Source organism: Vicinamibacterales bacterium, from assembly GCA_035699745.1.
Taxonomy (GTDB): Bacteria; Acidobacteriota; Vicinamibacteria; order Vicinamibacterales; family 2-12-FULL-66-21; genus JAICSD01.
The window spans coordinates 113,697-171,367 of sequence record DASSPH010000067.1 but is presented as its reverse complement, the minus strand read 5'-3'; the positions used below and the strand labels follow the sequence as shown (position 1 = coordinate 171,367).

Genomic DNA, 57,671 nt, shown 5'->3' with positions numbered 1-57,671 from the left:
AGAGGCCGAGGCACGCCAGCAGCAGCGCGACCGCACCGAACGCCAGGGTCAGACGCGCGGTGAGCCGATCCAGACTGAACGCCCGCGCGACCTGCTCCTCCATCGAGACCAGCGAGCGGACCGTGATGCGGCGATCGACGTCCGCGAGCACACGGCGCACGTCGGCCTCGAGGCCCGACCGCGGACCGGCGGTCTGCAGCACGATCGCCTGCGGATAGTGCGAGCGATCGATGCGCAGGCCGCCAGCCGCGGCTCGCGTGCGGCTGGTGGAGGTTTCCTGGAGGTACGGCAGAAAGAACATCTCGCGCGGCGCGCGGCGGCCGTCCTGATACTTCGCGTCCGCGACCACGCCGACGATCTCGATCTCCGGCGTGATCTGCCCGATCCGGCGGCCGATCGGATCGGCTGTGCCGAAGAACCGGGCGGCAAAGGCTTGCGTGACCACCGCGACCAGCGGCGATCCGGGACGGTCCTGCTCGGTCAAGGCCCGGCCTCGCAGCAGGGGCGTGCCGACCGTCTCGAAGTAGCGCGGGCTGACGCGATTCCACGACGCGGCTTCGGGCGTGCTGCGCCCCTCGACCACGATCCGCGTCGACCAGTTGTCTCCGGACATCGGCGCGTACAGCGAGAACGCGGCGTTGACGACGCCGGGGATCCGCGCGAGCTGCTCCTGCATGCGCGCGTACATCGACGGCAGCTCCTCGGGCGTCACCATGCTCAGCGACGGCGCCAGGGTGACGACGTAGCGGCTGGGGATGGCGACGCCGAAATCCTGCAGCTCGAGCTGCTGCAGGCTGCGCCCCAGCAGCCCCGCGCAGGTGATGAGCACGAGCGAGAGCGCGACCTGCAGCGCGATCAGCGAGCCGCGCAGGCGGCCGCCGCGGTCGCTCGCAATGCGCGATGCGCCGCGCAGCGCGTCGATCGGGCTGGTCCGCGACCCGACGATCGCCGGCGCCGCGCCGAACAGCGCGCCGGTCACCAGCGAGGCGCCGAAGGCGAAGAGGACGACGAGCGTCGACGGCGTCGGATCGACGGGCACGTCGGTCGCGCCGCGGAACGCGAGATTGATGATGACGCGCGCGCCGACGTACGACACGGCGAGGCCGGCCGCGCCGCCGGCGCACGCGAGCAGGATGCTCTCGAGCAGGAACTGGCCGATCAGTCTGAACCGCGACGCGCCGAGAGCGACGCGGACCGCCGTCTCGGTCCGCCGTGCCGTGCCTCTGGCGAGCAGCAGGCTCGCCAGATTGGCGCAGGCGATGAGGAGCACCGCGCCGGCAAGCCATTGCAGCGCCCGAAGCGTCGGCGCGACGGCGTTGCGCAGGTTGTCGACGCCGGCCGCGGCGGGAATCACCGTGATGGTCTGCCGCGAGATCTCGCCGCGTTCCCGGGACAGGTCGATGGTGCCGAGCCACTGGCGCAGCGTCGCGGTCAACTGCGACTCGAGCGCCGGGATCGCCGTGTCCGGCTTCAAGCGGCCGATCGCGTACAGCCAGTGCTGCCCCCTGCCGTCGCGCAGCTTTGCCGCCGGCTGCAGCAGCGGCTCGCTCGCGATCGCCATCCAGATCTGCGGCGGATCCGGCCGCAGCGACTCGCCGTAGAAGCCGCGCGGCGCAACGCCGACGATCGTCGCCGGTACGCCGTTGAGCGAGATCCGGCGGCCGACCGCGTCGGCGCGCGACTGGAAGCGCTGCGTCCAGGCGTTGTGGCTGAGGACGGCGACGACCGGCGCGCCGCGCTCGTCGTCTGCGCCATGAATGAGGCGGCCGGCCGCGGGGACCAGCTCGAACATCTGAAAGTAGTTGCCCGAGACGAAGGCGCCGTTCAGCGTTTCGGGAGGGGTGGCGCCATCCGCATGCCCGATCGTCACCGTGCGGGTGTTGGCCTGGAACGCGGCCAGCCCGGTGAACTGCGGCGCCGCGTCGCGCAGATGAGTGTAGAGATCGTAGGAGAACAACGAGAACGAGCCCTGCAGCCCGGAGTTGACGCAGCAGGCGTCGGTGTCGCCGACGCGATACAGTTCCGCCGGCCGCGGCACCGGCAGCGGCTTGAGCAGCACGCGGTCGATCAGCGTGAAGACCGCGGTGTTGCCGCCGATCCCGAGGGCGAGCGTCAGCACGCAGACCAGCGTGAAGCCTGGCGTGTCGCGCAGCCGGCGCGACGCCGCCGAGAGGTCCGACCCGAACCCGCGCCATCCGTTCATCGATGCGTTCCTCACGAGGGCGCCGGCGGTCTCGGCGCGTCGAAGCAGCAGCGGCCGCAGCGAGGCGAGCGCCTGGCGGCGGATCCAGCGGCGCGCCGCGGCGGGTCCCGACGCCCGCGCCAGGTCGGCGGCTTCCTCGGCGAGATCCTCCAGGAGCGCGTCACGGTGCTCGGCGCCGGCCGCCAGCCGCAGGATCCAGCGCGCGAGGCGCGGCACCCGGTCAGGCATGGCGCCAGCCCTGCATCATGCGGGCGAGCATCGACGTGGCGTGCGCGAGGGCGCGGGCGCCGGACGGCGTCAGGGTGAAATGCTTGCGCGTACGCCCGCCCTGCACCGGCAGCGGGTCCGAAAGGGTATGCCGCACCAGCCGCTTCGCCTCGAGCCGCGACAGCGTGGCGTAGACGGCGCCGATGGCGACCTCCCGCCCCGTCCGGCGCGTGATCTCCTGCCGGATCGTCACGCCGTAGGCGTCCGGCCCGAGGTGGGCCAGCGCCAGCATCACGTAGATCTCGAATTCGCCGAGGAAGTCCCCTTTGGCCATAGGATTAGTTCTACAAACGCGTACTTAGACGGCGGCGCGCGCGAAAGAGTTGCGGGGCATCTCATCGGCGGCGGGAACGCCGCACCAGCCGCGCGCATCGAATGGATTGCGCGGCCCGGTACTCCGGCTGCGCTTTCGACGGGCGCGTATCTTGCTGACGATGCCGCTGCGCATCTCGCCGGGGGATGGTCGCGCTGAGGAGATGTCATGCGACTCATCGGTGCCGCGGCGGGTGCATTCCTGCTGACCTTAGTCCTGGTCGTCTCGCTGGCCGGACCGTCCGCCGGCGCGCAGCCGCTCGACGGCCGGAGCATTTTCAGGTTCGACACGTTCGGCGACGAGCAGTTGTGGACCGACACGCTGCGGCTGCACGAGACGGTTCAGACACTGTCACCCGCGGCGGCGCTCGGCCTCGGCCTCAAGGTCGACGTCGAGGCGCTGCCCCGGCACGTGGTCGACGCGCTGGTCGCGGGAACACTCGACGTCGACGATCCGCGCGTCACTCGCCGTTTGCTCGAATTGAACGCCGTCGTCGGCGTCGTGGCCAGGGTGAGCGCCGACCGTGTGAAGAGCGTCGGCGTCACGTGCGCGTTGTGCCACTCGACCGTCGACGATTCGCTCGCGCCGGGCATCGGACGGCGGCTGGACGGCTGGCCCAACCTCGACCTGGATCCCGGAAAGATCGCGGCCGCCGCACCCGGTTTCCCGGACGGCTTGCGTGAGGAGTTCAGGGCGTGGGGACCGGGCAGGTACGATCCACGCCACCACATCTTCGACGGCACGAACATCGTTCCCTTGAACACGCCGTCGCTGCCGGTGGTGATTCCTCCCGCGTACGGACTCCAGGGCGTCGGCTTCGAGACGTTCACCGGCGATGGTCCGATCTCGTACTGGAACGGGTACGTCGGGGTGACGCAGATGGGCGGACACGGCAGCTTCGCCGATCCGCGCATCGGCGTCACCGTCACGCAGAAGCCCGATCGCGTGACGCCGAAGCTCCCGGCGCTGCTCGCCTACCAATTGAGCCTGGGCGCTCCGCCTCCTCCCGCGGGCAGTTTCGATCAGACCGCGGCGGAGCGTGGACGGCAGATCTTCAATGGCGCGGCACGCTGCAGTACCTGCCACGCTGCGCCGACCTACACCGACGTGCTGGCCGGTCCCGACCCGCGCGTGCCGCTGCTGCACGCCCCGTCTGAGGTCGGCGCCGATCCGCGATACGCGGCGCGGAGCGCCACGGGGATGTATCGCACCACGCCGCTGCGCGCCCTGTGGCAGCACGCGCCGTACTTCCACGACGGCAGCGCGCCTGATCTGCTCGCGGTGGTCAACCACTACGATGCGCTGTTCGCGCTCGGACTCACCGCGGAACAGAAGGCGGACCTCGTCGAGTTCCTGAAGTCGCTCTAGCCGGGAGCGCTACACCGCCGGCGCGGTGGCAGCCGGGTGCGTGCTGACGCGAGGGAAGTCGCGCGATGAATCCGGCTCGCCGTCGGCGAGCAGCGCCTTCGGCCCGAGCGGCCGGCAGGCGCTGATCAGCGCTTCCACCCTCTCGGTCGGCAGCGGGTGCGAGAAGAGGAAGCCCTGCGCGTGCGTACAGCCGAGCCGCTCCAGCTCGCGTGCCTGTACCTCGCTCTCGATGCCTTCCGCGACGACGCTGGTGTTGAGCGTGCGGGCCAGGGCGAGGATGCTCTCGACGATCGCCGGACGTCCGGGCAGCAGCAGGCTGTTGACGAACGAACGGTCGATCTTCAGCGCGTCGACGGGCAGGTTGTGGAGGTGGCTCAGCGACGAATACCCGGTGCCGAAGTCGTCCAGATACACCTTGACGCCGAAATCGCGCAGCTCGCGCAGCACGATGGCGGCCTCGCCGGGACTGTCGAGCAGCGCGGTCTCGGTAATCTCCACGCGCAGGTCGGCCGGCCGCAGCCCCGTCTGGTGGACCGTCTGCTGGACGACGCGCGGGAAGTTCCGCTTCACCAGCTGGCGGCTCGAGACGTTGACGGTGATGCAGTCGAGGCCGGCGTGGGGATACTGCCGCTGCCACTCCGCGAACGTCCGGCACGCTTCCTGGAGCACCCAGGTGCCGAGCGGCTCGACCAGCCCGAGCTCCTCGGCGATCGGCACGAACGTGACCGGCGAGACCTTCTCGCCGTTGCGCGTCCAGCGCACCAGCGATTCGAAGCCGACGCACATGCCGGTCTTGAGCGAGACGATCGGCTGGTAGTGCACTTCGAAATCGTTGTTCGCGATGGCGCGGCGGAGATCGTTCTCCAGGCTGAGGCGGTCGCGCACGCGGGCGTGCATCGCCGCGTCGAACACTTCGTGGCGCGACTTGCCGCGTGACTTGGCGTGGTACATCGCGGTGTCGGCGTCGCGCATGATCTCGTCGGGATTGGTGTAGTGCGCCGGGCCGAACGCGATGCCGAGGCTCGCGGAGGTGAACACCTCGCGCCCGGCGATCGAGAACGGCGCGCTGAGCGCGTCCTGGATCCGTCCCGCGATCGCATTCGCCTGCCCGTCGTCCGTCAGCCCGTTCAGGAAGATGGCGAACTCGTCGCCGCCGAGCCGGGCCAGCGAGTCCCCCTGGCGCAGACACGACTCGAGGCGGCGCGAGGCGGCGACGAGCAGCTCGTCGCCGACGAGATGGCCGAGGCTGTCGTTGACGATCTTGAATCGATCGAGATCGAGGTAGAGCACCGCGAAGCCGCTGCGCTGGCCACGGCGGCGGCATTCGTCGAGCTGCCGTCCGAGCGCCTCGACGAACACGGCGCGGTTCGACAGGCCGGTGAGCGCGTCGACGAAACCGACGCTGCGCAGCCGCTCCTGGGCGAGCGCCTGCTCGGTCGTGTCGGTCAGCGATCCGGCGATGCGGTTCGGCTTCCGCCCGACGCCGGCGCTCACCGCGACGCCGCGGCACAGGAACCGCCGGTAGCCGCCGTCTTCGTGGCGGATGCGATGTTCGTGCTGGAAGACGGGACTGGCGCCGGAGAGGTGCGCCTGCAGCGCGCCCGTCAGCGGTTCGATGTCGTCGGGGTGCACGCGATCGAGCCACTCGCCGGGACTGCCGCTCGCCGCGTGCGCCGGCAGCCCGATCATCGCGCGCCACCGGCTCGACACGTAGAACTCCTGCGTCTGCAGGTTCCACTGCCACAGGCCGTCGTTCGCCCCTTCGGCGGCCAGCGCGAGCCGCTCGCCGCTGCGCCGCAGCTCGTGCTCGGCGCGGATCCGCTCGGTGACGTCGTGCCACAGCAGCGTGACGCCGCCCGACACCGGCACCACCTTGATCTGTGCGATCCGCGTCTCGGCGCCGGACGGCAGCACCAGGTTGTTGACGACGCGGACCTTCCCGTCCGCGAGCGTCTCCTTCATCGTCCGAGGAAGCTCCGTGCGCGCCAGCGCCGGAACCACCGAGACGAGAGGAACACCGACCGCCCGCTCGGCATCGCACTTCACCAGCCGCTCCAGCGCGTCGTTCCACTGGGTGACGACGCCGGCGCCGTCGATCACCGACATGCCCTGATCGAGGTGCTCGATCACTTCGCGCCGGCGCTGCTGCTCCTCGAGGCGCCGGATGTAGTCGCTGTAGACGCGATACGCGCAATACAAGCCGCCGGCGGCGGCGGGGGCGACATTCCACAGGCCCTGCTGCACGATCTCGGCAAGGACGGCGGCGACGATCGCGCCGAGCAGATAGACCGGATAGCCGTTCGTCGCGCGCGACGGCCACGAGTCGTCCATCGCCTGCCGGAGGACGCAGGGAATGGCGATGCTCGTCAACGCGCCCAGCGCGACGTGATACGCCACGGCCGCGGCGGCCAGAGGGATGAGCAGCCACGGCCAGCCCTGAAACACCTGCAGGCCGGCGGGCAGCCCATGGACGAAGCCTGCCACCGCGGTCGCGGCCACCGCGACGGCGGCATCAATCGCCGTCTGGCGCGGACTCGTGTGCGCCGCGACGTATCCGCCGGTGATCGCGGCGGCGACGGCCACTATCGACGCAACCTGCGGCCCCATCAGCAGCAGCGCGACGAAGACGGCAATGAACGACGGGGCCATGAACGAACGATCCGTCAGGGCACGCGCCTGCGCCGGCACGCACGCCGTCAGCATGCCCGCGAGCAGAACGCCGGCAAGCTCCGGAAGGCGATCGGTCGCGATCCAGCCCGCGAGCCAGGGTGCCGCCAGGGCGGCGGCATACACGCCGGCCAGCGTGGCGATCGCGTTCTGCGAGGGAACGGCGGGGCGCATTGGGCCGGCGCGATCCAAGCAAACGGAACACCATCGGTATAGCGGCGATAAACTCCTTCAAATCAATGGGTTGCTACAGCAGAGAGCGGACGGCGAGGGGGTGGATCTGTGCCGGAACGGCACAGGCGGTTTCACAATTCCGTGTGTCCGCTGCGAGTTCTGTAAGCTCGGCCGCAGCTAGTTCCTGAGCGCCGCGGCCGGATCCGTGGACGCCGCCGTGCGCGCCGGCCAGCCGACCGCGAGCAGGCCGCATGCGGCGAACGCGATCGATACGACCGCAATCGCCGCGGGATCCGCCGCCGCGCGGAGGTCGGATGCGAGCCCGTCCCGCATACCGCCCCTCTCGCCGCGCCCGACCGGCAGCGTCGCGGCGTCGCGCCGGATCCGCGGCACGTGCCGCAGCAGATCCAGCAGCTCGCGGGCCGCTCGCAGGACACGACGGGCGCCGGCTTCTTCGCGGACGCGGCTCACGGCCATCTCGAGCGCATCGGCGCCGTGGCGCTCGCGGAACCCGCGCGGCATGAGCGCCAGCGCGGCGCGATAGAGCTGTTCGAAGACCGTCACGGCCGCCGATCCGCGACCAGTGCCGCCCGGGTCGCTTTCAACTGGCCGGCGAGGCGCTCGGCTTCGGCCGCGAGCACGCGCCGGCCGAGGGGCGCCAGCTCGTAGACGCGCCGGCGCGAATCCGCCGGCGCGGCGCGCTCGCGGATGAGTCCCTGGCGCTCCGCTTGCGATAAAACTGAGTAGAACGATCCGGTGCCCGGATCGATGCGGCCGTCCGACCGCTCGCGAATGCGCTTGACCAGCTCGTACGGGTGGGTCGCCTCTTCCGCGAGCGAGAGCAGCACGGCATAGAGGAGATGCGTCAGCGGCAGGAACGCGTCGACCGGTGCGGGCATCCGTGAATTATCTCCATTATGGAGACAAAGGCAACCATGGCGACGAATCGACGGACCTCGGTGCCCTTCGACCCGTTCCACTTCGAGCGCGAGGCATCGGCCGGGCGGCGCTACTCGACCGAGCAGGCGTTCCGCGAGATCTACCGCACCAACCATTGGGGGGCGCGCGAGCGTTCCGGCGCCGGCGCCTCGGTCGAGCAGGCCGCCGCGATCCTGTCGCAGCTCGGATCGCTCATCGATCGTCTGGGGATCCGGACGCTGCTCGACGTGCCGTGCGGCGACTTCGCCTGGATGCGCCACCTGGAGACCGACGTGAACTACATCGGCGGCGACGTGCTGCCGGAGCTGGCGGGCGCGAACCAGGAACAGTGGGGCGGCCCGCGGCGGCGCTTCATGACCATCGATCTGCTGAAGGACGACCTGCCGGACGCCGACCTGCTCCTCTGCCGAGACTGCCTCGTTCACCTCTCGCTGGACGATGCCCGGCTCGCGCTCTCGAACATCCGCCGCTCGCGCTGCGAGTGGCTGCTCACGACCACGTTTCCCGGCTGCACGGCCAACGAGGACATCGTTACCGGCGACTGGCGGCCGCTGAACCTGCAACTGCCGCCGTTCAACCTGCCGCCGCCGGAGCGGCTGCTCAACGAGCAGTGCACCGAAGGAGGCGATCTCTTCGCCGACAAGAGCCTCGGGCTATGGCGCGTGGGGGATCAGGCGCCAGAGCGCTGAGTCGCTGGCCACGTAGATGGCGCCGCCGCTGCCGACGGCGACGGCGCGGACCGGCCCGACGCGTCCGTCGAGCAGCCGCTCCGTCGTGACGATCCGGCCGGCATCCCCGGCATCGAAGCGGATGCGCAGCACATGTCCGGCATCGCTCGCCGCGATCAGCAGGTTGCCGTCGAGCGCCGGGACGTCGCCGCCGGCGTGGAAGGCGAGCGTTCGCACGCCGAATGGCTGCGGCAACGGATACGACGCGCGCTGCGACGCCCGCCGCGGACGGATCGACGCGACACCAATCGCCGCCAGGCGCTCGGTCCGGTCGCCGCGCTCCTCGGTGAACCACAGCACGCCGTCCGCCGCCCATCCGAGTCCGCGCGGCGCGCGCAGACCGCTCCAGTAGACCGGCGACGCGGCGGGCTGATCGCCGGGCGTGCTGCCATCGGCGTTGATACGCAGGATCTTGCCGTTCCATTCGGAAGGACGGCTCGCCGCCTCGCGGCTGCCGCCGTCGTCGAACGCGGCATAGAGCTGTCCGTCACGGCCGGCGCGGAGCGCGGCCGCGTTCTCGGCCGATGCCGCGACGTCGCGCATCAGCGGCATGCGATCGACGAGCGCGTCGCCTGCCAGGCGATAGCGGACGAGGCGGAACGCTCCCGCCGGCGTGTGAATGACGAAGACGTATGCGGTGCGCGCGAAGTCCGCCGCGACGGCGAGCGCCGCCACGCCGCCGTCGACCGAGCGACGGAGCGCCGGGGACGGCGGGGCGCTCCCGGGCGCCCGGCTGACGAGGCGAATGGATCCCGAGCGCTCGCCCACCAGGCTGCGGCCGTCAGGGAGCAGCGCCAGGTCGACGACATCGTGCAGATCGCCGGCGAGCTGCTGCGCCTCGAACCTCACGCCGTCCGCGGTGGCGATCGTCTCGCCGGCGGCGAGCGGCGCCGCGATCGGCGGCGGAGCGGCCAGACCGGCGACGGTCACGGTCAACGGTGCGCTGCGGCCGCTCTCGAGCGTGCCGCCGGCGTCGAGGATGAAGGCGGCGAGCTCGAGCGTGTGCGCACCGTTCGACAGCACCGGCAGGCGGCCGGAGCACGCGAAGCCCGCGGCACCGGCAGTCGCGCCGCAGGTGACGTCTGCGACCTCGGAGCGGACGCCGTCGACGTAAATCGCGTAGCGGAACGTCGCCAGCTCGGCTGCGTCGCGCGCCTGCTGATCCCATCCCAGGCGCTCGCGTCCGGTGATGGCCTCGCCGGGGGTGCCGGGCGGCGACGGCGTCGGCGGCGGTGTCCGGCCGCACGCCGCCAGGGCGCCGAGCGCGAGGACGAGATAGAGGCGCGCCGCCATGTCCACCGATAATAGGCGCGGGACTGTGGTGTTGCGAATCGCGATCGCCGCGCTGATCGTGCTGGCCGCCGCCGCGGACGCGGCGGCGCAGCTGCGCACGCGCGTGCACGCGTCCGGCTTTACGCAGCCGCTCGCGATCGTCCAGGATCCCGCCGACCCGGCGGTCCAGTTCGTCCTCGAGCAGCGCGGACGGATTCGTGCGATCCGCGGCGGCACGGTGGAGCCGGCGGACTTCCTCGATCTCACCGCCGCCGTCAGGTCCGGCGGCGAACAGGGGCTGCTCGGCATGGCGTTTCCGCCCGACGCGGCCCTGACGGGCCGCTTCTACGTCAACTTCACGAACACGGAGGGGCACACCGTCGTCGCGCGCTTTCGCCGCTCGGGCAATCCGCTCGTGGCCGACGCCGCCTCGCGGTTCGACCTGCGGTGGAACGGCGCGGGCGGGCCGGCAGTCATCGTGCAGCCCTTTGCGAATCACAACGGCGGGCATCTGGCGTTCGGGCCGGACGGCTACCTCTACGTCGGGATGGGGGACGGCGGATCGGGCGACGATCCGAATCACTTCGCGCAGGACCCGGCGTCGCTGCTTGGCAAGATGCTGCGCGTCGACGTCGGCGTGCCGGAGAATCACCCCACCGGGTACATCGTGCCGGCGGGCAACCCGTTTGCCGGCACCGGGGCGCGGCCGGAGATCTGGAGCTTCGGCTGGCGCAATCCGTGGCGATACACCTTCGACGATCCGTCGCGCGGCGGCACCGGCGCGCTGGTGGCGGCCGACGTCGGACAGAACGCATGGGAGGAAGTGGATTACGAGCCGCCGGGGCGCGGCGGCCGGAACTACGGGTGGCGCAACCGCGAAGGGGCGCACAACAACGTGACCTCGCGGCCGCCCGCCTTCACGCCGCTGATCGATCCGATCCACGAGTACGATCATTCGCAGGGCAGCTCGATTACCGGCGGCTACGTGTATCGCGGGACGGCGCTCGGCGCGGCGTTTCGCGGCAGGTACTTCTTCGCCGATTTCGTCCGCAGCCGCGTATGGTCGATCGCGCTGACGGCCGACGGCGGCGGCGAGGGGCGCGCGTCGGATCTGCGCGAGCACACCGCCGAGCTCGGCGGCGCGGCGCAGCTCGCCGGGGTCAGTTCGTTCGGCATCGACGCGGGGGGCGAGTTGTTCGTCGTCAGCTACAGCCGCGGAGTCGTCCTGAGGATCGTCGGACCGCCGCCGACGCCCGGTACGCTGCGCATCATCCGATAACCTGCGGAGAACCAGCGATGTCAGTCATTCCGCTCGTCTTTGCCGCCGCGGCGGCGGTTGCCGGCGCGGCGACGGTGCTTCCCGGCATCGACGTCTTCCTGTCCGACGTCCCGCGCGCGATCCGCGGCAAGCGCGTCGCGCTGATCACCAACTACAGCGCCGTCAACCGCGAGAAGGTGCCGGACATCGACCTGATCGCCGCGAGCAAGGACGTCAAGCTCGTGGCGCTGCTCGCGCCGGAACACGGCATCCGCGGCACCGCCGCCGCGGGAGAGAAGATCGCCGACGACGTCGACGCGAAGACCGGCATTCCGATCTACTCGCTGTACGCGTCCGAGGACCGCGGCCCCACCCCGGAGATGCTGAAGGACGTCGACGCGATCCTCTACGACCTGCAGGAGGTCGGCGGCCGGACGTGGACCTACGTGTCGACGATGGCGCTGTCGATGCAGGCGGCGGCGCGCAAGGGGATTCCGTTCGTCGTCCTCGATCGCCCGAACCCGATCGGCGGCGAGATCGTCGAAGGGGCGCTGCTCGATCCGAGGTTCAGGTCGTTCGTCGGCATGTACCCCATCCCGGCGCGGCACGGGATGACCGTGGGCGAGCTGGCGACGCTGTTCAACAGGCAGCACGGCATCGGCGCGAATCTGATCGTCGTGCGCGCCGCGAACTGGAAGCGGTCGCAGTGGCTCGACGAGACCGGGCTTCCGTTCGTCAATCCGTCGCCGAACCTGCGCTCGCTGGCGGCGCTGACGAGCTATCCCGGTTCGGTGTACTTCGAGGGAACGAACCTGACCGAGGGTCGCGGCACGGATCGGCCGTTCGAGCAGATCGGCGCGTCCTGGCTCTTCGCGCCCGAAGTCGTGAAGCTGATGAACGAGAAGGGACTCCCGGGCGTCCGCTTCGAGGCGATCACGATGACGGTCGCGCCGACCGCGGCGAAGTTCAAGGGGATGACGATCCCCGGCGTCAGGTTCGTGATCACGGATCCCCGCGCCTACCGTCCGGTGCGCACCGCGCTGATTCTGATCGCGGAAATCCGGCGGCTGTACCCGAAGGACTTCTCGTGGGGACCGTCGATCGATCGGCTGACCGGCTCGGACGAGGTGCGGCTGGCGATTGAAGGAGGACGGCTGCCGGCGCTCCTCGACGAATGGGATCGCGAGGCCGCGGCCTTCGCCGAGAGCCGCAAGCCGTTCCTGCTCTACCGCTGACCTCCCCGATCGTCGGCTTCGTCACGCAACGTCAGAATCTCCGGTATCATGCGCGCTCCGGGGCGATTCGTCGGGAGGAGTGCATGGTACCGAGACCTCTGCTCGTGGCTGCGGCCCTCGCGGCACTCGTGGTGTTCGCGCGCGACGCGCGAGCGCAGGATCCCACCGGCGCCGTCGAGGGCACCATCACCGACGCCACCGGCGCGCCGCTGCCGCGGGCGCGCGTCACCGCCGTCAACGCCGGAACCGGACTCGCCAAGGACGCGGAGACCGGGGCGGACGGCTTCTATCGGATTCTTCTGCTGCCGGTCGGCCGCTACACCGTCACCATGCAGGCGCCTGGCTTCACGACGCTGGTTCGCGACGCGATCGACGTGAGCGTCAGCCAGAGCGTGCGCGTCAACGCGCAGCTCGAACTCTCGTCGCTGAGCGAGACGGTGAAGGTGTCGGGCGGAGCGCAGCTGGTCGATACGACCACCAACGTCCTCGGCCGCGTCATCACCGGGCGCGAACTGGTTGATCTGCCGCTGAACGGACGCAACTTCACCCAGCTCGGTCTGCTCGAGACCGGCGTCGCGCCGCTCCCCGCCGGCGTGGCGACCGCCGGCGGCAGCCTGCGGCAGGGACAGGCGTACGCGGTGAACGGGATGCGGCCCGAGCAGAACATGTATCTCGTCGACGGCGCGCAGAACCAGAACCGCATGGACGGCGGCTATGCGCTCAAGCTGCCGGTCGAAGCGATCGCCGAGTTCCGCATCCTCACCCAGACGGCGCCGGCCGAGTACGGCGGCACTGCCGGCGCGACGACCAGCGTGGTCACGCGCTCGGGCACCAACCAGCTGCACGGATCGCTCTACGAGTTCGTGCGCGACGACGCCTTCGATGCGAGGAATTACTTCTCCGAGAAGGTCGAGCCGCTCGAGCAGCACCAGTTCGGCGGCACGATCGGCGGACCGCTCTCGCCCGAGCGCGCGCTCTTCTTCGGCTACTACGAGGGGTTCCGCAACACCCAGGGGCTGACGACGACGGCGACGGTGCCGACCGCGCAGGAGCGTCTCGGCGACTTCTCGGGGCTCGGCGTGCCGCTGCTGAACCTGGCGGCCGGCGGCGTCCCCTTCCCCGGCAACAGGATCCCGGACGCGGCAATCAATCCCGTCGCCCGCAGCGTCCTCAGTCTCTACCCGCAAGGCAACGTCTCGCCATCGCTCTATCGCGAGACGGTGGTGGTGCGGAACGTCTCGAACCAGGCCGGGGGCCGGTTCGACGTCAACCTGTCGCCGGAGAATCAGCTCTTCGGGCGGTATGCGTATTCCGGCGGCCACAACATCAATCCCATTTCGGTCCGCGGCACCGACGTGCCGGGGTTTCCGACCCGCGACGACTACTCGACCCATCACACGACGATCTCGAACACGCGGATCCTGTCGCCGTCGCTGACCAATTCGCTCCGCGGCAGCTGGATGCGGCACGCGTTCTTCTTCGATCAGCGGCTGAATCGCAATCCGCCGTCCGCGCTCGGCTTCGGCTACAACTCGTCCAACGACGTGGGCCAGGGACCGCCGTTCTTCAACATCAGCGGCTACTCGCCGATCGGCGGCGCGATCACCGGCCCGCGCAACTCGACGCAGACGACGTTCGAGATCCAGGACGGCGTCGCGTGGACGAACGGCGCGCACCTGATCAAGACGGGTGGCGAGTTCCGCCGCACCGGCATCGACATGGTGCAGACGATCGCGCCGAACGCCTTCTTCGTGTTCGCGGGGACGTTCCCGACCAACAACGCGATCGCCAACCTCCTGCTCGGCGCGCCGGTCACGTTCTACCAGGGCCTCGGCGACTTCGGCCGCGCGGTTGCGGTCTGGAGCGCATCCGCGTACCTGCAGGACGAGTGGCGCGCCACGCCGCGCCTCACGCTCAACTACGGGCTGCGCTACGAGCGCATCAACCCGTTCACCGAGGCAGACGACCGGTTGAACGGCTTCGTCCCCGGCGTGCAGTCCACCGTCAGGCCGGACGCGCCGCTCGGGCTCGTCTTCCCCGGCGATCCGGGAATCGGCCGCGGCATCGCCGACGGCATCCACGCGCTCATGCCGCGGGCCGGCGTCGCCTGGGATCCCAACGGCGCCGGCGTGTGGTCGATCCGCGCCGCCTACGGCCTGTTCTACGATCAGTTCCAGAACGGCGCCGGGACGACGTCGCAGATTGCGATCAGCAGTACGCCGTGGGCGCAGTTCGTGCAATTCAGCGGCGCCGGCCTGAACTTCCAGAATCCGTTTCTCGGCCGCCCGCCGACGGCGCCCGACACGTTCGTGCGGCCGTCGACGCTCTTCGCCCTCGATCCCGAGGCGAAGCCGCCGCGCGTGCACAACTGGAACGCGAGCGTCCAGCGCTCCATGCTCGATCGCTACGTCGTCGAACTGCGGTACGTCGGCGCGCGCGGGAAGCACTTGCCGCGCAACGTCGAAGCGAATCCTGCGGTCTTCGGACCCGGGGCGACGGCGCAGAACGCCGACCGGCGGCGCATCTACGGGAACTGTCCGGCGGACGGGAGCGCGTGCGCGCTGTCGACCGTGGCGATGCTGCGCAGCGTCGCGCGATCGCGCTACGACGCGGCGCAGGTGAGCGTGTCGCGGCGCTTCGGCGGGACGCTGGGGTTCAACGCGTCCTACTGGTACTCGCGGTCGTACGACCATCTGTCGGCGATGAATCTCTCCGGCGCGGCGGCCCGTCCGCTCGCCGGTGAGAACGACCTCGCGCAGAACCCGTTCGATCTCGAAGCGGAGTGGGGGCCGTCGCTGTTCGACGCGCGCCATCGGCTCGTGGCCAGCGCGACGTGGATGGTGCCGGTGTCCCGCAGCGCACCGGCGGCGATGCGGGCGGTGATCAACGGCTGGCAGCTGAACGTGGCGGCCTCGCACAACTCGGGGACGCCGTTCACCGTCTCGGACTCCGCCAATGTCGCGCTGCAGGCGAACAGTCCGCCCATCTCCGGGTTCCCCGCCAGCCGGCCGAATCTCGTCGGCGACCCGAACGCGGGTCCGCATACGGTGAACGCGTGGTTGAGCCGCTCGGCGTTCGAGCGCCTGAGCATCCAGACGCAGGCGGGCCAGTTCGGCAACGCCGGCCGGAACATCGCGCGCGGCCCCGCGTACACCAACGTCGACCTCGCGCTCGTGCGCGACGTGGCGCTGGTGCGGCAGACGCGGCTGCAGATCCGCGCCGAGGTGTTCAACCTCGCGAATCACGCCAACTTCGGGCTGCCGGTGGCGGATCTCAACTCCCCCAGCTTCGGCCGCATCCTGTCCGCGGGTCCGCCGCGGCTGATGCAGTTCGCCGTCAAGCTGTTCTTCTAGACCGACTGACACGCCGCCGGAACGGGTATACCCTTCCGGCATGAACTGGCTGTACGCCGCGCGTGGACTTCGACGCACCCCGGCCTTCACGCTTGCCGCGGTCGCATCGCTTTCGGTCGGCCTCGCCCTTGCGGCGTCGGCCGTGTCCGTCGTCAATGCGTATCTGATTCGCTCGCTGCCCTATCGCGACGCCGGTCGGATCTATCACCTGCGCTACGCGCCGCCAGGGCCGTGGGAGCCGCGCGGGATGACGGCGCTCGACTGGACCGCCGTCGCCGATGTCGTCGAGCATCCGATCGCGTCGGCGGGCGAGACGTTCCACGTCAGCGATGGCGGGTTCTCGACGTCGCTCCGCGCCCTGCGCGTGACGCACGGGTTCGTCGAAGGGCTGGGGGTGCGGGTCGTGTCGGGGCGCACGCTGCAGCCGCACGATTTCGCCGCGGGCGGCGAGCCCGCCGCGTTGATCGGTCACGCGCTGTGGCGCGAGCGCTTCGGCGCGGATCCGGGTGCGATCGGACGAGTGATTCTGGCCGAAGCGGAATCCCGCCCGGGTGCGCCGGAGACCTTCCGCATTGCGGGGGTGCTGGAGCCGGACTTCTACTACGGCCGCGAAGCGCGCACCGGGGTCGACCTGCTCGTGACACAGGCGGCGCCGATTCGCGCCTACATGGTCAAGCTGCGCCAGGGCGTGCTTCCGGCGGTCGCCGAGCGGCGGATCACCGACGCCGCGCGCGCCGCCGCGACGTCGCCGATTCCCGCCGGCTGGACCGGCGTGCAGCTCGAATCGGCGCACGAACGATGGGTCGGCAGCGTGCGGCCCGTGCTGCTCGGCGTGGTGATTGCGGTGGCGCTCGTCCTGGTAATCGTGTGTGCGAACGTCGCCGTGCTCATGCTGCTCCGCGCGATGCAGCGCCGGCGCGAAGTGGCGGTCCGGCTCGCGCTCGGCGCGGGCTGGACGCAGATCGCGCGCATGCTCATGGCGGAGACGGCGCTGCTTTCGGGCGCCGGACTGGCCGGCGGTCTCGGGCTGACCGCGCTCTCGCTGGGCACGCTGGCGCCGCTGATCGAAACGCAGCTCGGACGCCAGGCCCCCAATGCCGCGGGAATCCAGATCGATGCCACCGTTCTCCTCGCCGTCGCCGCAGCGGGGTTGCTGGCCGCAGTCGCAATCTCGCTCGCGCCGCTCGCGTCATCGCTCGTTCCTGGGGGGCGCGCGCTGACCGACGCGCTGCGCCAGTCCGGGCGGGGCGTCAGCGGCGGCCGGCCGATGCGGCGGCTGCGCGGCGGACTGATCGCCTTCGAGGTCGCCGGCTCGCTCGTGCTCCTGGTCGCCTGCGGCCTCATGGTGCGCAGCTTGATCGCGATGGTGTCGACCGATCTCGGCTTCGATCCCGACGGTCTCGTGCGCTCCCGCGTGGTACTGCGCGCGCGCAACCATCCCGATCCCGCGAGCTACCTGGCCTTCAAGGCGGAATTCGAACGGCGCGTCACGGAAGCGACCGGTGCGGTGACCGCCTACAGCAGCTGGCCGCCCTACGTCGCGCCGCCCGATCGCCTCGTCGAAGCGGACGGCGCCGGCACCGCGATGGGGGGAACCGTCTTCGTGAGCAGCGGCTATTTCTCGGCGTTTGCCATTGCGCTCCAACAAGGACGTCCGTTCTCGGCCGACGAAGTGTCGGCGGCCGCGCCGCTCGCCATCGTCAGCGCGTCGCTGGCGCAGCGCCTCTGGCCGGACGGCACAGCGGTGGGACGCCGGCTGCGCTTCGTCGACCAGACGCCGTCCGGACCGCGCTCGACGGAATGGCGGACGGTCGTCGGTGTGGCTCGCGACGTGCGGCAGGCGTACGGCGACGAAGCGAAAGGCGATTTGTACATGCCGCGGCTGCCCGAGGGGCGGTTCGGAACCTTCTACGTCCGGACCGGGGCGGCGACCCCTGCCCTGTTCGAGGCGCTGCGCAAGGCGGCTGCCGATCTGGATCGAGACGCGGTCGTCGATCCGCCGCGGCTCGTCTCGGCGGAAGACCGCACGCTGGCCGGGACGCGATTCCTGACCATGATGCTGACGTCGTTCGCCGCCATCGCCGCATTTCTGGCCCTGCTCGGCATCTATGGGGTGACCGCATATGCGGTGCAGCAGCGCCACAAGGAAGTGGCCGTGAGGGTCGCGCTCGGCGCCACCGCGCGCAACGTGCTCGCGATGTTTCTTCGCGAAGGCGTCCGGCTGCTCGCGATCGGCGCGGTCGCCGGTCTCGCGGGCGGCGTGCTGGTGTCGCGCGTCCTGCAGTCGCGGATCTTCGGGATCGTGGCCTTCGATCCGCTCACGTACGGAACCGCGTCGGTGCTCCTGATCGGCGCCGGGCTCGCGACGACGTTGTGGGCGTCGCGGGGCGCGACGCGGACGAATCCGTCGGCAGCCTTGAACGCCGACTGATCGAGCCTCCGCGCCCGCCGCCGGGAGTACACGTCGCAGCTGTTCTTTCCCGAGACCCTGAACGACGAGATCCACGCGCGCGAGCCGTATGCGGCGAACGGGCGCCGCGACACGATCAATCAGCGCGACGGCATCTATCGCCAGGCCGGCGACCAGCTCCTGCTGCAGCCCGCCCGGCGCGCCTCGGGGTACGAGGCCGGCATCGCGATCGCGCTCGATCTGTCGGATGCCGCCGTCGGCCGATCCGATGCGGAGGGGCGCGGTCGCGGGCGGCGCAACGGCCGGGTATGATGGCGGCGTGCATGGCATCAGTCAGGACGTTCGCGTCGCTCTCCGTCAACTCGCCCGCCGTCCGGCGTTCAGCGCGATCGTCCTGGCGACGCTCGCCCTGGGCATCGGCGCGACGACGACCTTCTTTTCAATCCTGAACGGCGTGGCCCTGCGGCCGCTGCCGTTCGCGGACGCCGATCGCCTGGTCGCCGTGGACCGCGCCGCGCGCGGCGCGGCGGTCCGATCGAGACTCACCGTCGAACAGTTCATCTCCGTGCGCGAGGCGGCCGGCATCGCCGAGGCGGTGGCGTACGTCGCGCGCCCTGTCACGCTGAGCGGCGAGGGGGGCGCGGTGCAGGCGGCCGGGGCGGAAGTCTCCGGCGATCTGTTCGCGCTGCTCGGGACGCCGCTCCTGCGCGGCCGCTCGATCGGCGACGGCGACACGTCACCGGTTGCGGTCATCGGACACGATCTGTGGACCGGACGCTTCGGCGCCAGCGACGCGGCGCTCGGCGCGTCGATCGCGATCGACGGCGTGCCCCACACCATCGTCGGTATCGCCCCTGCCGGTTTCGCGTTTCCCGCCGACGCGCGGATCTGGCTGACGCTGCGGCGCGACGCGCGGCGCGGCGTGGACGTCGCGGCGCGGCTGCGCGACGGCGTCCCGCCCGCCGAAGCCGCGGCGGCACTCGCCGGACTGGAACCGTCGCAGACCGGCGGCGCCCCGGACAACCGCGCGTGGACGATCGCGGCGCGCCCGCTGCGGGACGCCGTCCTCGGCTCGAAGCAGCGTGACGCGGCGCTGATCCTGCTGCTCGCGTCCGGCGTCGTGCTCGTCGTCGCGTGCGCGAATCTCGCGGGCCTGCTGCTGGCGTACGTCAGCGGCCGGCGGCACGAGCTGGCAGTCCGCGCGGCGATCGGCGCGGCGCGCTGGCGGCTGGTGCGGCAGGTGATGACCGAAAGCGCGCTCCTCGCGGTCGCCGGCGGCGCGCTCGGCGTGCTGGTCGCGAGTTGGGGCACCGATCTGTTCGTCAATACCCTCGGCAAGCCGGGCGGCGCGAGCTGGCTGACGTTCTCCATCGACGCCCGGGTCGTGGCGTTCGCCTTTGCCGCCGCCGCGGCGACCTCGACCATCCTCGGTGTCGCGCCCGCGATCGGCGCGTCCCGCGTCGACATCCGGGGTGTGCTCCAGGAGGATCAGCAGGCGTCCGGGTCGCGCCGCCGCGCGCGGCTGCGCGGCGCGATGGTCGCCGCGCAGGTGGCGCTCTCGCTCGGCCTGGTCACCGGCGGGGCATCCATCGTGACCAGCGCGCTCGCCATGGACGATGTGCACCCCGGCTTCGAGCGCGCCGGCCTCGTCGTCGTGCGCGCGCCGCTGCCCGACGCCCGGTTCGACTCGACGGCGCTGCGGATGGATCTGGTGGATTCGATGCGGGCGCGGCTGGCGGCGGTCGCCGGCGTCTCGGCGGTCTCCGCGATCAGCCATGCACCGCTCGTCGATCGCAACGTGCCGGCGACGGGCTTCATCGTGGAGGGATGGACCGCGACCGCGTCGCCGCCCGCCGCGACGTTCCGGTTCGTGGACGCGGATTACTTCGACGCGATGCGGATCCCGGTTCGCCGCGGGCGCGCCTTCACCGCGCGCGAAGCTCGCGACGAGCGAAGCGCGTCCGTCATCATCAACGAGACCATGGCGCGCCGGCACTGGCCCGATCGCGATCCGATCGGCGCTCGTTTGCGCCTGCCCGGGGCCGCGAATCCCTCGGCCTGGTTCACCGTCGTCGGCGTCGTCGGTGACGTCGCGCAGCGCGCGCTCCCCGGCCCGCCCGAGAGCCAGATGTACTACACGCTGCCGAACGGCCGTGACGTGGCGTTCGTCGTGCGGACCGCCGGCGAGTCGTCCGCAGCCGTGGACGCGGTGCGCACCGCGGCGGCCGGCGTCGACCCCGCCGTTGCCGTCACGGTGCACACGATGGACGGGACCTATCGCGCATACGCGGAGGATCGCCGGCTGCAGGGGTTCGTGCTCGGGTCGCTGGGCGCGGTCGCCCTGCTGGTCGCCGCCCTCGGCGTCTTCGGCGTGATGTCGCTGACCGTCGCCGAGCGCCATCGCGAGATCGCAATCCGCGCCGCCCTCGGCGGAACGCCGCGCGCGATCCTGCAGCTCATTCTCGGCAGCGCGCTGCGCCTCGTGTCGATTGGCGTCGGCGCGGGACTGCTCCTCGCGTTCGCCGCCACCGCCTTTCTCTCGTCGATCTTCTTCGGGCTGCGCGCCTTCGACCCGGCGCTGTTCGCGGGTGCGGCAACGCTGCTCGGCGGCGCCGCGCTTGCCGCGTCGTGGTGGCCGGCGCGGACGGCGGCGCGGGTGGATCCGATGGCCGCGCTGAAGCTGAAGTGATACCCTCCGGCGCATGAAAGCCGGCAGGGCCGTCGTAATCGTGGCGCTGCTCGTGACGGCCGGCGCCACCGACTCGTTCGTCCAGCAGCCCGCTCCAGGCCAGGCTGCCGAAAAACCGGACGCGTTCTCTCCTCTGGGCTTCGAGGATCTGCGGGCCTACGAACAGGCCTTCCCCGGCGTGCCCGGCTCGGTCGAAGTCGCGCGCGCGTCCGCGGCGCGTTACTGGGTCTATCGCGGCGTCGCATATCGCGGCGCGCAGCCCGCCGGGACGGCATGGATCAGCCTCGGCCCCTCGAGCACGACCGAAGGCGGCGCGAGCGGTTCCGGCAATTTCTCGGGGCGTGTCTCCGCGCTGGCGATCTCGCCGGCATGTGCGCTCCACGGACCATGCCGGCTCTGGGTCGGCACCGCGGGCGGCGGCGTGTGGCGCTCGGACGACGCGATGCATGCCGACGACGCGGGCTGGCGGTGGATCGGAGCCGGCCTGGGCACCAACAACATCGGCAGTCTCGCGCTCGACCCCAACGACGAGAGCGGCGGCACGATCTACGTCGGCACCGGGGAAACCAACTCGCCTCAGAACTCCGGCGCGGGAACCGGACTGTATCGTTCGACCGACGGCGGGGACCGCTGGGCACGCGTCTCCACCAACATCGTCGATCCCGCGGTGTCGCCGGCGCCGATCGACTTCACGTCGACACGGGGCATCGGATCGATCGCGATCGAGCCGGGCAACCCGCAGGTCATCTACGTCGCGACGACGACTGCCATGCTGGGCATGACGGCGGTGCGCGGCGGCCAGAGCCAGATTACCGGCTACCCGCAGCCGCGGGTCGGGCTCTACAAGACGGAGAACGGCGGCGCATCCTGGTCGCTGATCTGGGTGCCGCCGCTCGCGCCGGCGATCGCGCCGAATCCGCACCAGACGGTCGGGCAGGGGGACACGATGATCGGCGTGCGCTGGGTCGAGATCGACCCGCGCAACCCGCGCATCGTCTACGCCAGCGCGTGGAACAACGCCATCCACCGCTCGGCGCCGCCGCTGGAGAACGGCGACGCCTCCTTCAAACCGGTCTTCGCGATCGTCGGGCGCGGCGGATTCCAGGATCTCGCGATGTTCGACCTGACGGAGAGCCGCGGGCACACGCGGGTCTACGCCTACAACGGCACGCTCGCCGCCGGCACGCAGGGGTTGTATCGGCTGGACAACGCCGACGTTCCGGCAGCGGAGCTGGTGACCGGATCGGGCTCCAACCTCTCCAACACCGCGTCGTGGATCGCGCTCTCGTCGAACGACCCGGCGCAGGAGGGATCGACGAGCCGCGCGATCTGCGCGTCGCAGTGCTTCTACGATCTGGTGGTGGCGGTGCCGCCGCGGCGCCCCGACACGGTCGTCCTCGGCGGGGTGGCGACGCCGACCTTCGGCGAACCGACGATCCGGTCCACCGACGCGGGCGTTACTTTCTCGGCGTTCTCGAGCGATGCGCAGACGCCGCCGAACCGGGCGCACGTGGACGTCCGGGCCGTGGCCTTCCACCCCCGCAATCCCGACATCGCGTTCGTCGGCTCGGACGGCGGCGTCGTTCGCAACGACGGCGTGTTCGTCAACATCGCCGACCGGTGCGGCTCGCTGTTCGGCAATGCGCCGCAGTGCGCGCGGATGCTCGCGGCCGTTCCCCGGCAGATGTACTTCCTGAACCGGGGCCTGCAGACGCTGCAGTTCTACAACGTGGCGCTCGATCCGCGCGCTCCGCTGCAACGGCTCATCGGCGGCCTGCAGGACAACGGCACGGTATGGCAGGACGGCACCGGCGCGGCGGGCGTGTGGAAGAGCGTGTTCCCGTTCGGCGACGGAACGTCGGCCTCGGGCTTCCATCCGTCGCGCGCCGGCGTGCTGTTCGCCAGCTTCCAGAGCAACCGGTTCTTCGTGAACTTCGCCAACGGCGACCTGGCGCGATGGCTGCGGATCGACGATCCGATCCGCGCCGCCAACGAACGCGCGACGATCACGGCGTCGACCGGACGGCAGTTCCTCTCGTTCGACGAGGTGAATCCCGACACCCAGTTCACCGGCTTTCAGCACGTCTGGCGAACCAAGAGCAACGGCGGCAGCCAGGCGTTCCTCGAGGCAAACTGCCGGTTCTCCGGCGGGTCCGCGGCGCTGATCTGCGGCGACTGGATTCCGCTCGGCGTCGCCCATCCGTTTCCCGCCGGCTCGACGCCGGAATCGGCCGGCCGCCGCCCCGGCGATCTCACCGCCGACGCGTACGGGTCCGATCGCACCGGCGGCGTGATCGTGGCCGTAGAGCGCTCCGCGCTCGATGCGGGAACGCTGTGGGCGGCGACGAGCGCGGGACGTCTCTTCGTCTCGAAGAACGCCGACGCGGCGGCCGGCCCCGACGTGACCTTCAGCCGCGTCGACACGCCGGTCACGCCCAACCGCTTCGTCACCCGCATCGTGCCGGATCGGACCGATCCGAATGCCGCCTTCATCTCCTACTCGGGGTTCAACGCGCTCACGCCGTCATCGCCGGGGCACATCTTTCGCGCGGTCTTCAACCCGTCGTCGCGCACGGCGACGTTCACGCTGCTCGATCGCGATCTGGGCGACCTGCCGGTGAACACGATCGCCGTCGACGACGGCCGCGGCGATCTGTACGCGGCAACGGACTTCGGCGTGCTGGTGCTGCGCCGCGGATCGCCGGTCTGGGAACTGGCGGGGGTGGGCTTCCCCGAAGCGCTGGTCGTCGATCTCGAGTTCGTGAGATCCGAGCGCGTCCTGGTGGCCGCGACGCACGGACTCGGAATCTTCTATACGAGGCTGGATCCCTAGAACCGCCGCGATACTCCGAACGCGACGACGGTCCGGCTCTGGAAGCCGCCGTCGAACACCGTCACCCGCTCGAGCGGCGGCGCGCTGAGCGAGGAGCGCCGCCCGAGTGACGGGTCGTTGCTGAACTGAATCGCCGGATTGGTGAACGACTCGACGAAGCCGGCAGGCGAGCCGCGCCGGCTGGACGGCTCCGTGCTGACGCGCACGCGCGTCGCGTCGGGACCGAGCAAGGCGCGAACGTCGAGGCGGAAACCCCAGCGGTCGGAGATCCGGCGCCGCACCCCCCCGCCGACGACGCCCGCGAACGTGAGCGGCCGCTCGAAGGCGATCGTGACGCGGTCGCTTTCGTCGATCGGCACCTGATCGAGCACCGCAAAGCGGTACCGGCCGGACAGTGTCGCGGACGGCGAACCGGTGCCCGTCACGATCCCGCCGCCCAACGTCAGATAGGGGATCACGGATCCCAGCGCGCCGAGATCGGTGTTGAATGCGGCGGTCGCGGCAATCTCGCGGCGGGTGCCGCTCTCGGCCTCCCCGGCGGCGTCGACCACGACACCGGTGAACGGCCCGGTTCGCAGCAGCTCGGTGAAGGTGCTGGCGAACGAGTGGCGAGAGGCGTCCACGATCGCGGCCAGATCCCCGGGAGCAACCGGCGCCGCCCCGAGGAAGTCGACCGCGAGCTCCAGCGACGCCGACGCGGAGGTCGAACGCCGCACCCTGACGCCGCCGGCCCCGGTCCGGCCCGGCTTCACGGCCGCGAACAGCGGATCGAGGGGCACCATTCGCGACGGTCCCTCGAACGCGGCATTGACCGCGTCGAGCAGCGCCGCGCCGTCGCCGAAGAACCACGACGGCACCTCGCGGCTCGGGAAGAGCGGGGTCGACGTCGCGATCGCCGCGCCGGGCCGCGGCAGCGTCTGCCGGCCGTCGCTCGCCGTCGCCGCGGCGACCAGCCCGCCGTAGACCTCGACCTCCCAGCGCCGCTCCTGCGCCCACGCCCCCGTGGCCGCGCAGACCATGGCCAGCAGCACGCCCGACGTCACCCAGCCGCGAGTCATGGCCCCGAAGTGAACCACCAAATCAGGATTTAGCCAAGCGGATTTGGAAATCTGGAAATGTGGAAATCTCGCATTCGGCATTCGCACATTTCACATTTCCAAATTCCCACATTTCCAAATTTCCAAATTCCCAGATTCCCCTTGACACTCTACAAGAGCCGCACTACCCTCTTGTCGACCGACGACAGGAAGAACATTGGAGGATGTTCATGGCGCCCAAATCAGACCTGCTCCAGGGCACGCTGGATCTGTTGATCCTGCGGACGCTCTCGGGTGAACCGATGCACGGGTGGGGCATCTCGCAGCGGATCCAGCAGCTCTCGAAAGACGTGCTGCAGGTGAACCAGGGGTCGTTGTACCCCGCGCTGCACCGGCTCGAGCAGCAGGGGCTGATCGCGGCGGAATGGGGCAGCTCGGAAAACAACCGGCAGGCGAAGTTCTATCAGCTCACGCGGGACGGCCGCAGGCAGCTCGCGGAAGAGACGAAGACCTGGGAACGCCTTTCCACCGCCGTCGCGCGCGTGCTTGCCGGACTCTGAACATCCCGGAGGGCAGTCCGATGTTCCGTCATCTCTCCGTCCGCCTCTCGTCGCTGTTCAAGCGGGCGCGCCTCGAGCGCGAGCTCGATACCGAGCTGCGCTACCACCTCGACATGCTGATCGAGCAGAACCTCGCGAAAGGCATGCCGCCCGACGCCGCCCGGCGCGAGGCGCAGCGCGTGTTCGGCACGATGGACGCCGTCAAGGACGACGTCCGCGACAGCTGGCTCTCCCGCTTCGTCGAGGTCGCCGCGCAGGACATCCGCTACGGCGTCCGCAGTCTCCGGCGCAATCCCGGCTTCGCCCTGGTCATCATCGTCACCATGGCGCTCGGCATCGGCGCCAACACCGCCATCTTCAGCGTCGTCAACGGCGTGCTCCTGCGGCCGCTGCCCTACCAGGACGGCGACAAGCTGGTCGTGCTGCACCACGGCCAGAGCGATCCGGTCGCCAATGACTTCGGCTTCTCGCCGAAGGAGATGGACGACTACCGGCAGGCGCAGTCGCTCAGCGGCGTGGTCGAGTTCCACAACATGTTCTTCAACCTGCTCGGCCGCGCCGAGCCGGAGCGTCTGTCGACCGGCGTGGTGTCGGCCAATTACTTCGACGTGCTGGGCGTCACGCCGCTGCACGGCCGGACGTTCGTCGCCGCCGACGACGCGCCGGGCGCTCCCGCCGTCCTCGTCCTCGGCTACAAGTACTGGGAGCGCAGCTTCGGCGGCGACCGCAGCGTGGTCGGGCAGACGTTCCGGATGAACGACAGGCCGCACACGGTGATCGGCGTGATGCCGCCGGTGCCGCAGTATCCGCTGGAAGTCGACATCTACATGCCGTCGTCGGCGTGCCCGTTCCGATCCAGTCCCAGCCTGATCGCGAACCGCCGCGGCCGGATGCTCACCGCGTTCGCGCGCGTCCGTCCCGAGGTGACGCTCGCCAAGGCGCAGGCCGATCTCGATCTGGTCGCGGCGCGGCTGCAGACCGATTACAAGGGCTTCTATCCCGACAGCGGGTTCAAGGCCGCAGGTATTCCGCTCAAGACGGAACTGACGCGGAACTTCACCACGACGCTGTGGGTGCTGCTGGGAACCGCGGGATTCGTCCTGCTGATCGTGTGCGCCTCGATCGCCAACCTGCTGCTGGCGCGGATGGTCCGTCGCGAGCGGGAGATCTCGGTCCGCGCCGCGCTCGGCGCGACGCGCGGGCGGCTGCTGCGGCAGCTGCTGACCGAAAGCCTGGTGCTGGCGCTGTGCGGCGGCGTGCTCGGCCTGGTCCTCTCTGCCCTCTCGCTGCGGTTGCTGGTCAATTTCGCCGGCCGCTTCACGTCCCGGGCCAACGAGATCTCGATCGACCTGACGGTGCTCTTCTTCACCCTCGGCGTGTCCGTGCTGACCGGACTGATCTTCGGCTCGATCCCGGCGTTCGCGCGCCGCATCGACGTGGCCCCGGCGCTCCGCGAAGGAGGCCGCTCCAGCCACTCCAGCCAGCGGGTGCGCAGCGTGCTGATCGTCGCGCAGGTCAGCGCGTCGTTCATGCTGCTGATCGCCGCCGGCCTGACGCTGCGCAGCCTCCTCAACGTGCAGCGGATCGATCCCGGCATCAAGACCGAGAATCTGATCTCCTACGGCGCTTACATGAGCTTCGACAAGTTCCCGCTGACGCTGCCGCCGGCCGAGCGGCGCGCGAAGATCGCCGGGTACTGGACGGAGTACGAACGCCGCCTCGGTTCCATTCCGGGCGTGATCGCCGTCGCCGGCGGCGGCACGTTCCCGCTGAACGAGATCGACCCGTTCCCGCAGGGGCTCGTCAGGGACGGCCGGCCGTTGCCGCCCGGCGTGCAGCCCCCGCAGATCAACGTGCGATTCGCGACGCCCGACTACTTCCGCACGCTCGGTCAGTCGATCGCGGCCGGACGATCGTTCGCCGCGTCGGACACGCTCACCTCCACCGGCGTCGCGATCGTGAACCAGTCTGCGGCCAGGCTGTTCTGGCCCAACGAAGATCCGATCGGCACGCGCATCGCCGGAGGCGGGCCGGGCCAGTTCCGCACGATCGTCGGCGTCGTCGCCGACGTGCGGCAGCAGCTCGATCGCGCACCGGCGGCGGAGGTCTACGTTCCGGTGGCCCAGACCGCGAACCTGAACACCACGTGGGTGATCCAGTCCAAGCTGCCGATCGAAGACGCCGTGCGGAACATCAAGGCGGTTTCGCAGACGCATGACCGCGATCTGCCGGTGGAGAACTTCCGAACGCTCGCCGAGGTGCGATCGGAGGGGCTCGCGCCGCGCCGCGTCGTCGTGGCGCTGATCGGCATGTTCGGGTTCCTCGCGCTGGTCATCACTGCCGCGGGAATCGCCGGCGTGATCGCCTTCTCGGTGAACCAGCGCACGCAGGAGTTCGGCATCAGGATGGCGCTCGGCGCCCCTCGCGCCGGCGTGCTGACGATGGTGCTCCGCGAGGGACTGCAGCTCGTGACCATCGGCCTCGGGATCGGACTCGCCGGGGCGCTCGCGCTGACGCGGGTGCTCGGCTCCGTCATCTTCGAGGCGCCGCCGGCGAGCGCCGGGCCCACGCCGCCGCCGCTCACGCTGCTCGTCGACACGGTTCCGACCGACGTGTTCACCTACATCGGCGTGGTCGCTGCGCTGTTGCTGGTCGCCGTCCTCGCCTGCCTGATGCCGGCCCGCCGCGCGGCGTCGGTGGACCCTATGGTTGCGCTTAGGGCGCAGTAGCGGCCGCGGCCGGCCGGCAGTTGGCAGCGGACTCGCATCGCCGTTGGTTCGATGCTGGTCCGTGCAGCGCTCGTCGTCTCGACCGTTCTGCTGGGCGCAGCTCTTCCACAGCAGCCGAATCCGCCGGCGCCGCCGACGGTGCCGGGTGTTCCTGCCGCGCCCGCGGCCGGCACACCGCAGCCAGCCGCCGAGCCCGCCAGACTGGAGCGCCTGCTCGACGGCACCGGGCCCGTTGCGCTGACGCTCGAAGCCCCGCTCGAGCGTCTGTTCGAGACCGGTCTCGAAGACGAGGACGTCGCGGTGCCGGGCACCGTGAAGTTCAAAGATCGGACGTCCGGAGCGGAAGTTGTACTCACAGACGTCGCGGTGTCGGTCCGTGGACATACCAGCAGGCGGGAAACGGAGTGCACCTTTCCCAAGCTGAAGCTCAAGCTGAAGGGTGCCGGCTCGATCAAGATCGGCAGCCACTGCGGCGAGGCCGCCGATCACGAGCTCAGTCCGAAGTACGGCCGTCTCGCCAACGAGAAGTCGCCGCTCCGCGAATCGCTCGTCTACGATCTGCTGCGCGCGGTCGAGGCGCCCACGCTGCGCACTCGCCCGGCGCGCATCACCTACATCGACGGCGCGCAGCCGCCGCTCGAACGCCATGCGCTGCTCCTCGAAGACGACGACGATGCGATGGCCCGGGTGGGAGGGACGGCGGAGATACCGCTCGAGGCGTTCGGCAACGTCGCGGTCAGAGGCGCCGGCGCGGACGCCGCGCGGATCGCCTTCGCGGAGGCGATGATCGGCAACTTCGACTGGTGCCTGAAATTCTCTCCGGACGACATCTACCGGTGCAACGAACCGAAGCCGCTGTGGAACGTGGTCGCGTTCGATCGCGGCGGCGGGCGGACATCGCTGCTGATGAAGGACTTCGATCTCGCCGGCATGGTCGTCGGCCGCCACACCTGGTTCGACAAGGTGTGGAACCGCGCGTTCGTGCCGTCGAAGTCCGAGATCGAGATCGAAGTCCTGAGTCAGGTGCAGCGCACGCGATCCCTCTTCCCGCGGGCGCAGCTCGACGGCGAACGCCGGCACTTCATCGAACGGAAGACCGCGGCGTACGCCGCGCTCGACGGCGCCGGGGTCGACGACAAGGGGCGCGAGATCGCCCGCGCCTATCTGGACGCGTTCTACGCGGCGATTACCGGCGACGAGCAGTACTACCGCCCGATCGTCGTGCGCGACGACGTGCAGGTGTTCCTGGACGCGGCCGGCACGCGCGAGGCCTGCGGCCCGAAGGACGTGATGCGGCCGGGCACGCCGGTGAACGAGATCGCGCGCGAAGGGGCCATGAGCCAGGTCATCATCCTCGACGCGATGTGGCGCTGGGCCTCCCGCAACGAGTGCAATGCCGTGCAGGACGGCCCCGTCTGGATCAAGTCCGACGCGATCGTCCGGAACTTTCCCGCCCGTTAGATCGAATTACTCCTGGATCGGCAGGGTCCAACTGAATTCAGGCTGGACACGTCTAAGACCGACAGTTACGCCTTCGAGGGGGAGCGTACGAATGCGCGGATTCGCACACAGTACCGCCGTGGCCATCGCGGCGCTTGGGCTGGCCGGGCTGCCGCCCGCCGAGGCGCAGACGAAGGACGCGGCGAGCGTGATCGCGGCGGCCCGGCAGGCGCTGGGCGGCGAAAAGAAGCTCGCCGCCGTCAAATCGTTCACCGCGCAGGGCCGAACACGGCAGGTGCGGGGTGAGAACCTCGTCCCCATCGAATTCGAAATCTTCGTGGAGTTGCCGGACAAGTATCTGCGCAAGGACGAAATCCCGGCGCAGGAAAGCGGGCCGACCGCGTCCGGGTTCGCCGGCGACGATCTGCTGGTGGATCCCCTCCCGCCGGCGCCAATGCCGGACCCGGCGCGCAAGGCTCGTGTGACTCAGCTGAAGCAGGATTTCGCCCGGCTGGCGCTCGGGATGTTCGCTGGGTCGTTCCCCTCGTACCCGCTGACCTTCACCTACGTCGGGCAGGCGGAGGCGCCGCAGGGGAAGGCCGATGTGGTCGACGCCAAGGGACCCGATAACTTCACGCTGCGCTACTTCATCAACAGCGAGACGCATCTGCCGATCATGGTGACCTGGCAGCAGCCGGCGCCCCCCGCCCGCGGGGGCGGGCCGGGCCGAGGTCCCGGAGGTGCGGGGCCAGCCGCGCCACCCGGAAGTACGGCGCCGGGGACGCGAGGGGCTCCCCCGGCGGCGGGCTCGGGCGCGCCCGCGGGAGCGCCCCCGGCGGGAGCGCCGCCGGCGGGGGCGGCACCAGCGGGCCGGCCACCAGCGGGAACGGCACCCACCGGAGCGCCGCCGGCAGGCGCCGCTCCGCAAGGCGCGCCCGGCGCGGCGCCCGGAGCACCGCGGCCCGAGTTCCGGATGTACTTCGCCGAGTATCGCGAGGTGGACGGCCTGCAGCTCCCCTTCCGGATCCGCCGCGCCACCGGCACGGAAACCACCGAGGAAACGACGTTCGACCGCTATCGCATCAACGCAAAGATCGACCCCCGGCGATTCGACGTTCGCAAGTAACTCGTCACTCCGAGGATCCCATGATTGCTGCTCTTCTTGCGGTCCTGATGCTGTCGGCGCCCGCCCCGCAGGCGCGCGAAGCGCGCGTGACCATCACCGTCGTCGACCAGACCGGCGCGGTGATTCCCAACGCCAGGGTGACGATCGCGCCCACGGTGGATCCGAAGGCGGCAGCGGTACCCGGCGCGGCGCCGCCGGCGCCGCTGGCCGAGCCGGCGACGACCAACGAGAAGGGGATCGCGACGATCGGCGGGCTGACGCCGGGACGCGTCACCATCACCGCGGAGTTCCCCGGCTTCGAGCCGCGCGTGCTGAGGGACGTGCAGCTCCGGGCTGGAGACAACAGGCACGCGGCGGTGCTCGCGATTCAGGGGCTGCAGGACTCGGTCACGGTGTCGCGCGACGCGCGCGAAGCGGCGTCGGATCGCCGCACCACGTTCGGCACGGCGCTGACGCGCGAGCAGATCGAAGCGCTCTCCGACGATCCCGACGAGATGGCGCAGCAGCTGCGGGACATCGCCGGCTCCGACGCGGTGCTGCGCGTCGACAGCTTCGAAGGCGGACGGCTGCCGCCGAAGGCGGCGATCAAGGCGATTCACATCACCCGCGACGCGTTCGCGGCGGAGAACCACTTCGCCGGCGGCCTGTTCGTCGACATCATCACGCAGCCCGGCATCGGTCCGCTGCGCACGAGCATGGGTGTGCGGCTGCGCGACGGCTCGATGAGCGGCCGGCCGCCGGCGGCATTCGCCGAGCAGCGCGCCAAGGGGCCGGAACGGTATCAGAACTACAACGGCGGCATCAGCGGCTCGGTGATCAAGCAGAAGGCGTCGTTCTCGCTGAACTTCTCGGGCGGCCGCAATTACGAGACGCCGTATTTCTACTACTTCCGGCCGGACGGCTCGGTGGTGAACCGGCTCGCGCCGCGGCGGCCGCGCGACTCGATGTTCGTGTTCGGGATGTTCGACTATGCGATCACGCGCGATCAGACGCTCCGCGTCCACTTCAGCCGCGATCGCTTCACCAGCAGGAACATCGGGGTGGGCGGCTTCAACCAGCTCGAGCGCGCCTACGCGTCGGACGACAACTACAACAACATCCGCATTCAGGAGGCGGGACCGCTCGGCCGGCGCTTCTTCATCAACACCCGCGCGTCGATCAACTGGGCGGACTCGTCGAGCCGCTCGGTGTTCGAAGGGCAGACGATCAACGTCATCGAGACGTTCACCAGCGGCGGCGGGCAGCGCCGCGGCGGGGTCCGCTCGAAGGCGCTGAACCTGCAGTCCGATCTCGACTACGTGCGCGGCATCCACTCGTGGCGCACCGGCATCGCCCTCGACGGCGGATCGTACCGGTCGAACGACGAGTCGAACTACCTCGGCACCTACACGTTCGAGAGCCTGGAGGCGTTCCTCGCCGGCACGCCGCGCAGCTACACGCAGCGCATCGGCGATCCGAACATCCGCTACTTCAACATGCAGGCGGGCTGGTATCTGCAGGACGACATCCGCGTCCGCAAGAACCTGACGCTCAGCCCGGGAATCCGCTACGAGGCGCAGACGCATCTCCGCGACTACGACAACGTCGGCCCGCGCTTCGGCGCGACCTGGTCGCCGGGGAAGAGCGGCAAGCTGACGCTCCGCGGGAGCGCCGGCGTGTTCTACGACTGGCTCTTCACCAACATCTACGAGCAGACGCTGCGCGTCGACGGCTTCCGCCAGCGCGAGGTGAACATCGTGAACCCGACGTATCCCGATCCGGGATCGATCGCCGGACTTTCGCTGCCCACCAACCGGTATCTGCTGTCCGACGGTCTACAGATGGCGCGCAACTTCCGGATGAGCGCCGGGTTCGATCGGCAGCTGACCAGGATGGTGCGGGTCAACGCGACCTACGCGCACACGAGCGGCGACAACCTGATGCGGGGCCGCAACCTCAATTCGCCGGTGAACGGCGCGCGTCCCGATCCGCTCTTCGCCAACATCGTCGAGGTGCTCGGCGACGCCGAGTCGCGGACGCATTCGGTCAACATCGGCAGCAGCATCAACTTCAACGCCGGCGGGCCGGCGGGCGGGCCGATGATGATCGGTGGTCCGGAGCGAATGGTGATGATCGCGGGCGGCGCGCCGCCGCCGCCACCGCCGCCGGGGGCGCGGCCGACGCCGGCCAACGCGCGGTGGAACTGGCGCCGGATGAGCATCTTCACCAACGTGTTCCTCGGACGCACGCTCAACAACACCGAGGGGGCCTTCAGCCTGCCGGCGACCGGGCTGATCGAAGATGACTGGGGGCCGTCGAACGGCGACGTCCGCAGCCGTTTCAACGTCGGCTGGAGCAGCCAGCAGCTGCGCGGGCTGAACGTGAACCTGAACCTGAACGCGTCCACCGCCCCGCCGTACACGCTGCGGACCGGCGTCGACACCAACGGCGACCTGCTCTTCACCGATCGGCCGGCCGGCGTCGGGCGCAACACCGAGCGCGGCAGCAGCCAGTGGACGCTGAACGGCAACTTCTCCTACGGCTGGACGTTCGGCAAGCCGGTCGAGCGCGCCGGCGGCATCTCGATCCGCTCGGACGCCGGCGGCATCACCGCGTCGCAGGGAGCCGCGTCGACTCAGGGGCGCTATCGCCTCAACCTGAACGCCAACGTCCAGAACCTCACGAACCACCACAATCTGGTCGGCTACACCGGCACGATCAACTCGAAGAACTACGGCAAGCCCACCAGCTTCCAGGGCACGCGCAAGATCGATTTCGGCCTGAGCCTCTCGTTCTAGGCAGCGGCGGCAGAAGCCGGGTCGCGGGCCCGGCTTCCTGCTGACCGCCGACGCCGTTACTGCTGCTTCACCAGCTCGATCTCGAGCGACACCTTCACGTCGTCGCCGACGAGCACGCCGCCGGTCTCGAGCGCCTGGTTCCAGGTGAGGCCGAAGTCGCTGCGCTTGATCTTCGTGGTCGCGGTGAAGCCGGCGCGCTCGCCGCCCCACGGGTCGCGGTTCCGTCCCTCCGACGTCACGTCGAGCGCGACCTCGCGCGTCACCCCGTGCATCGTCAGGTCGCCAATCAGCTTGAAGCGATCGCCGCTGACGTCGGCGATGCGCGTGCTGGTGAAGGTGATCTTCGGGAACGTCGCGGCGTCGAAGAAGTCGGCCGACTTCAGGTGCGCGTCGCGCTGGGCCTCGCGGGTATCGATGCTGTCGACGTCGATCTCGATCTGCGCGCGCCCCTTCGCCGGGTCGGCATCATCCGAGTAGACGGTGCCGTGCACGATGCCGAACCGTCCCTTGACGGTGGCAATCATCAGGTGCCGGATCGCGAACTCGATGTGGCTGTGGGCCGGGTCGATGCTCCAGGCGGTGAGGGTGGGGGTGGTGGTGCTGCTCGCGGGGGTCGTCGTGCTCATCGGTCCTCCTTGATAAGAAATCTTTAGTGACTATACAAAAGTAAGTAGATTGTGTCAAGTGCAGATGGACTGATAGAATGCAAGGCATGGGCCTCAAACCCCAGCTCTGCGCCAGGTTCCACCGGGCGGTCGAGCTCATCGGCGGCCGGTGGACCGGCGCCGTGATCCAGCTGCTGCTGAACGGCCGCATGCGCTTCGCCGAACTGCGCGACTCGATCCCGGACATCAGCGACCGCATGCTGTCGGAGCGGTTGAGGGAGCTCGAGACCGAAGGCATCGTCGAGCGGATCGTCGTGCCCGAAACGCCGGTGCGCGTGGAATACGAGCTGACCGAAAAGGGCCGGGCGCTCGAACAGTCGCTGGCCTCGCTCGGGCGCTGGGCCGAACGGTGGGTCCCGGAGCCCCGGACCGTGCGGCCGCCGGTGGCCGTCAAGAAGCGCGCCGCGGCGCACAAGTGATCGGCGGCTGACCGTGCGCGCCGTCATCTTCGATCTCGACGGGACCCTCGTCGATACCGTCTACGGCCACACGCTCGCCTGGTGGCGCGTGCTGCAGGAGGCCGGACTCCCGGTCCCGTCCTGGAAGGTGCACCGCCTGATCGGCATGAGCGGCGGGTTGATCACGCGCGCGGCCGCGCACGAGATCGGCCGCGGGCTGGCGCCGGATGAAGTCGAGCGGCTGCAGAAGCGGCACGGCGAGGTCTATAAATCGTTGATGCCGGATCGGCACCCCTTGCCCGGTGCGCTCGAGCTGCTGCAGCATCTGCGCGAGGCCGGGATCAAGCACGGCATCGCCACATCGGGCAAGCGCCAGGACGCGCAGCCCTCGCTCGACGCGCTGAATCCGCCGTCCGACATGGTCATTGTCGACCGCACCGAAGTCGATCGGGCGAAGCCGGAGCCGGATCTCTTCCTCGCCTGCCAGCAGAAGCTCGGCGTCGCACCGTCGGAGTGCTACGTCGTCGGCGACGCGGTGTGGGACGTGCTCGCGGCGCGGCGCGCCGGGATGCTCGCGGTCGCGCTCCTCAGCGGAGGCTACGGCGAACAGGAGCTGGCCCAGGCCGGGGCGTATCGCGTCTACGCGGATCCGGCCGATCTCCTCTCGAACATCTACCAGCTCGGCTTGCGTCCCTCATAGCGGGATCACCCGCGGGCGCGCTTACGCGCCGCCGCAGTTGCGCGACGCGGCCGCGGCGGCGCCCTGAGCCGCGCGGCACGGGCGAGCGCGCGGAACGCGGACAGCATGTCCGCGTAGGAGAAGTGCGCGTTGCGCCCGCTCGGATTGGGCAGCACGAAGATCCGCGCCCCGTGGATGGTGGCCGGCTGAAATCCCGGCTTGATCTCCGCCCCCCGCGGCTCGCCGGTAATGACCTTCCACAACGCTCGATACATCGTCACGCCGACGAAGGCGACGATCCCGGGCCGGTAGCGTTCGATCTTCTGTTCGAGGATCTTCCAGCCTTCCAGGTATTCCTCGGGGCGCAGCGTGTCGATTCCCGGCGTCGGACGCGCGACCAGGTTGGTCATGCCGATGCCCCACGTCGGCAGCCGCACGTCGTCTTCGTGGGTGACGGGCTCGGGCACGATCCCCGAGTCGTACAGAAGCCGCCAGAACCGGTTGGTGGGACCGGCGAAATGATGCCCCGTCGTCGCCGACATCACGCCGGGGTTGATGCCGATCAGCAGGAGCCTGACGCCGGGCTCGATGCAGTCGGTGAGTCTGAGATCCGCCCACGCGGGCTTAGAATCGTTGGCCATGAACTGGTTGTTCAAAGAGGAGCCGTCGAACTACAGCTACGAGGATCTCGCGAGGGACGGACGCACGTCGTGGACCGGCGTCCGCAATCCGGTCGCGCAGCGGCACCTTCGCAGTGTGAAGAAAGGCGACAAGATTTTCTTCTATCACACCGGCGACGAGAAGGCGGTGGTCGGCATCTGCCGCGCCGCCGCCGACGCCTACCCGGATCCCGCGGACAAGACGGGCAAGCTGTACGCCGTGGACGTCGAGCCGGTGAAGAAGCTGAAGACGCCGGTGACGCTCGCCGAGGTGAAGGCTGACCGGCGCTTCGCCGATTTCCCGCTGACGCGCATTCCGCGCCTCTCCGTCATGCCGGTTCCGGCGGACGAATGGGAGTGGATTGTGGAGAAGAGTCAGCGCTGATCCCGCCCGGCTCCGGCTTGAGCAGCAGGAATCCGAGCGGCGGCAGCGTCAGGCGCAGCGACTGGGCGAATCCATGCGACGGGATGTCCTCCGTCTGCACGGCGCCGTTGTTGCCGACGTTGCCGCCGCCGTAGATCGCGGCGTCGCTGTTCAGCAGCTCGGCGTAGAGCCCGGCGGCGGGCGCGCCGATCACGTAGCCGTGCCGCGGCACCGGCGTGAAATTCACGATCGCGATCAGGAAGTCGTCGGGGTTCCGGGCACGGCGCATCAGCGCCACGACCGAGTTGTCGCTGTCGTTGCAGTCGATCCACTGAAAGCCGGCGGGATCGGTGTCGCACTGGTGCAGCGCCGGTTCGGCGACGTACGTCCGGTTCAGGTCGCGCACGAACTGCTGCAGGCCGCGGTGCAGCGGCAGGTCGAGCAGGTGCCAGTCGAGGCTGACGTCGTGGTTCCACTCGCGATGCTGGCCGAACTCCGCGCCCATGAACATCAGCTGCTTGCCCGGGTGCGCGTACATGTAGCCGTACAAGGTGCGCAAGGTCGCCGCGCGCTGCCACTCGTCGCCCGTCGGCTTCGCCCACATCGAGCCTTTCAGGTGCACGACCTCGTCGTGCGAGAACGGCAGGATGTAGTTCTCGCTGAACGCATACAGCAGCGAGAACGTCAGCAGGCGGTGATGGAATCGGCGGTACACCGGGTCCTGCTTCACGTATTCGAGGGTGTCGTTCATCCAGCCCATGTTCCACTTGTAGGTGAAACCCAGGCCGCCGAGGTGCGTCGGGCGGGTCACGCCGGGAAAGGCGGTCGATTCTTCGGCGACGGTGATCGACCCCGGATGCTCGCCGTGGGTCAGCGTGTTCAGCTCCCGCAGGAAGTCGATCGCCTCGAGGTTCTCCTTGCCGCCGTACCGGTTCGGGAGCCACTGACCGGGCCCCTTCGAAAAATCCAGGTAGAGCATCGAGGCGACCGCGTCGACCCGCAGGCCGTCGAGGTGGTACTCCTCGAGCCAGAACAGCGCGTTGGCGAGCAGGAAATTGCGCACCTCGTTGCGCCCGTAGTTGAAGATCAGCGTGCCCCAGTCGAGATGCTCCCCTTGCCGCGGATCGGCGTGCTCGTAGAGGTGCGTGCCGTCGAACCGCGCCAGGCCGTGGGCGTCCTTCGGGAAATGCCCCGGCACCCAGTCCAGGATCACGCCGATCCCGTTGCGGTGGCAGGCGTCGACGAAGCCCTTGAACTCGGCGGGCGTGCCGTAGCGCGCGCTCGGCGCGAAGAAGCCGGTGACCTGATAGCCCCACGACCCGAAGAAGGGATGCTCCATCACCGGGAGCAGTTCGATATGGGTGTAGCCCATCTCCTTGACGTACGGGATGAGCCGCTCGGCGGCCTCGCTATAGGTCAGCGGCCGGTTCCCCTCTTCCGGAACGCGCGCCCACGATCCGAGGTGAACTTCGTAGATCGCCATCGGGCGATCGAACCAGGCGTTGCACCCCGCTCGATCGATCAGCCACTGCGCGTCGCTCCAGGTGTGGCCGCGATCGGCGACCACGGATGCCGAGAGCGGCGGCTTCTCGAACAGGAGCCCGTAGGGATCGGCCTTCAGCAGCAGCTCGCCGTGCTGGCTCGAACGGATCTCGTACTTGTAGCGATCGCCCGCGGCGACGCCGGGAACGAAGATCTCCCAGACGCCCGACGCCCCCAGGCGGCGCATCGGATGCACCCGGCCGTCCCAGGCGTTGAAGTCGCCGACGACGCTGACGCGGTCGGCGTTGGGGGCCCACACGCCGAAATGAACACCCTCGGCGTCGCCAATCCGCATCAGGTTCGCGCCGAGCTTGTCGTAGATCCGGGTATGCCGCCCCTGGCCGAACAGGTAGAGGTCGTATTCCGTGATGACGCGCCCGTACCGATACGGATCGTCGATCGTCACGGTGTCGTCGCCCGGATACGTGATGCGGAGGCGGTAGTCGATGACGTCCCGCTGACCCGGAAGGCGCGCCTCGAACACCCCCCCTTCGTGCACGCGTTCCATCGTCGTCGCGCCGCCGGCGTGGACGACGTCGATCCGTCCGGCGGACGGCTGGAACGCTCGGATCACGAGCGCGCCGGCGTCGACGTGGGGACCGAGGATCGAGAAGGGGTCGGAATGGCGCGCGCCGGCGAGCGCGTCGAAAGCGTCAGTGGCGGGCAGCACGGTCAGATTATGTACTTGCGGTCACGCGTTGGCGAGGACGGCGTCAACATAAGCCGTCACCAGGCCAGGCAAATCGTCCAGCGGTCCGTTCAGCGTCAGCACCTTGCGGAACCGCGGTCCCCTGATCGCAAGATCCCAGCCGTCGCCGCTCTGTGACCGGAACAGGCTCAGCTGCCACTTCTCGAACCCGGGCCGCCACCGCCGCACGGTCGCCTCGACGGCGCTGTGCAGCCGGGCGCGCGCCCCGGCATCCAGCACCTGCGGGCACAACACGCTCACCGGCATCCCGCCTAAGTTAGTCCGGTCGCGCATCGACGGCAAGCTTAGCTGTTCCCGACGCTCAGCACTCGCCCCGCCTCAGTCTGGGGAGCGGCGTTCTCCTCCCGCGGGCGCGAGCGTGGAGCGGTCGCAGGCGGCGGCGAGTTCGTCCGGGGTCGAGGCGGTGCACCCGAGATCACGCAGCAGCCCGTCCTTCACGTCGTAGATCCAGCCGTGCAGCGTGAGCGGCTGCCCGCGCTGCCAGGCATCCCGCACGATGGTCGTCTGGGCGACGTGCCGCACCTGATCGACCACGTTCAGCTCGCACAGGCGGTCGATGCGCGGCTCGTCGCCGTCGAGCAGCGCCAGCTGCGGCTGGTGCCGATCCCGTACGTCCTGCACGTGGCGCAGCCAGTTGTCGATCAGGCCCAGCGGCATCCTCAGGTAGGCGGCGCGCACGCCGCCGCAGCCATAGTGGCCGCAGACGATCACGTGCCGCACCGCCAGCACGTCGACGGCGTACTGCAGCACGGACAGGCAGTTCAGGTCGGTGTGCACCACCACGTTGGCGACGTTGCGATGGACGAACAGCTCGCCCGGCATCAGCCCCACGATCTCGTTCGCCGGCACGCGGCTGTCGGCGCAGCCAATCCAGAGATACCTGGGCGTCTGTTGCGCCGCGAGCGCGGCGAAGAAGTCGGGCTGCCGCTCGACGATGGCGCGCGCCCACGCGCGGTTGTTGCGGAAAAGCTCGGGCAGGCTGGTCACGCCATGGATATTACCCTGCGGGCTTGCGCGCGGTCAGACTCACCACGCCGCCGCGCGCGGGGCGGCGCGCAGCAGGGTCTCGATCAGCGAGGAGTTCAGCGGCGCCGCGGGACCCCAGCACGGTCCCCCTTCGAGCGCCGACAGCCGCCCGGCCGGCGGCTTCGACGCGTAGCCAAGTCCCTGCAGCTGCGCGCGCAGTTGCTGCGACAGCCGCAAGAGCATCGTCGTATCCGCCGCCGCGCCGGTGAGCACCGGCATCTGGTCCCGCTGCAACGTCACGCGAATACCGGAATCGTCGGCCACCGCCGAGAAGGCGATCGCGGTGCCCGGCGCATACATTTCCCACTGCATCATCGGGTTGAGGGCCTGCATGCCGCGGAAGAATGCGTCGAGCGTGCCAGGACCGGATCGTCGAAAACCAGCGGAATGGCGCGGGTTTCTGCTGCGCGCCTGTGCGCGGCGTGGGCGGAGTGGGCGCGCCTGGCACACGGTCCCGGACGCGCGTCGAATCACGCTGGCAGCCGTTACTGCCGGAGCGCCGACGCGGGATCGATCCGCACCGCCCTCCAGGCCGGGCCGGCAATCGCCAGGGCTGCCGTGATCCCCAGCACGATCGTCACCACCGCGAACGTGGCGGGGTCCAGCGGGCGCACGCCGAACAGCACCGACTCGATCAGCCGCCCGAGCATTGCCGCCAGCACGAGGCCGATCGCGACGCCGGCGGCGATCACGCGCGCCGCACCGAGCGTGACGAGCCGCAGGATGTCGCTGCCGGTCGCGCCGAGCGCACGGCGCACCCCGAAATCGCGCACGTGCTGCTGGACCGAGTAGGCCAGGATGCCGAACACGCCCACCATCGCGAGCACCAGCGCCAGCGCCGCGAACGCGGCCACCAGGACGGCGCGGAACCGGTGACGCGAGGTCACCGCCCGGGCGATGTCGTCCAGCGTCCTGACCTCACGCACGCTGACCAGCTGTTCGCGATCGACACGCGAGATAGCCGCCCGTACCGCTCCCGTCAGCGCTTCCGCCGGACCGGCCTTCGGCCGCACCACCATGTAGACGTCGTCCGCGAGATCCTGCGCCATCGGCACGTAGACCTGGACGAAGTCGTTGCGCTCGTCGGGACGTCCCTTCACCTGGCGCGCCACGCCCACGATCTCGCGAATCGATGGCGCCGCCTGCGGCGCGGATGCCGGCCGCAGGGCGATGCGCAGACCGACCGCCGAACGCCCCCCGAGCGAACGCGCGAACGCCTCGTTGACGATGCAGACGGGAACGCTCTTCGGGCCGTCCTGCCGCTCGAAACCGCGGCCGGCAAGGATCGGCAGATCGAGCGCGGCGAAGTACGACGGGCTGACCACCTGGTATTCGGTGGTGGGACGCTCGCGCTCGGCCAGCGGCGCATCGCCGGCAATCTCGTAGGTCAGCCCGCCGTCGTCGAAGAAGTCGAGCGGCAGCGCACTCGCCCAGGCGACTGCGGCAACGTTCGGAACGGCGCTCACCTCGGCGTCCACCTGATCGTAGAACTGCTGCAGCAGCTCGGGCGTGGGGTACTTCGATCCGAGCGGATCGATCAGCATCGACAGGACGCTGCCGGCACGGTAACCGCGATCGTAGGCATCGACGGCGAGCAGCGTGCGCAGCAGCAGTCCGCCGCCGAACAGCAGCAGCACCGCGGTCGCGACTTCCGCCGTCACGAGCAGCGCGCGGAGCCGGCCGCCTCCAGAGGTCACGCTGCGGCTGTTCGATGCCATGATCCCGGCGGACGAGAACTGCGTCGCTTTGACCGCGGGCATCACTCCGAACAGCAGCCCGACGACGAGCGCCGCGCCGGCGCAGAACGCCACGACCCGCATGTCGAACGCGAGCTGGACGGTCGGCGGCAACAGTCCGGCGGGCACGATCGACGGCGCCGCGCTCAGGATCGCCGCGCCCAGCGCTGCGCCGAGCGCGCCGCCGATGAGCGAGAGGAGAACGCTCTCGGTGAGCAACTGCCGGACGATGCGGCGCCGCCCGGCGCCGAGCGCCGAGCGTACCGCCAGCTCGCGCACGCGCACCGTGGCGCGCGCCAGCAGCAGGCTGGCTACGTTGGCACAGCAGATGAGCAGCACGAACGCGACGACGCCGAGGAACAGCATCGAGGTGACCCGCAGATCGCTGCCGATCATCGTCCGGTGCAGCGTCTCGACCGCCACGCCGCGCCCCTTGTTGGTCTGCGGGAACTCCGTCGCGAGCCCCGCAGCCACCGCCTGCAGGTCCGACGCCGCCGTTTCGACCGAGACGCCGGGCTTCATCCGGCCGACGACCTGCAGGGCGTACGCGGCGCGCAGGCGCGGCGGCAGCCCTTTGATCGGCCGCATCGCCCACATGCTGGTATCGCCGAGAATCTGAATCTCTTTCGGGATCACGCCGACCACGGTCCACATCGACCCGTCCAGCCGGAGCTGCCGGCCGGCGATGCCCGGGTCCGCGTTGAAGCGCGTCCGCCACGACGATTCGCTCAGCACGACCACGCTGAGCCGCTTCGCGTCGTCTTCCTCGCTGAAGGTCCGGCCGACCACCGGGGTGACGCCGAGGACGTCGAAGATGCCGGCCGTGACCCACTGACGCGAGACGGTCTCGGCGGTGCCGTCCGCCCCAGCCATCACCATGCCCCCGACCGCCGGCGTGAAGCCGGCGATCTTCTCGAACGTCCGGCTGCGCGCGAGCCAGTCCTGCATGTTGAGCGGCGACACGTAGCTGCGCGGATTCTTCGGCGTCGTCTCCCACAACGTGACGAGCCGATCCGGCTGCGCGTAGGGCAGCGGACGCAGCAGCGTGGCGTCGACCAGCGCGAAGATTGCGCTGTTGGCGCCGATGCCGAGCGCCAGCGTCAGCGCCGCCACCCCAGTGAACCCGGGCGAGTGGCGCAGCTGGCGCAGGGCGAACGTCAGATCGTGCCAGAGCTCTTCGAGGCGCAGCGTCACGTTCATCTCTCGATCTCTCTTCCTGGCCAGACCGGCCAGCGTGCGTTTCAGGGCGGCGACGTCGCCGAGGCGCCTCAGGGCGAGCTCGCGCGCGGCCGCGGGATCCATCCCGCGCTGGATCAGATCGCGGGTCTTGATCTCGACGTGCAGGTCCAGCTCTTCGTCGATTTCCTGTTCGACGGGAACGCGCCACAACCACGAGCGCAGCGATCGCTTCACGTCAGCCTCGCGGGAGCAGCATCCGCGACACGCCTTCCGAGAACCGCCGCCACATCGCCGTCTCCTCGGCGAGCTGCCGGCGGCCGGCGCCGGTGAGCCGGTACAACTTCGCGCGCCGTCCGAGCTCCGAGACGCCCCATTCGGCCTCGACCCAGCCGCGCCGATCCAGCCGGTACAACGCCGGGTAAAGGGAGCCTTCTTCGACCAGGACGGCATCGCCGGTGGTCTCTTCGATGTGGCGCGCGATCGCGTAGCCGTGGCTCGGGCCGCGGGTGAGCGTCTTCAGAATCAGCGCGTCGAGCGCCCCGTGCAGCAGCGAGTTCGGCGTCTTCATTACCCAGACTTTCTTGGTAACAAGACCTTGGACGGATGGAGCCCGGGCGAAGTTTGCCGGCGAACGCCGGTTTTGCGGATTTTTACGTCAGGTGGCGGCGACCAGGCCGCGGACCGTCGCGATCAGCTGGGCGGCATCGATCGGCTTGGCGCAATAGGCGGTGAAGCCGGCCGCCAGGGCCCGGTCGCGATCGTCCGGCCGGGCGAAGGCGGTGACGGCGATGGCGGGCATGGTATGCCCCTGCTTCCGCACCCGCTGCAGCAGTTCGTAGCCGTCCACGCCCGGCATCGCGATGTCGGCGATCACCAGGTCGATCGCCTGCGACGGCAGCTGGTTGAGCGCCGCCGCGGCGCTGTCGCACTGGATCACCCGTGCGCCGCGCGATTCGAGCAGGGCGCCGAGCATTTCACGCGAGTCCAGCTGATCGTCGACCACCAGCACCTTGAGATCGCCGAGGCTGACGTTGGCGACCGAGCGCTTGGCCACCGGCCGCGCGCCGGCAAGCGCCTCGTCGGCGAGCCCCACGGGGAGGCGGATGGTGATGGTGGTGCCGCGGCCGGGCCCCTCGCTGTCGGCGCGGATATCGCCGCCATGCTCCTCGACCAGATGGCGCGCGATCGCCAGTCCGAGTCCGAGCCCGCCGTGCCGTCGTGTCGATCGGCTGTCGGCCTGCCGGAAGCGATCGAAGACGTACGGCAGGAACTCGGGCGCGATGCCGGCGCCCTGATCGCGGATCGAGATCTCGAGCGATCCGTCGCGCTGCCCGCAGGTCAGCTCGATCGTGCCCCCCCTGGCGGAGAACTTGATCGCATTCGAGAGCACGTTGCCGAGGATCTGATGCAGCCGCTTGGGATCGCCTTCGATCGGCGGCAGCTCCGGCTCGACGCGCTGCACGAACGCGATCTGCTTCGCCTCCGCGTCGGGCGAGGCGCCGGCGACCACGGTGTCGAGCAGCCCCGGCACGGCGACCGGGATCCGCTCGATCTGCAGCTTGCCGGTGATGATGCGCGACACGTCGAGGATGTCCTCGATCAGCTGCTGCTGCAGCCGGGCGTTGCGCGCGATGACGTCGATCGCCTGCCGCGTCCGCTCGGGCGACAGCTGCCCGGCGGCGATCATCTGCACCCATCCGAGGATGGCATTGAGCGGCGTGCGCAGCTCGTGCGAGAGCGTGGCGAGGAATTCGTCCTTATGGCGGCTGGCGTCTTCCGCCGCGGCCAGTCGCGCGAGCTCCGCTTCCTTGCGGCGCGTCACCATCATGCAGACGCCGCTCATGCTCGCCGGCCGATCGCCCTGGTACTCGACGCGTCCTTTGCCCTCGCACCACCGCACCGTGCCGTCCGGCGCGACCAGCCGGTACTCGACTTCGTGCGGCGCGCCGTCGTTCAGCGCGTGCTGAATCGAGGCGAGCACGCGGCCGCGGTCGTCCGGGTGGATCTCCTTCTCGTAGCTCGCGAAGGTGCCGTCGAAGGTCCCCGGCGGCAGGCCGTGGATCCGCTCGAGATTGTCGGACCAGACGACCGCGTTGGTCGACAGATCCCAGTCCCACGTACCCATCTCCGCCGCGTCCAGGGCGAAGCGCAAACGCGCCTCGCTGCGTTTCGCCTGCGCCTCCGTGCGCGTCCGCTCCACGGCAAACGCCACCTGGGCGGCGATCAAGCCGGCCAGCTGCATCTCGTCCACGCCCGGCGCGCCGGGCCGATCGAGATACAGCATGAACTTGCCGATCACACCGTCGAGGCTGACGAGTGGAATGAACACCAGACCGGCGATCTGCTCCGCCGCGAAGACCGGCAGGTAGGACCGCAGCGATGCGTCCTTGGTCACGTCGGGGACGACGATCGGCTCCGCATCGCGGGTGTCCGGCCGCCAGGGCGTGTGCCCCTCGACCGCACGGCGATAGCGCTCCGAGATTCCGCGGTACGCCTTGAAGCGCATCACGCCGTCGGCGTCGAACAGCAGAATGGACGCGCGCCGGATGCCGAGTCCCGCGGCGAGCGCATCGAGCGTCGCGTCGTAGATCTCGTCGACCGTGCGGCTCCTGCCGATCGCCCGCGTCAGCGACAGGCACACGGCCGTGTGGGAAGCGGCGGGCGTCGCCATCGGTGGATTCTACGCCAGTCAGCGCACCTGCCGGCGCGCCAGCGTTGCCACGGAGGCGACCAGTTCAGCCGGATCGACCGGTTTGGCCAGATGCATCTCGAACCCGCTCCGCAGCGCGCGGGTGCGATCCTCGGATCGCGCGAACGCGGTGAGCGCTGCCGCGGGCAGCCGGCGGACGTCGGGATCCGGCGATTTCCGCACCCGCTCGATGAGCGCAAACCCGTCCATTTCCGGCATGCCCAGGTCCACCACCAGCACGTCGGGCCTGACCTCTGCGATCCGTTCGAGCGCCCTGGCCGCCGACGCCATGGTCGTGACGGTCGCACCGGCGGTCTCGAGCACGACCCGGAGCAGCGTCAGCGCGTCCTCCTCGTCATCGATCGCGAGCACGTGAACGCCGGACAGATCGCCCAGGGCGGTCAGCGGCTCGAGCCGCTCGGTGCGCGGATGCTCGCGGCGGATCTCACGCGCCTCGGGATGGACGCTCATCAGCGGCAGGCGGGCGCGGAACGTCGCGCCGCGCCCCTCTCCCTCGCTGAACGCTTCGACCGTCCCGCCGTGCATCTCGACGATGTGGCGGACGATGGCGAGGCCCAGGCCCAGACCGCCGGTCTTTCGCGTCGTCCCCACCTCGGCCTGGCGGAAGCGCTCGAACACGAACGGCAGGAAGTCCGGGCTGACGCCGATTCCGGTGTCGCTCACGACGATCTCGACGTGCGAGTTGACCCGCTCGAGCCGCACCTGCACGCGTCCGCCCTTCGGCGTGAACTTGACGGCGTTGGAGACCAGGTTCCAGACGACCTGCTGCAGCCGGCCCGGATCGCCGGAGACCGGCCCGACCCGCGGATCGACGAGCGTGTGCATGCGCACCCCCTTCGCGTCGGCGGCCGGCTGCATCGTGGCGACGGCGTTGTCGATGATGACCGGCAGTTCGACGGGCTGGACGTCGAGGCGGATCTTGCCCGAGACGATGCGCGACACGTCGAGGACGTCTTCGACGATCTGCGTCAGCCACGTGGCGTTCCGCTCGAGCGTTTCCAACCCTCGCTCCGCTTTGTCGCCCGCCAGGATGCCTCCCCTGAGCAACCGCGAATAGCCGACGATCGCATTCAGCGGCGTGCGCAGCTCGTGAGAGAGCACGGCGAGGAACTCGTCCTTGGTGCGGCTCGCCGCCTGTGCGTCGGCATAGAGCTGCGCGTTCTGCAGCGCCACCGACGCCCAGCTCGCAATGCCGGCCGCCAGCCGCTCGTGCTGCTCGGTGAACATGCCGGCGCTCGAGTGGGCGAAGAACAGGCCGCCGAGCACGCTGCCGCCGCGGCCTCTCACCGGCACGGCGAGGTAGCTTTTCACCGGCAGATGTCCGGGCGGCATGCCGTGATACGGCGGGTTGTGGCCATAGCGCGGATCCGCGGTCACGTCGTCGAGCCGCACCGGGCCGTGGCCGTGGAACGTGGGCGCGAAGATCGCCGTCGCGCGCGGATGGGGGAACTTCGCGAACGCGTCGCGCGGGGCGCCCGACAGCGTGTACAACATGTAGGCGTCGCCCGATTTCGGGTCGGTGACGTTATAGAAGAACGCGCCGTATTCGGCGCCGGTCAGGTCGGTGGCGACGTCCGTCACTTTCTGAACGATCGTCTCGCGGTCGAGCGAGGAGGCGACGGCCGCGCCGATCTCGCCGAGCTTCGCCGTGTTGCGCGCGTGAATGCGCTCGAGCTCGGCGAGGCGGGCCCGCTCCGTCACGTCGCGGGCGATCTTCGACGCGCCGAACACCCTGCCGTGCTCGTCGCGCAGCGGTGAGACGGACAGTGAAATCGTGAGCCGCGATCCGTCTTTACGCTGGCGGACGGTTTCGTAGTGATCTACGCTCCCGCCCAGGCGGATTCTCGCCAGCACCTCATCCTCTTCGGTCTGCAGTTCGGCGGGAACCAGCATGCGGACGGACTGTCCGATCGCTTCCTCGGCGGTGTACCCGAACATCCGTTCGGCGGCCGGATTCCACGAGGTGATGATGCCGGCGAGATCCTTGGTGATGATCGCGTCGTCCGAGGATTCGATCACCGCCGCGAGGCGCTCGTCGGCGATGGCGGCGCGCGCACGGTCGCGCAAGTCGCGCGCGATCTTCGACGCGCCGATGACCCGTCCCTCCTCGTTGTAAATGGGAGAGACGGTCAGCGAGATCGGAATCAGCGTTCCGTCCTTGCGCTGACGCACCGTCTCGAAGTGGCTGACCGAGCGCCCGGCGGCGATCCGGCTCAGCACCATGTCCTCTTCATCCTGGCGGTCGGCGGGGATGATCATCCGGATCGACCGCCCGACGGCCTCCTCCGCCGAGTAGCCGAACATCGCCTCGGCAGCCCGGTTCCAGGAGATGATCGTCCCCGTCAGGTCCTTGCTGACGATGGCGTCGTCCGAAGACTCGACGACCCGCGCGAGATGTCTGAAATAGACATCGTCAGGGTGCTCGTGCATACGTTGACTACAGCCGTGGTGCTGAACGGCGCTGGACTCTGCCGGAAAAGCCCGGATCAGCCCCGTATTTGCAGCAGTCGTACCAGGCCCGCGGCGGTCAGTCAGACGGGAGGCCCTGTCAGTCGAGGCGGCGCCGGCGCGAGCGTGCGTGGCGGGAGTGGTAGAATAGGAAGTTCCGGAGAGGTACCGAAGTGGTCGTAACGGGGGCGCCTCGAAAGCGTCTTGCCGGGTAACCGGCACGGGGGTTCGAATCCCTCCCTCTCCGCCATCCTCCTTCGCTCGCGCCCGGAATCCTTCCTTATTCACCCCTGCGTGCGCTGCGCCTGCCGGCGTTCCTCGAAGAAGCGCTGCATCACTTCCCGGCATTCGGTCTCGAGCACGCCGCCCTGGACCTCCAGCCGGTGGTTCAGCGCGGGATGCTCGTGGGCGCGCATCGCGGACTCGATCGCGCCGGCTTTCGGCTCCGGGGCGCCGTACACCAGCCGCGCGACCCGCGCGTGGATCATCGCGCCGACGCACATCTGGCAGGGCTCGATGGTGACGTAGAGCGTGGCGCCGGTCAGGCGGTAGTTGCGCAGCTCTGACGCGGCTCGGCGGATCGCCACGATCTCGGCATGCGCCGTCGGGTCGTTCGCACCGATCGGCTCATTGCCCCCCTCGGCGAGGAGCTCGCCGTCGAGGACGATGACGGCGCCGACCGGGACCTCGCCGCGATCGCCCGCCTGCAGCGCGCGATTCAACGCATACCGCATCCACTGTGGATCGGTCATCACCGCCCCTCCGTCCGCCGATCGTAGTGGATTTCAGCGGATCGAGACCCTGATGCCGCCGTTGATCACCCGGCCGTCGAGCGGAGCCCAGGCATCCACCGTCCAGCGGCCGTCGGGCAGCCGCGCCGGCAGCGTCAGCGGATCGTCCTTCGTCTGGCGGATGTCGAACAGGTTCTCGAGATTGAGGAATACACGGAACCGTCCGACCCGCCGCTCGCCGAAGAACCCGGCCAGCCAGTACGGTCTGCCGCGGCCGCGATAAGGATTGTCCTCGAGCGGCTGCCGGCCCGTGTAGTAGACCTCGACGCCGACCCGGCCGCCCTCCCCTTCCCGGATCGCGTTGAACGACGCGGCGTGTTCCGCCGTCAGCGGGACGTCGCGGCGGATCGCGGTGTCGGGATCGGGTTCGGTCGCGCGCGTCCACGCGTGCGTCGCGCCGGCGGTGAACCCCTCGATCCGGTAGCGCGCGATGATCTCGCTGCCCCAGGTGCGCGTCGCCGCGCCGGCGTTCACCAGTCGCACTTCCGTGCCGGAGATCTCGCGGCTCTGCACCGCGTGCGCGACGCGCGACGCGAACAGCGTCCCGGTCAGCTCGAACGGGCCGAGCCGCCGCGTCACGTCGACCGATCCGCCGACGGCGCGTTCCGCGTCGAGATCGCGCAGCGGCTGCACGCGGGACAGCCCGGTCTCGTCGGTCTCCTCGGTGAACGGTGTCGGCGTGAACGCGCCGGTGCCGACCGACGAGCGGATGGTCCAGCTGCGGTTCGGCCGCATCAGCACCGACACGCGCGGCGTCGCGAGGGCGCCGTACTCGGAGTGAAAATCGGCGCGCGCGCTCGCGGCGATCGAGACCAGCGGACTGACGGCGATCTCGTCCTGCGCGAAGAGCGACGGCGTCGAGAACCGGTAATCGAACTGCGGCAGCTCGCGGAGATCGAACCGATCCTGCTGGAACGCGGCGCCGGCGACCCACGTGTGGCGGCCTCGCGATCCCGTCAACGACGCCTCGCCGAAGTAGGTCATGCGCGCGCCGCGCTCGCGGACCCCGCCGAAGTCGCGGTCGCGCGTCTGGCGCATGAACGAGCCGCGCAGCGCGAACACCCGTCCGCTCGCCGTCAGCCACCGCGCCATCGCCCCCGAATCGGCGTGCCGGGTGTTCAACGCCTCGCGGAACGGCCGCCCGTCGGGCGCGGTCCGCCCCGACAGCGTTCCGCCGCGCCGGTCCTCCGCCATGACGCCGGCGGTCACGAACAGCGTCCGTCCTTCGCGGTTGTCGTAGAACACGCGCGGACGCAGCAGGCCGCGATCGTACGACGGCAGATCCGTCCACCCGTCGTCGTCGAGATCCTTCCGCTGCTGCGTGTGATACCCGCCCAGCAGCGTGTACGACCAGCGCCCCGCCCCCGGCTGCGCCAGCCAGGCGGTGACGTCCGTCCCGGCTTGCGTGGTCTGATTGAAGAGCAGCTCACGCTCCACCTCCTGCGGCCGGCGCGAGACGAGATTGATCACGCCGCCGAGCGCGGACGCGCCGTAGAGCGCGGATGCCACCCCCTTGATCACTTCCACCTGGCCCAGGTCCAGCGGCGGAACCTGCAGCATGCTGAACGAGTCTCCCTGCGCCCCGTACAGCGGCAGCCCGTCGGCGAGCATCTGCGCGTAGCGGCCGCGCAGCCCCTGGATGCGGACGTTCGCCGCGCCGAGCGACGGCGCCGTGGTCTGCACCCGCAATCCGCTCGTCTCGCCGAGCAGCATCGCCACGCTGCCCGGCGTCATCAGCGCCTTTTCCTCGATTTCCTCGCGATCGATGACTTCCACGCGCAGCGCCTGATCGCGCAGGCGGGTGGCGGAGCGCGTGGCGCTGACCTCGATCTCGTCTTCGATCTCGGGAAGCGGTTCGAGATCGGCCGTCACGCGCGTGACGGCGCCGGCCGCGACGTCGATCTTCGATTCCCACGGCAGGTGCGCGGCGGACTTCACGACGGCGACGTATGCGCCGGGTGGAATCTCGAACGCGGCTTCGCCGGTCGCATTCGTCGTCGCGCGCTTCTCCCCGATGGCGACCTCGACGCCGGAGACCGGCTTGCCCTCGGCACGGACGAGGACGACGACCTGCGTGGACTGGAGACCGAACAGGATGACGGCGATGAGACTGAGCATCCGTCCGATCTACGAGTTGTCTCCGTCGATCAGACCGCCGAGCCCGCCGAGAATCGATCCTTCCTCGCGCCCGCCGCGCGCCAGTCCGGGAGCCGCGGCGATGATCCGGTTGGCGAGACGGCTCAGCGGCAGCGACTGCAGCCAGACGCGGCCGGGACCGCGCAGCGTGGCGAAGAACAGCCCTTCACCGCCGAACAGCGCCGACTTGATCTTGCCCACGTACTGGATGTCGTAGCTGACCGACGGCTGGAACGCGACGATGCAGCCGGTGTCGACGCGAATGAGCTCGTTGGCCGCGAGCGTCCGCTCCTGCAGCGTGCCGCCGGCGTGCACGAACGCCCACCCGTCCCCCTGCAGCCGCTGCATGATGAAGCCTTCGCCGCCGAACAGCCCGACGCCGAGCTTCCGCTGAAACGCGATGCCGACGCTCACGCCTTTGGCGGCCGCGAGGAACGAGTCCTTCTGCGCGATCAGCTCACCGCCGAGATCCTTGAGATGCATCGCCACGATCTTCCCGGGGTAGGGGGCGCCGAACGCCACCTTCCGCTTCTGCGTGCTGCGGTTCAGGAACACCGTCATGAACAGCGACTCGCCCGTGAGCAGCCGCTTGCCGGCCCCCATCAGCGCGCCGAGGAACCCGCTCTGCTGCTGCGAGCCGTCGCCGAAGATCGTCTCCATCTCGACGCCGTCGTCCATGTACATCATGCCGCCGGCTTCCGCGACGGTCGCTTCGTTCGGATCGAGCTCGACTTCGACGAACTGCATGTCGTCGCCGAAGATCTTGTAGTCGATTTCGTGCATTGCGGGCATCTGAACTCCTCCGGAGCGTCAATCAGGATGAGTACTCAGTGTACGTGATTCACCACGACAGGATCTGGCCGTCCTTGATCAAGCGATCGCGCAGCGCCGCGTAGGGCAGGTCCTGGACGCGGACGCGAGCGTCGATCGCCAGCGCCGCCGCCGTCGCGGCCGACTGGCCGAGGATCATGAACACCGGTTCCATGCGGATCGATCCGAACGCGATGTGCGAACTGGACACGCAGACGGGCACGAGGAGGTTTCCGGCCTGGCCGCGCTTCGGGACGAGCGCGCCGTACGCGATCTGGTACGGCGCCTTCAGCGCGACGCCGATGTCTCCCTCGTTCTGCACGCTGCCCTCGGGCGTGATGTACCGCTGCACGTTGTGCGAGTCGATCGTGTACGAGCCCATGCCGACCGGCTCGGGCGTCGGACGCCGTCCGGTCAGCTCGTGTTCGGTCATGACGAACGTCCCGACCATCCGCCGCGCTTCCCGCACGTAGATCTGATACGGCCAGCCGCCGTTGTCGCGGAACTCGTCCCTGGGGAGGCCCCAGCGGCGCATCTCGGCCTGGACGTCCTTCGGCACCCTGGGATCGTTGGCGATGAAGTACAGCCAGCCCTTCTGGTAGGTCTCGTGCTCTTTCAGGATCTCGCGGCGGCGCTCGTATGACGCGTCGGGATAGTCGTAGTTGAACCCGATGTTGTCGGTGCTGAACGGCCCGTGATTGTTGCTGTCGGTCTTGCGGTTCGGCACCGGATCGAACTTCTGGAAGGTTTCGCGCCACCCCGCTTCATAGACGCGAAGCAGCAGCTCGTACTGCCCAGGGTCGTATCCGTCCGGCCTGGGAAACGGAAGGCGATTGTCGGGATGATCGGTGACGCAGTAGCGGTAGCAGTAGGCCTGAACGCGCGTGTCGCCGCTTCCGTACTCCCCCGGCGGCTGCGTGCTGATGCGCGGCAGCACGCCGCTCGATGGATCGCCGCGCACGACGTAGGGACTGATCGGCTGCTTCAGGACGCCGAAGTGATGCCGGTGGTGCAGCACGCCGGTCTGCACGCCCGCCCACTCCTCCCCGTACCTCGCCTTCGACTCGCGGCCGACGTGGTAGTCGACACCGGCGGCAGCCATGAGATCCCCTTCGTAGGTGGCATCGATGAACATCCTCGCCGTGTAGGAACGGCCGCTCAGCATCCTGATCGAGACGATGCGGCCGTCCGCCGTCGACACTCCCCGCCGGCGGTCGAGCCACTCGTTCCGGTGCACCGGGATCCGATGCTCGCGCACCAGATCCTCGAACACGTTCTCGGCGACATGCGGCTCGAAGATCCACATCGTCCGGCGCTCGCCGTCCACGGCGGGCGTGCCCTGTCCCTTGTTGCCGTATTCGTCGCGCGGCTGCCACCGCCACGCGTCCGGCCGCTGATAGTGCTGCCAGATGCGGTGGTAGAACTCGCGCGCGAGCCCGCCGATGACCGCCTTGTTGCCGGTGTCCGTGAACCCCAGGCCGCCGCTCGACAGGCCGCCCAGATGCCGATCGGGACCGACGACGACGACGGACTTGCCCATGCGCGCCGCCTGGACGGCGGCGATGACGCCGGCAGACGTGCCGCCGTAGACGACGACGTCGTAGGCCGGGGCCTGGGCGCGCGTGAGAACACTGCTCAGCAGCAGGAGGCCGAGCACGGCATATTTCATGGAGCCATTGATATCACCAAGCTGGCAGTAGAATCCGTGGGACTGCGAGGAGCATCCATGAGCACCATCTCGAGGCGCAAGTTCGTGGCGACGGCGGCCGCCGCCGGCGCGGGTCTGACCATCGTCCCCCGTCATGTGCTCGGCAACGGGTTCCAGGCGCCCAGCGACACCGTGAACGTCGCCACGGTCGGCTTCGGGGGAATGGGCGGCAGCAATACGCGCCGGCTCATGACCCAGAACATCGTCGCCATCTGCGACGTGGACGACGCGCTCGTCGACGCGCAGCTGAAACGCATGCAGGACGACGCGGCAAAGCCGCCGGGGACGGCGCAGCAGCCCCCGGCCGTCATGTCGAAGGCGCAGGCGGCTGCAGACGCGCGCCGCCCTCGCGTCGACAACGCCGCGGCGCTGCGGCGTTTCACCGCGGAGCAGATCCCGCGATTGAAGCGGTACCGCGACTACCGCGAGATGCTGGACAAGCAGAAGGACATCGACGCCATCGTCGTCGCCACCCCCGACCACATGCATGCGGTGATCGCACTGGCGGCCATGGACCTGGGCAAGCACGTCTACGTGCAGAAGCCTCTGTGCTGGTCGGTCGAGGAGGCGCGCGCCCTGGCGAAGAAGGCGAAGGAGAAGTCCAGGGTCGTCACGCAGATGGGCAACCAGGGGCACTCGAGCGACGGCTCGCGCACCGGGTACGAGTACATCCGCGGCGGAGCGATCGGTGAAGTGCGCGAGGTCCACGTCTGGACGAACCGGCCGCTCGGCTTCTGGCCGCAGGGCATTCCGCGTCCGGCCCCGCTCGCCGCCGCTTCGGGCGCGCCGCGGCCGCTGCGCTTCCCCTCAGGGCGCGTGACACCGCTGATGGCCGACGCCCTCTATCGCGAGGCGGCGTCCATGCCATCGACACTGTCCTGGGATCTGTTCCTCGGCGTCGCGCCTGAAGTCGAGTACCACCCGATCTATCACCCGCATCACTGGCGCGGCTGGGTCGACTGGGGCCAGGGAGCCCTCGGCGACATGGGGGCGCATCTCATCGATCACCCGTTCAAGGCACTGAACCTGGGGCTGCCGGCGACGATCGAGACGTTGTCGACGCCCTTCAACGGCGTCTCGTACCCGCACGCGACGACGACCTACTATCAGTTCCCGGCGCGCGGCAGCATGCCGGCCGTAAGGCTGACCTGGTACGACGGCGGGCTCACCCCGCCACGGCCGGAGGAGCTCGGCGAGGAGAAGCTGAACGGCGAGGGGGGCATCATCTACATCGGCAGCAAGGGCAAGATGATGCAGCTGACCTACGGCCACGAGCCGCGCCTGCTGCCCAAGGCGCTGCACGAACGGGTCGGCGAGCCGAAGGCGCTGCTGCCTCGCGTCACGCACGCGCAGGATGAACACGAGATGAACTGGATCGAGGCGATTCAGGGCAAGGCGCCCATCTCCTGCCCCTTCGAGTATGCAGCCCAGCTGACCGAGGTCATGCTCCTCGGCATCGTCTCGCTGCGCGCCGGACAGAAGACGCCCGGCGACAGCAGGATTCATTACGATGGGGCGGGCATGCGGGTCACGAACACGATCAAGGGGCCGAACGGGGCGGTGACGGATCCGAACGAGTTCCTCCGGCGCGACTACCGCGCCCCGTGGAAGCTGACCTAGGACGGCAGGAGACGCGGCGGATCACGTCTTGCTGGCGCCGCACGCGAAGCGGCTCCTGGCCGCTCGGTTTACTCGCCTTGATGAGTCTGACGAAGGTGGCGCCTGTGGGAGCGCCGGGGGTCCGTGTCATGCCCAAGTCCGCGCGCGTCGATTTCCACGGCGTTCGCTTCTACGAGTCGCGGCAATCGATGGCGGCGACCGCCGCGGTGTTCCTCGCGGGGGGCTTGATCGTCGACGAGGCGGCGCTGGTGATCGGCTGCTCCGAGCATCGGACCGCCGTCGAACGATCGCTCCGCGATATCAGCTTCAGTCTGGTCGCGCTGGTGGCGTCACAAAAGCTGCGCGTCCTGGATGCGGGGCGTACGCTGCGCGAGATGATGGTGAACGGGATTCCCGACCCGGTGCGCTTCTCCACCGTCATCGATCGCGAGATCCGGCGCCTCAAGCTGAGCAGTGATGGGCACGTCCGGGTGTACGACGAAATGACGGATCTGCTGTGGACCCAGGGGCGTCGTGACGCGGCGCTCCGGCTCGAGATGCTCTGGGACGGGCGCGCGGTGCGCGAACGATGCTCGGTGTTGTGCGGTCACAGCATCGAGCCGCGGCCGGACAGGCTGGCGCTCAAGTCGCTGTGCGCGTGTCACAGCCACATCGTGGCGCCCGACGGCGCGCCGCATCCGATCAATCGGGTGAAGGTGGCGCTGGTCCGATCGGAACCCGGGACGAACGGGGTGATCCAGTAGGCGGGTTACAGCGCTCTGCGAAGAACTGTAACGGCTCGAAGAGGAATGGTGCGCCCTGCACGACTCGAACGTGCGACCTCCTGGTTCGTAGCCAGACGCTCTATCCAACTGAGCTAAGGGCGCGCAAACCCTGAGTATAGCAAAACGCGTCAGTCCACGCGAGTTCCGCCCCGCCGCGAAACGCGCACGCCGGCACGATCTGATCGGCCTGTTCGCGCGTGTTCGACAGCACGAAGCTACCGCTGGAGGCCGCTGCCGCGTTCCGCCATCCCCGGCAGCGCGATCGGCAGTCTGCCGCCGATCGGCGCCTCTCCCATCACCGCCCGCGCGGCCGATCGCTCGGCGCGATCGTAGAAGTCGTAGGTCAGCAGGATCGCGGGCAGTTCCTGGACGAATGTCGCCGTGTACGGGTTGCCGAAGATGACGGTGACGAGCGGCTGCTTCGCCGCCTCGGCCTGGCGCGCCAGCGCGCGCAGCAGCGACTGCATGTTGGCCGGCAGGTCCATCCGCCCGCTGCCGGACGACGCGCGGACGAAGACGGACGCGACGACGGCGTCGTAGCGGGGCGCCATGGCGCGCACTAGGTCGATCTCGTTGGCCGTCGAACGCTCCGACAGTTCGACGGAGGTCAGGCCCCGCCAGCGGCGCTTCAACTCCGGGATGAAGGCGCGGCTCGGCGCCGCGATGCGCCAGTTGCCGGGCGAATCGAGGATCGACAGATACAGCACCCTCGCCTCAGGACCGATCTTCAGCGGCACCGTCCCCTGCTGGTCCTTGATCAGCGTGATCGATTTCTGGCTCACGGCGTCGGCCACCGCCTGGTGGGCGCGCGTGCCGACCACGTTCGGAATCGCCTCGAGGTTCACGGCGCGGACGCGGTGCAGCCCGGCGCGCGCCTTGGCCCGGAGCACGCGGCCGACCGACGCGTCGATCTGCGCCATCGCGATCTCGCCGGCGGTCACCGCCGCCTTCAATCCCGCGAACGCCGCGCCGTCGTCCGGCGAGTGGAGAATGATGTCGTTCCCCGCCTTGATCGCGCGCACCGCCGCTTCGCCGGGGGAGTACAGTTTCGTGACGCCCGCCATGCCCATCGAGTCGGTGTAGACCAGGCCGTCGAATCCCAGCTCGCGGCGCAGCACGCCGGAGACGATCGGGCCGCTGAGCGTCGTCGGCGTGTTCGGCGCCGGATCGAGCGCCGGCATCTCGATGTGGCCGGTCATGATGGCCCCCGCGCCGGCGGCGATGCCCGCCTTGAAGGGCGGCAGCTCGATGCGATCGAGCGATTCGCGCGGGTCCTTGACGATCGGCAGGCCGAGATGCGAGTCGACGTCGGTGTCGCCGTGCCCGGGGAAGTGCTTGAGCGTGGCGATCATGCCGCCCGCCTGCAGACCGCGGACGAACGCGCCGCCGAGGCGCCCGACGAGCTCCGGATCCTCGCCATACGATCGGGTGTTGATGACCGGGTTGCGCGGATTGTTGTTGACGTCCATCACCGGCGCGAAATTGACGTGCACGCCGATGGCGCGCGACTCGATCGCGGCGATGCGGCCGGCCTCGTAGGTGAGCTGCTCGTCCGCGGCGGCGCCGAACGCCATGTTGCGCGGAAATCCGGTCGCCCCTTCGAGCCGGAAGCCGGCGCCGGTTTCGAAGTCGCCCGTGTTGAGCAACGGGTACCGCGCGATCGCCTGGAGCCGGTTCAACAAGGAAGCGGCGGCGAGCGGCTGCCCGAGCGTGACCGTGCCATAGTGGGGATCGAGCAGGACGTCGGGGACGTTCTCCGTGCCGCCAAAGACGTGGAACCCGCCGACGCGGTACTCGTGCAGCGCCCTGGCGAGCGCGTCGAACCCGGCCGAGTCGGTGCTCAGGTACTCCGACTGGAACGACGAGACCAGCAGCTGGCCGACCTTGTCATCGAGCGTCATCCCGGCCAGCGTCGCCGCCGCCCACCGCTCGGCCTGCCGATCGGCCGTCTGCCAACCGCCAGCCGCGGGGCGCCATCCGCCTGCGGTCACGAGCAGCAGCGCGAAGGCGGCGGCGAAGGCCTGTTTCATGGCTGGATCGTATCGTAGGTGATAATCGAGGCATGGGGGTGGAGGAACACCGCAAGACGGCCGTCACCGGCGTTCGCTGCGCCGTGCTGACCGTCAGCGACACGCGCGGCACGGAGACCGACGTCAGCGGCCGGACGATCGTCGAGCTGCTCGAAGGCGCCGGGCACGCGGTCGCCAAGCGCCAGATCCTGCGCGACGATCCCAAGGACGTGCACGAAGCCGTGCTCGGGCAGATTGGCGGCGTCGACGCGATCATCTCGACCGGCGGCACCGGCATCACGTCGCGCGACAGCACCTACGAAGCGATTGCCGGTCTGTT

41 protein-coding genes and 2 tRNA genes (2 of these 43 cut by a window edge) are annotated in these 57,671 nt (G+C 69.7%); 20 read left to right on the top strand and 23 right to left on the bottom strand.

From position 1 onward, the window contains the following. Window positions 1-2,431, bottom strand: partial view of an ADOP family duplicated permease gene (locus VFK57_15310; protein HET7697079.1) — the 5' portion only. It extends 323 nt beyond the left edge of the window; only the first 2,431 of its 2,754 coding nucleotides appear in the window; the start codon lies at window positions 2,429-2,431; its stop codon lies beyond the left edge, outside the window. Further along, complete coding sequence (locus VFK57_15305; GenBank protein HET7697078.1) at window positions 2,424-2,744, bottom strand: helix-turn-helix transcriptional regulator; 321 nt, start codon at window positions 2,742-2,744, stop codon at window positions 2,424-2,426. The genes VFK57_15310 and VFK57_15305 overlap by 8 nt, the downstream gene beginning before the upstream one ends. 207 nt (window positions 2,745-2,951) lie before the next feature. Between VFK57_15305 and VFK57_15300 the strand changes: the two genes are divergently transcribed. Beyond that, complete coding sequence (locus VFK57_15300; GenBank protein ID HET7697077.1) at window positions 2,952-4,151, top strand: hypothetical protein; 1,200 nt, start codon at window positions 2,952-2,954, stop codon at window positions 4,149-4,151. A gap of 9 nt (window positions 4,152-4,160) precedes the next feature. Here VFK57_15300 and VFK57_15295 read toward each other — a convergent pair whose 3' ends face one another. The 3 genes from VFK57_15295 to VFK57_15285 all read right to left on the bottom strand — a co-directional run bounded on the left by VFK57_15295 (window position 4,161) and on the right by VFK57_15285 (window position 7,891). Beyond that, window positions 4,161-6,992 carry an EAL domain-containing protein gene (locus VFK57_15295; GenBank protein HET7697076.1) on the bottom strand — a complete coding sequence of 944 codons (2,832 nt, stop codon included), beginning with the start codon at window positions 6,990-6,992 and terminating at the stop codon, window positions 4,161-4,163. A gap of 177 nt (window positions 6,993-7,169) precedes the next feature. Further along, on the bottom strand, window positions 7,170-7,556 hold the full coding sequence (locus VFK57_15290) for a hypothetical protein (GenBank protein ID HET7697075.1): 387 nt from the start codon (window positions 7,554-7,556) through the stop codon (window positions 7,170-7,172). Next, window positions 7,553-7,891: a PadR family transcriptional regulator gene (locus VFK57_15285; protein ID HET7697074.1), complete on the bottom strand. Its 339-nt coding sequence runs from the start codon at window positions 7,889-7,891 to the stop codon at window positions 7,553-7,555. The genes VFK57_15290 and VFK57_15285 overlap by 4 nt, the downstream gene beginning before the upstream one ends. Window positions 7,892-7,927: 36 nt before the next feature. Between VFK57_15285 and VFK57_15280 the strand changes: the two genes are divergently transcribed. Continuing rightward, window positions 7,928-8,620 (top strand): hypothetical protein, encoded by a 693-nt coding sequence (locus tag VFK57_15280; GenBank protein ID HET7697073.1) that lies wholly within the window; start codon window positions 7,928-7,930, stop codon window positions 8,618-8,620. Here VFK57_15280 and VFK57_15275 read toward each other — a convergent pair. Beyond that, window positions 8,585-9,952 carry a PQQ-dependent sugar dehydrogenase gene (locus VFK57_15275; GenBank protein ID HET7697072.1) on the bottom strand — a complete coding sequence of 456 codons (1,368 nt, stop codon included), beginning with the start codon at window positions 9,950-9,952 and terminating at the stop codon, window positions 8,585-8,587. The two genes, VFK57_15280 and VFK57_15275, sit on opposite strands and share 36 nt — an antisense overlap. 25 nt (window positions 9,953-9,977) lie before the next feature. On the opposite strand from VFK57_15275, the gene VFK57_15270 reads away from it, so the two are divergent. From VFK57_15270 to VFK57_15245, 6 genes are all read left to right on the top strand, one after another. Next, window positions 9,978-11,210: a PQQ-dependent sugar dehydrogenase gene (locus tag VFK57_15270; protein HET7697071.1), complete on the top strand. Its 1,233-nt coding sequence runs from the start codon at window positions 9,978-9,980 to the stop codon at window positions 11,208-11,210. A 17-nt stretch (window positions 11,211-11,227) separates the two neighbouring features. Beyond that, window positions 11,228-12,424: a DUF1343 domain-containing protein gene (locus VFK57_15265; protein HET7697070.1), complete on the top strand. Its 1,197-nt coding sequence runs from the start codon at window positions 11,228-11,230 to the stop codon at window positions 12,422-12,424. 104 nt (window positions 12,425-12,528) lie between these two features. Continuing rightward, the gene (locus tag VFK57_15260; GenBank protein ID HET7697069.1) at window positions 12,529-15,777 is read left to right on the top strand and encodes a TonB-dependent receptor; all 3,249 of its coding nucleotides are present in this window, start codon (window positions 12,529-12,531) and stop codon (window positions 15,775-15,777) included. 40 nt (window positions 15,778-15,817) lie between these two features. Next, the gene (locus VFK57_15255) at window positions 15,818-18,208 is read left to right on the top strand and encodes an ABC transporter permease (GenBank protein ID HET7697068.1); all 2,391 of its coding nucleotides are present in this window, start codon (window positions 15,818-15,820) and stop codon (window positions 18,206-18,208) included. Window positions 18,209-18,506: 298 nt separating this feature from the next. Further along, window positions 18,507-20,876, top strand: a complete 2,370-nt coding sequence (locus VFK57_15250; GenBank protein HET7697067.1) for an ABC transporter permease — start codon at window positions 18,507-18,509, stop codon at window positions 20,874-20,876. Window positions 20,877-20,889: 13 nt separating this feature from the next. Next, window positions 20,890-23,709: a hypothetical protein gene (locus VFK57_15245; protein HET7697066.1), complete on the top strand. Its 2,820-nt coding sequence runs from the start codon at window positions 20,890-20,892 to the stop codon at window positions 23,707-23,709. On the opposite strand, the gene VFK57_15240 is transcribed toward VFK57_15245, so the two are convergent. Next, complete coding sequence (locus VFK57_15240; protein ID HET7697065.1) at window positions 23,706-24,767, bottom strand: hypothetical protein; 1,062 nt, start codon at window positions 24,765-24,767, stop codon at window positions 23,706-23,708. The genes VFK57_15245 and VFK57_15240 overlap by 4 nt on opposite strands. A gap of 209 nt (window positions 24,768-24,976) precedes the next feature. Here VFK57_15240 and VFK57_15235 point away from each other — a divergent pair, with 209 nt between their 5' ends. The 5 genes from VFK57_15235 to VFK57_15215 all read left to right on the top strand — a co-directional run bounded on the left by VFK57_15235 (window position 24,977) and on the right by VFK57_15215 (window position 33,378). Beyond that, entirely contained in the window at window positions 24,977-25,306 is a 330-nt protein-coding gene (locus VFK57_15235; GenBank protein ID HET7697064.1) for a PadR family transcriptional regulator, read from the top strand. A 20-nt stretch (window positions 25,307-25,326) separates the two neighbouring features. Then, window positions 25,327-28,035: an ABC transporter permease gene (locus tag VFK57_15230; protein HET7697063.1), complete on the top strand. Its 2,709-nt coding sequence runs from the start codon at window positions 25,327-25,329 to the stop codon at window positions 28,033-28,035. Between the two features lie 51 nt (window positions 28,036-28,086). Then, window positions 28,087-29,496 (top strand): hypothetical protein, encoded by a 1,410-nt coding sequence (locus VFK57_15225; GenBank protein HET7697062.1) that lies wholly within the window; start codon window positions 28,087-28,089, stop codon window positions 29,494-29,496. 91 nt (window positions 29,497-29,587) lie between these two features. Continuing rightward, window positions 29,588-30,601, top strand: a complete 1,014-nt coding sequence (locus tag VFK57_15220) for a hypothetical protein (GenBank protein HET7697061.1) — start codon at window positions 29,588-29,590, stop codon at window positions 30,599-30,601. A gap of 20 nt (window positions 30,602-30,621) precedes the next feature. Next, window positions 30,622-33,378, top strand: a complete 2,757-nt coding sequence (locus VFK57_15215; GenBank protein ID HET7697060.1) for a carboxypeptidase regulatory-like domain-containing protein — start codon at window positions 30,622-30,624, stop codon at window positions 33,376-33,378. Between the two features lie 56 nt (window positions 33,379-33,434). On the opposite strand, the gene VFK57_15210 is transcribed toward VFK57_15215, so the two are convergent. Next, a complete protein-coding gene (locus tag VFK57_15210) occupies window positions 33,435-34,004 on the bottom strand; it encodes a YceI family protein (protein HET7697059.1) in 570 nt (189 codons plus the stop codon). A gap of 86 nt (window positions 34,005-34,090) precedes the next feature. On the opposite strand from VFK57_15210, the gene VFK57_15205 reads away from it, so the two are divergent. After that, complete coding sequence (locus VFK57_15205; protein ID HET7697058.1) at window positions 34,091-34,462, top strand: helix-turn-helix domain-containing protein; 372 nt, start codon at window positions 34,091-34,093, stop codon at window positions 34,460-34,462. Between the two features lie 13 nt (window positions 34,463-34,475). After that, the gene (locus VFK57_15200; protein HET7697057.1) at window positions 34,476-35,141 is read left to right on the top strand and encodes an HAD family hydrolase; all 666 of its coding nucleotides are present in this window, start codon (window positions 34,476-34,478) and stop codon (window positions 35,139-35,141) included. Window positions 35,142-35,146: 5 nt separating this feature from the next. Here VFK57_15200 and VFK57_15195 read toward each other — a convergent pair whose 3' ends face one another. Further along, on the bottom strand, window positions 35,147-35,761 hold the full coding sequence (locus tag VFK57_15195) for a mismatch-specific DNA-glycosylase (protein ID HET7697056.1): 615 nt from the start codon (window positions 35,759-35,761) through the stop codon (window positions 35,147-35,149). Here VFK57_15195 and VFK57_15190 point away from each other — a divergent pair. Continuing rightward, window positions 35,760-36,164: an EVE domain-containing protein gene (locus tag VFK57_15190; protein HET7697055.1), complete on the top strand. Its 405-nt coding sequence runs from the start codon at window positions 35,760-35,762 to the stop codon at window positions 36,162-36,164. The two genes, VFK57_15195 and VFK57_15190, sit on opposite strands and share 2 nt — an antisense overlap. On the opposite strand, the gene glgB is transcribed toward VFK57_15190, so the two are convergent. The 8 genes from glgB to VFK57_15150 form a co-directional block, all read right to left on the bottom strand. Then, window positions 36,109-38,355 (bottom strand): 1,4-alpha-glucan branching protein GlgB, encoded by a 2,247-nt coding sequence (glgB, locus tag VFK57_15185; GenBank protein ID HET7697054.1) that lies wholly within the window; start codon window positions 38,353-38,355, stop codon window positions 36,109-36,111. The two genes, VFK57_15190 and glgB, sit on opposite strands and share 56 nt — an antisense overlap. Before the next feature lie 21 nt (window positions 38,356-38,376). Next, entirely contained in the window at window positions 38,377-38,640 is a 264-nt protein-coding gene (locus VFK57_15180) for a hypothetical protein (GenBank protein ID HET7697053.1), read from the bottom strand. A gap of 72 nt (window positions 38,641-38,712) precedes the next feature. After that, a complete protein-coding gene (gene can, locus VFK57_15175; protein HET7697052.1) occupies window positions 38,713-39,381 on the bottom strand; it encodes a carbonate dehydratase in 669 nt (222 codons plus the stop codon). Between the two features lie 39 nt (window positions 39,382-39,420). Then, complete coding sequence (locus VFK57_15170) at window positions 39,421-39,753, bottom strand: hypothetical protein (protein HET7697051.1); 333 nt, start codon at window positions 39,751-39,753, stop codon at window positions 39,421-39,423. A 152-nt stretch (window positions 39,754-39,905) separates the two neighbouring features. After that, the gene (locus VFK57_15165; protein ID HET7697050.1) at window positions 39,906-42,569 is read right to left on the bottom strand and encodes an ABC transporter permease; all 2,664 of its coding nucleotides are present in this window, start codon (window positions 42,567-42,569) and stop codon (window positions 39,906-39,908) included. Window position 42,570: 1 nt separating this feature from the next. Continuing rightward, the gene (locus VFK57_15160) at window positions 42,571-42,903 is read right to left on the bottom strand and encodes a PadR family transcriptional regulator (protein ID HET7697049.1); all 333 of its coding nucleotides are present in this window, start codon (window positions 42,901-42,903) and stop codon (window positions 42,571-42,573) included. Window positions 42,904-42,990: 87 nt separating this feature from the next. Next, window positions 42,991-45,006, bottom strand: a complete 2,016-nt coding sequence (locus VFK57_15155; protein HET7697048.1) for an ATP-binding protein — start codon at window positions 45,004-45,006, stop codon at window positions 42,991-42,993. An 18-nt stretch (window positions 45,007-45,024) separates the two neighbouring features. Further along, window positions 45,025-47,475 (bottom strand): PAS domain S-box protein, encoded by a 2,451-nt coding sequence (locus VFK57_15150; protein HET7697047.1) that lies wholly within the window; start codon window positions 47,473-47,475, stop codon window positions 45,025-45,027. A 177-nt stretch (window positions 47,476-47,652) separates the two neighbouring features. Here VFK57_15150 and VFK57_15145 point away from each other — a divergent pair. After that, window positions 47,653-47,743: transfer RNA gene (locus VFK57_15145), tRNA-Ser, on the top strand. A gap of 34 nt (window positions 47,744-47,777) precedes the next feature. Here the strand turns inward: VFK57_15145 and tadA are convergent. Genes tadA through VFK57_15125 form a run of 4 tightly spaced genes read right to left on the bottom strand, consistent with a single transcriptional unit; the run spans window position 47,778 to window position 52,899 of the window. Further along, window positions 47,778-48,245: a tRNA adenosine(34) deaminase TadA gene (gene tadA, locus VFK57_15140; GenBank protein ID HET7697046.1), complete on the bottom strand. Its 468-nt coding sequence runs from the start codon at window positions 48,243-48,245 to the stop codon at window positions 47,778-47,780. Between the two features lie 33 nt (window positions 48,246-48,278). After that, window positions 48,279-50,402, bottom strand: coding sequence for a TonB-dependent receptor (locus VFK57_15135; GenBank protein HET7697045.1), 2,124 nt, complete (start codon window positions 50,400-50,402; stop codon window positions 48,279-48,281). Between the two features lie 9 nt (window positions 50,403-50,411). Further along, complete coding sequence (locus tag VFK57_15130; protein ID HET7697044.1) at window positions 50,412-51,212, bottom strand: TIGR00266 family protein; 801 nt, start codon at window positions 51,210-51,212, stop codon at window positions 50,412-50,414. Between the two features lie 49 nt (window positions 51,213-51,261). Further along, window positions 51,262-52,899 (bottom strand): FAD-dependent oxidoreductase, encoded by a 1,638-nt coding sequence (locus VFK57_15125; GenBank protein HET7697043.1) that lies wholly within the window; start codon window positions 52,897-52,899, stop codon window positions 51,262-51,264. Between the two features lie 57 nt (window positions 52,900-52,956). On the opposite strand from VFK57_15125, the gene VFK57_15120 reads away from it, so the two are divergent. Both VFK57_15120 and VFK57_15115 read left to right on the top strand, forming a co-directional pair. After that, entirely contained in the window at window positions 52,957-54,558 is a 1,602-nt protein-coding gene (locus VFK57_15120; protein ID HET7697042.1) for a Gfo/Idh/MocA family oxidoreductase, read from the top strand. Between the two features lie 128 nt (window positions 54,559-54,686). Further along, the gene (locus VFK57_15115; protein ID HET7697041.1) at window positions 54,687-55,301 is read left to right on the top strand and encodes an MEDS domain-containing protein; all 615 of its coding nucleotides are present in this window, start codon (window positions 54,687-54,689) and stop codon (window positions 55,299-55,301) included. 46 nt (window positions 55,302-55,347) lie between these two features. Here VFK57_15115 and VFK57_15110 read toward each other — a convergent pair. Beyond that, window positions 55,348-55,424 (bottom strand) — tRNA-Arg (locus VFK57_15110). 113 nt (window positions 55,425-55,537) lie between these two features. After that, on the bottom strand, window positions 55,538-57,352 hold the full coding sequence (locus VFK57_15105; GenBank protein ID HET7697040.1) for a glycoside hydrolase family 3 protein: 1,815 nt from the start codon (window positions 57,350-57,352) through the stop codon (window positions 55,538-55,540). Between the two features lie 32 nt (window positions 57,353-57,384). Between VFK57_15105 and VFK57_15100 the strand changes: the two genes are divergently transcribed. Continuing rightward, window positions 57,385-57,671 carry the 5' portion of a MogA/MoaB family molybdenum cofactor biosynthesis protein gene (locus VFK57_15100; GenBank protein HET7697039.1) on the top strand. It continues 211 nt past the right edge of the window, so 287 of the gene's 498 nt are visible here — the first part of the coding sequence; its start codon is at window positions 57,385-57,387; its stop codon lies beyond the right edge, outside the window.

What these genes read in the sequence shown, in the direction of transcription:
- VFK57_15305 (HET7697078.1), bottom strand. Translation starts at nt 2,744, where the DNA reads ATGGCCAAAGGGGACTTCCTCGGCGAATTCGAGATCTACGTGATGCTG.
- VFK57_15300 (HET7697077.1), top strand. Translation starts at nt 2,952, where the DNA reads ATGCGACTCATCGGTGCCGCGGCGGGTGCATTCCTGCTGACCTTAGTC.
- VFK57_15295 (HET7697076.1), bottom strand. Translation starts at nt 6,992, where the DNA reads ATGCGCCCCGCCGTTCCCTCGCAGAACGCGATCGCCACGCTGGCCGGC.
- VFK57_15285 (HET7697074.1), bottom strand. Translation starts at nt 7,891, where the DNA reads ATGCCCGCACCGGTCGACGCGTTCCTGCCGCTGACGCATCTCCTCTAT.
- VFK57_15280 (HET7697073.1), top strand. Translation starts at nt 7,928, where the DNA reads ATGGCGACGAATCGACGGACCTCGGTGCCCTTCGACCCGTTCCACTTC.
- VFK57_15275 (HET7697072.1), bottom strand. Translation starts at nt 9,952, where the DNA reads ATGGCGGCGCGCCTCTATCTCGTCCTCGCGCTCGGCGCCCTGGCGGCG.
- VFK57_15265 (HET7697070.1), top strand. Translation starts at nt 11,228, where the DNA reads ATGTCAGTCATTCCGCTCGTCTTTGCCGCCGCGGCGGCGGTTGCCGGC.
- VFK57_15255 (HET7697068.1), top strand. Translation starts at nt 15,818, where the DNA reads ATGAACTGGCTGTACGCCGCGCGTGGACTTCGACGCACCCCGGCCTTC.
- VFK57_15245 (HET7697066.1), top strand. Translation starts at nt 20,890, where the DNA reads ATGAAAGCCGGCAGGGCCGTCGTAATCGTGGCGCTGCTCGTGACGGCC.
- VFK57_15240 (HET7697065.1), bottom strand. Translation starts at nt 24,767, where the DNA reads ATGACTCGCGGCTGGGTGACGTCGGGCGTGCTGCTGGCCATGGTCTGC.
- VFK57_15235 (HET7697064.1), top strand. Translation starts at nt 24,977, where the DNA reads ATGGCGCCCAAATCAGACCTGCTCCAGGGCACGCTGGATCTGTTGATC.
- VFK57_15230 (HET7697063.1), top strand. Translation starts at nt 25,327, where the DNA reads ATGTTCCGTCATCTCTCCGTCCGCCTCTCGTCGCTGTTCAAGCGGGCG.
- VFK57_15225 (HET7697062.1), top strand. Translation starts at nt 28,087, where the DNA reads ATGCTGGTCCGTGCAGCGCTCGTCGTCTCGACCGTTCTGCTGGGCGCA.
- VFK57_15220 (HET7697061.1), top strand. Translation starts at nt 29,588, where the DNA reads ATGCGCGGATTCGCACACAGTACCGCCGTGGCCATCGCGGCGCTTGGG.
- VFK57_15215 (HET7697060.1), top strand. Translation starts at nt 30,622, where the DNA reads ATGATTGCTGCTCTTCTTGCGGTCCTGATGCTGTCGGCGCCCGCCCCG.
- VFK57_15210 (HET7697059.1), bottom strand. Translation starts at nt 34,004, where the DNA reads ATGAGCACGACGACCCCCGCGAGCAGCACCACCACCCCCACCCTCACC.
- VFK57_15205 (HET7697058.1), top strand. Translation starts at nt 34,091, where the DNA reads ATGGGCCTCAAACCCCAGCTCTGCGCCAGGTTCCACCGGGCGGTCGAG.
- VFK57_15190 (HET7697055.1), top strand. Translation starts at nt 35,760, where the DNA reads ATGAACTGGTTGTTCAAAGAGGAGCCGTCGAACTACAGCTACGAGGAT.
- VFK57_15195 (HET7697056.1), bottom strand. Translation starts at nt 35,761, where the DNA reads ATGGCCAACGATTCTAAGCCCGCGTGGGCGGATCTCAGACTCACCGAC.
- VFK57_15180 (HET7697053.1), bottom strand. Translation starts at nt 38,640, where the DNA reads ATGCCGGTGAGCGTGTTGTGCCCGCAGGTGCTGGATGCCGGGGCGCGC.
- VFK57_15170 (HET7697051.1), bottom strand. Translation starts at nt 39,753, where the DNA reads ATGCAGGCCCTCAACCCGATGATGCAGTGGGAAATGTATGCGCCGGGC.
- VFK57_15160 (HET7697049.1), bottom strand. Translation starts at nt 42,903, where the DNA reads ATGAAGACGCCGAACTCGCTGCTGCACGGGGCGCTCGACGCGCTGATT.
- VFK57_15155 (HET7697048.1), bottom strand. Translation starts at nt 45,006, where the DNA reads ATGGCGACGCCCGCCGCTTCCCACACGGCCGTGTGCCTGTCGCTGACG.
- VFK57_15150 (HET7697047.1), bottom strand. Translation starts at nt 47,475, where the DNA reads ATGCACGAGCACCCTGACGATGTCTATTTCAGACATCTCGCGCGGGTC.
- tadA (HET7697046.1), bottom strand. Translation starts at nt 48,245, where the DNA reads ATGACCGATCCACAGTGGATGCGGTATGCGTTGAATCGCGCGCTGCAG.
- VFK57_15135 (HET7697045.1), bottom strand. Translation starts at nt 50,402, where the DNA reads ATGCTCAGTCTCATCGCCGTCATCCTGTTCGGTCTCCAGTCCACGCAG.
- VFK57_15130 (HET7697044.1), bottom strand. Translation starts at nt 51,212, where the DNA reads ATGCCCGCAATGCACGAAATCGACTACAAGATCTTCGGCGACGACATG.
- VFK57_15125 (HET7697043.1), bottom strand. Translation starts at nt 52,899, where the DNA reads ATGAAATATGCCGTGCTCGGCCTCCTGCTGCTGAGCAGTGTTCTCACG.
- VFK57_15120 (HET7697042.1), top strand. Translation starts at nt 52,957, where the DNA reads ATGAGCACCATCTCGAGGCGCAAGTTCGTGGCGACGGCGGCCGCCGCC.
- VFK57_15115 (HET7697041.1), top strand. Translation starts at nt 54,687, where the DNA reads ATGCCCAAGTCCGCGCGCGTCGATTTCCACGGCGTTCGCTTCTACGAG.
- VFK57_15105 (HET7697040.1), bottom strand. Translation starts at nt 57,352, where the DNA reads ATGAAACAGGCCTTCGCCGCCGCCTTCGCGCTGCTGCTCGTGACCGCA.